Source organism: Larkinella sp. VNQ87, assembly GCF_049445795.1.
In the GTDB taxonomy this organism is placed as follows: domain Bacteria; phylum Bacteroidota; class Bacteroidia; order Cytophagales; family Spirosomataceae; genus Larkinella.
Genome location: NZ_JBMSDT010000019.1, coordinates 57,672 through 115,342 on the forward strand (window position 1 = coordinate 57,672; position 57,671 = coordinate 115,342).

General features: G+C 54.0%; 35 protein-coding genes (2 of these 35 cut by a window edge). 32 read left to right on the forward strand and 3 right to left on the reverse strand.

The window, feature by feature from the left end; translation table 11 throughout:
* A protein-coding gene (gene nirB / locus ACO2Q8_RS26665; RefSeq protein ID WP_423347946.1) for a nitrite reductase large subunit NirB crosses the window boundary here: on the reverse strand, positions 1-965 show its beginning. Its footprint begins 1,573 nt before the window's first position; only the first 965 of its 2,538 coding nucleotides appear in the window; it begins with the start codon at positions 963-965; the stop codon falls past the left edge of the window.
* A 278-nt stretch (positions 966-1,243) separates the two neighbouring features.
* Here nirB and cobA point away from each other — a divergent pair, with 278 nt between their 5' ends.
* The 7 genes from cobA to ACO2Q8_RS26700 all read left to right on the forward strand — a co-directional run bounded on the left by cobA (position 1,244) and on the right by ACO2Q8_RS26700 (position 13,368).
* Positions 1,244-2,002, forward strand: a complete 759-nt coding sequence (cobA, locus tag ACO2Q8_RS26670; RefSeq protein WP_423347947.1) for a uroporphyrinogen-III C-methyltransferase — start codon at positions 1,244-1,246, stop codon at positions 2,000-2,002.
* A gap of 363 nt (positions 2,003-2,365) precedes the next feature.
* Positions 2,366-3,886, forward strand: a complete 1,521-nt coding sequence (locus ACO2Q8_RS26675) for an alginate export family protein (RefSeq protein ID WP_423347948.1) — start codon at positions 2,366-2,368, stop codon at positions 3,884-3,886.
* A 98-nt stretch (positions 3,887-3,984) separates the two neighbouring features.
* Positions 3,985-5,280: a NarK family nitrate/nitrite MFS transporter gene (locus tag ACO2Q8_RS26680; protein WP_423347949.1), complete on the forward strand. Its 1,296-nt coding sequence runs from the start codon at positions 3,985-3,987 to the stop codon at positions 5,278-5,280.
* Between the two features lie 126 nt (positions 5,281-5,406).
* Positions 5,407-9,003 carry a molybdopterin-dependent oxidoreductase gene (locus ACO2Q8_RS26685; RefSeq protein ID WP_423347950.1) on the forward strand — a complete coding sequence of 1,199 codons (3,597 nt, stop codon included), beginning with the start codon at positions 5,407-5,409 and terminating at the stop codon, positions 9,001-9,003.
* Positions 9,004-9,083: 80 nt separating this feature from the next.
* Positions 9,084-10,562, forward strand: a complete 1,479-nt coding sequence (locus tag ACO2Q8_RS26690) for a rubredoxin (RefSeq protein WP_423347951.1) — start codon at positions 9,084-9,086, stop codon at positions 10,560-10,562.
* A gap of 50 nt (positions 10,563-10,612) precedes the next feature.
* Positions 10,613-11,083, forward strand: a complete 471-nt coding sequence (locus ACO2Q8_RS26695; protein WP_423347952.1) for a nitrate reductase associated protein — start codon at positions 10,613-10,615, stop codon at positions 11,081-11,083.
* A 311-nt stretch (positions 11,084-11,394) separates the two neighbouring features.
* Positions 11,395-13,368, forward strand: a complete 1,974-nt coding sequence (locus tag ACO2Q8_RS26700) for a tetratricopeptide repeat-containing sensor histidine kinase (RefSeq protein WP_423347953.1) — start codon at positions 11,395-11,397, stop codon at positions 13,366-13,368.
* Positions 13,369-13,386: 18 nt separating this feature from the next.
* Here the strand turns inward: ACO2Q8_RS26700 and ACO2Q8_RS26705 are convergent, their stop codons facing one another.
* Positions 13,387-14,769 carry a DUF4932 domain-containing protein gene (locus ACO2Q8_RS26705; RefSeq protein ID WP_423347954.1) on the reverse strand — a complete coding sequence of 461 codons (1,383 nt, stop codon included), beginning with the start codon at positions 14,767-14,769 and terminating at the stop codon, positions 13,387-13,389.
* Between the two features lie 323 nt (positions 14,770-15,092).
* Positions 15,093-15,266: a hypothetical protein gene (locus ACO2Q8_RS26710; protein ID WP_423347955.1), complete on the reverse strand. Its 174-nt coding sequence runs from the start codon at positions 15,264-15,266 to the stop codon at positions 15,093-15,095.
* Between the two features lie 383 nt (positions 15,267-15,649).
* On the opposite strand from ACO2Q8_RS26710, the gene ACO2Q8_RS26715 reads away from it, so the two are divergent.
* The 25 genes from ACO2Q8_RS26715 to ACO2Q8_RS26835 form a co-directional block, all read left to right on the forward strand.
* Entirely contained in the window at positions 15,650-17,188 is a 1,539-nt protein-coding gene (locus ACO2Q8_RS26715; protein WP_423347956.1) for an Ig-like domain-containing protein, read from the forward strand.
* A 61-nt stretch (positions 17,189-17,249) separates the two neighbouring features.
* A complete protein-coding gene (locus ACO2Q8_RS26720; protein ID WP_423347957.1) occupies positions 17,250-17,456 on the forward strand; it encodes a hypothetical protein in 207 nt (68 codons plus the stop codon).
* A complete protein-coding gene (locus tag ACO2Q8_RS26725; protein ID WP_423347958.1) occupies positions 17,453-17,941 on the forward strand; it encodes a Uma2 family endonuclease in 489 nt (162 codons plus the stop codon). Before ACO2Q8_RS26720 ends, ACO2Q8_RS26725 begins: the two co-directional genes overlap by 4 nt.
* 116 nt (positions 17,942-18,057) lie before the next feature.
* Complete coding sequence (locus ACO2Q8_RS26730; RefSeq protein ID WP_423347959.1) at positions 18,058-18,654, forward strand: hypothetical protein; 597 nt, start codon at positions 18,058-18,060, stop codon at positions 18,652-18,654.
* A 96-nt stretch (positions 18,655-18,750) separates the two neighbouring features.
* On the forward strand, positions 18,751-19,431 hold the full coding sequence (locus ACO2Q8_RS26735; RefSeq protein WP_423347960.1) for a hypothetical protein: 681 nt from the start codon (positions 18,751-18,753) through the stop codon (positions 19,429-19,431).
* Positions 19,432-19,941: 510 nt separating this feature from the next.
* Positions 19,942-21,780 carry a PKD domain-containing protein gene (locus ACO2Q8_RS26740; RefSeq protein WP_423347961.1) on the forward strand — a complete coding sequence of 613 codons (1,839 nt, stop codon included), beginning with the start codon at positions 19,942-19,944 and terminating at the stop codon, positions 21,778-21,780.
* 15 nt (positions 21,781-21,795) lie between these two features.
* Positions 21,796-22,038, forward strand: coding sequence for a hypothetical protein (locus tag ACO2Q8_RS26745; protein WP_423347962.1), 243 nt, complete (start codon positions 21,796-21,798; stop codon positions 22,036-22,038).
* On the forward strand, positions 22,035-22,298 hold the full coding sequence (locus ACO2Q8_RS26750; RefSeq protein WP_423347963.1) for a hypothetical protein: 264 nt from the start codon (positions 22,035-22,037) through the stop codon (positions 22,296-22,298). The genes ACO2Q8_RS26745 and ACO2Q8_RS26750 overlap by 4 nt, the downstream gene beginning before the upstream one ends.
* Positions 22,299-22,318: 20 nt before the next feature.
* Positions 22,319-22,540 carry a DUF433 domain-containing protein gene (locus tag ACO2Q8_RS26755; RefSeq protein ID WP_423347964.1) on the forward strand — a complete coding sequence of 74 codons (222 nt, stop codon included), beginning with the start codon at positions 22,319-22,321 and terminating at the stop codon, positions 22,538-22,540.
* The gene (locus ACO2Q8_RS26760) at positions 22,540-22,893 is read left to right on the forward strand and encodes a DUF5615 family PIN-like protein (protein WP_423347965.1); all 354 of its coding nucleotides are present in this window, start codon (positions 22,540-22,542) and stop codon (positions 22,891-22,893) included. Before ACO2Q8_RS26755 ends, ACO2Q8_RS26760 begins: the two co-directional genes overlap by 1 nt.
* A 1,110-nt stretch (positions 22,894-24,003) precedes the next feature.
* Positions 24,004-26,940 (forward strand): DUF6923 family protein, encoded by a 2,937-nt coding sequence (locus ACO2Q8_RS26765; RefSeq protein WP_423347981.1) that lies wholly within the window; start codon positions 24,004-24,006, stop codon positions 26,938-26,940.
* A 154-nt stretch (positions 26,941-27,094) separates the two neighbouring features.
* Positions 27,095-33,076, forward strand: coding sequence for a beta strand repeat-containing protein (locus ACO2Q8_RS26770; RefSeq protein ID WP_423347966.1), 5,982 nt, complete (start codon positions 27,095-27,097; stop codon positions 33,074-33,076).
* A gap of 298 nt (positions 33,077-33,374) precedes the next feature.
* Positions 33,375-37,151 carry a GEVED domain-containing protein gene (locus tag ACO2Q8_RS26775; protein WP_423347967.1) on the forward strand — a complete coding sequence of 1,259 codons (3,777 nt, stop codon included), beginning with the start codon at positions 33,375-33,377 and terminating at the stop codon, positions 37,149-37,151.
* Positions 37,152-37,200: 49 nt separating this feature from the next.
* Positions 37,201-43,476 (forward strand): hypothetical protein, encoded by a 6,276-nt coding sequence (locus ACO2Q8_RS26780; RefSeq protein ID WP_423347968.1) that lies wholly within the window; start codon positions 37,201-37,203, stop codon positions 43,474-43,476.
* A gap of 104 nt (positions 43,477-43,580) precedes the next feature.
* Positions 43,581-44,189, forward strand: a complete 609-nt coding sequence (locus tag ACO2Q8_RS26785) for a hypothetical protein (RefSeq protein WP_423347969.1) — start codon at positions 43,581-43,583, stop codon at positions 44,187-44,189.
* A gap of 87 nt (positions 44,190-44,276) precedes the next feature.
* A complete protein-coding gene (locus tag ACO2Q8_RS26790; RefSeq protein WP_423347970.1) occupies positions 44,277-45,053 on the forward strand; it encodes a hypothetical protein in 777 nt (258 codons plus the stop codon).
* A 365-nt stretch (positions 45,054-45,418) separates the two neighbouring features.
* Entirely contained in the window at positions 45,419-45,616 is a 198-nt protein-coding gene (locus ACO2Q8_RS26795) for a hypothetical protein (protein WP_423347971.1), read from the forward strand.
* Entirely contained in the window at positions 45,613-45,837 is a 225-nt protein-coding gene (locus tag ACO2Q8_RS26800; RefSeq protein ID WP_423347972.1) for a type II toxin-antitoxin system MqsA family antitoxin, read from the forward strand. Before ACO2Q8_RS26795 ends, ACO2Q8_RS26800 begins: the two co-directional genes overlap by 4 nt.
* Positions 45,838-45,915: 78 nt before the next feature.
* Positions 45,916-46,521, forward strand: coding sequence for a Uma2 family endonuclease (locus ACO2Q8_RS26805; RefSeq protein WP_423347973.1), 606 nt, complete (start codon positions 45,916-45,918; stop codon positions 46,519-46,521).
* 312 nt (positions 46,522-46,833) lie between these two features.
* Positions 46,834-49,236 carry a hypothetical protein gene (locus ACO2Q8_RS26810; RefSeq protein ID WP_423347974.1) on the forward strand — a complete coding sequence of 801 codons (2,403 nt, stop codon included), beginning with the start codon at positions 46,834-46,836 and terminating at the stop codon, positions 49,234-49,236.
* Positions 49,237-49,356: 120 nt separating this feature from the next.
* Entirely contained in the window at positions 49,357-49,953 is a 597-nt protein-coding gene (locus tag ACO2Q8_RS26815) for a hypothetical protein (RefSeq protein WP_423347975.1), read from the forward strand.
* A 117-nt stretch (positions 49,954-50,070) separates the two neighbouring features.
* Complete coding sequence (locus tag ACO2Q8_RS26820; RefSeq protein ID WP_423347976.1) at positions 50,071-50,832, forward strand: hypothetical protein; 762 nt, start codon at positions 50,071-50,073, stop codon at positions 50,830-50,832.
* Between the two features lie 292 nt (positions 50,833-51,124).
* A complete protein-coding gene (locus ACO2Q8_RS26825) occupies positions 51,125-51,367 on the forward strand; it encodes a DUF2283 domain-containing protein (protein ID WP_423347977.1) in 243 nt (80 codons plus the stop codon).
* A 295-nt stretch (positions 51,368-51,662) separates the two neighbouring features.
* Positions 51,663-54,089, forward strand: a complete 2,427-nt coding sequence (locus tag ACO2Q8_RS26830) for a hypothetical protein (protein ID WP_423347978.1) — start codon at positions 51,663-51,665, stop codon at positions 54,087-54,089.
* 1,667 nt (positions 54,090-55,756) lie between these two features.
* The coding region annotated (locus ACO2Q8_RS26835; protein ID WP_423347979.1) for an SdrD B-like domain-containing protein crosses the window boundary (this coding region is incomplete at its 3' end): on the forward strand, positions 55,757-57,671 show 1,915 of its 10,419 nt. 8,504 nt of the annotated region lie beyond the right edge of the window.

Here is a 57,671-nt window from a genome sequence, read left to right on the forward strand (position 1 = left end):
ATGTCGTACGGCTTAAATTCCTTCTCCTCGCCCAGTAGCCGTGAGGCCACCACCTCGGCCATCTCGTAGCCCGGCGCGACCAGCCCGTAAATTAGGTGGTGAACCACGGCGCACTCGCCAATAGCAAAAACCGCCGGATCCGAAGTTTGCAGGAAATTGTCGACCACGATGCCCCCGCGTGGGTGGGTGTCCAGCCCGGCGGCTTTCGCTAGTTCGTCGCGGGGCCGAATCCCGGCCGAAATAATCAGCATATCGACCTCCAGCGCGCTGCCGTCAGCAAACTGAATGCCCCGGATCGTGTCGTCGCCGGTAATCTGCTGCGTGTTTTTCGAAAGGTGAATGCGCAGGCCCAGCGATTCGAGCTGCCGTTGCAACATTCCGGAACCGGCCTCATCAATCTGGCGGGGCATCAACCGGGGCGCAAATTCAATGACGTGGGCTTCTTCCAACCCCAGATCCAACAGGGCTTTGGCGGCTTCCAGACCGAGCAAACCGCCCCCCATCACGGCCCCTTTACGCGCCCGACGCGCGTACGACTGGATGAGGTCCAGGTCTTCGATGGTGCGGTAAACGAACACCCCGTCTTTTTCGACCCCGGCCACGGGCGGCACGAACGCCCCGGAACCCGTTGCCAGAATCAGATAGTCATACGGCACTACGACGCCGTGGTGCGAACGGACTTCCCGGCGCTCGCGGTCGATGTCCACCACGGGATCGGTCAGGAAGAGCCGGATGTTGTTTTCGGCGTACCAGCTTTCGGGGGCCAGCGTGAGTTCATCGGCGGTTTTGCCCGCAAAATAAGCACTCAAATGCACCCGGTCGTAGGCCACGCGCGGTTCTTCCCCAAAAACCGTCAGCGAAAACCGGGAACCGTTTTTTTGTTTGGCTACTAATTTCTCACAGAATTTGTAGCCGACCATGCCGTTGCCAATCACAACGACCCGTTGCGTTTTGCTTGTGTTCATAGTTATTAGTAACTATAGTAATAAAACAAACCCGTTTATTTTTTGTACTATTTTAGTAAAATCCCCCAATTGTCGCTAAAATAGTACGGTTCAAATTTAAACTGATTTTTTTCAAATTCCTACTTTTTTATTTGGTAATGTATAAATTTTAATCCTATTTTTATTGAAAACACTTGTTTTTCAAAATTTCATCCCTAATTTTGAGCCAATAATTTGATAGCTATCAAATACTATTAATAGTACATTTTAACTATAAGGCATCTTAAATTCCAAAAGCGATGAAGCCAAAGCTTACACTCGTGGGGGCGGGTCCCGGCGACGGCGAATTGATCACCTTAAAAGGGATCAGGGCGCTTCAACAGGCCGACGTCGTTTTGTACGACGATCTGGCCAACGACTCCCTGCTGGACTTTGCGCCGAAGCACGCCCTGAAGACCTACGTGGGCAAGCGGGCTGGCCGGGCGTCGTTTTCGCAGGCCGAAATCAACGACCTGATTGTGCGGCTCGCGCAGGAACACGGGCACGTGGTCCGGCTGAAAGGGGGCGATTCGTACGTATTCGGACGCGGGTACGAGGAATACGAACACGTCCGCCAGTACGGGATTGCGTGCGAGGTGGTGCCGGGCGTATCGAGTTGCATTGCCGTTCCGGCGTCGCAGGGCATTCCGGTGACCGCGCGCGGGGTGAGCGAAAGCTTCTGGGTGATCACCGGCACGACGCGCCACGGCGAACTGTCCGACGATCTGCGGCTAGCGGTTCAATCAAAAGCGACAGTTGTGGTCTTGATGGGCATGAGCAAGCTGGCCGAAATCTGCGCGCTGTACGGGCAGGCCGGGCGGGGTCATGTGCCGATGGCCGTGGTGCAAAACGGCACCCGGATCAACGAGCAGTGCGTGGTGGGGCAGGTTTGGAAAATGCCGCAGTTGGTGGCAGAGCAGGGCGTGGGGGCGCCCGCTGTGCTGGTCATCGGCGAGGTCGTCACGCTGCATCCGTCGTACCTGGCGGAATGCCTGCGCGGCCTGGCGGTGGCAGAGTAAGCGGTTTAGCGTTTATGGTTTTTAGTTTATGGTTGGCTGACGCAAGAATCGTTAGCATAGGTCACCAACTATAAACAATAAACTCTAAACCATAAACTACAAAAAAAGCCGATCCGGTGTGGGGGCACCTGTGGATCGGCTAACGGGTTCGTCTATGTAAAACACAAACGGTTCAAAGAAAATGAAAAAAAAGACGTAAAGCAAATCCGCCTTTCTCATCTGCCGGGAACCGATCACCGCACGGATTTTCGGAGCGCTTCTAAGGGCTGTCTTCTCAAGGGGTTACCAGCTTCGTCGCCCTGACGGGTACCCACTAGTTTTTTGCACTGGCCGCTTTCATTTTTCTTTCAACCCACGTATGCCATGAAATTTTACTTCGGGCGGATTGGCTTGCTATGCCTTCTGCTGACCCTTCTCTATACCCAACTTCCGGCGCAGGTCTCGCTGGTTGGCCAACTCCGGACGCGAACCGAACTGCGCGACGGCTACAGCAACCTGACGCCCTACGGCAGCCGCCCGGCGGCTTTTACCTCGCAGCGAACGCGGCTGACCGTCGGGTACAAGTGGAGCCGCATCAACTTCAATGTGGCCGTGCAGGACGTGCGGGTGTGGGGCCAGGATGCGTCAACGATCAATGCCGCCGACGGAAACCGGCTGATGGTCCACGAAGCCTGGGCCGAACTTGTGCTGATCAACAGCGCGGATAGTACGCTGAAATTCAAGCCGATTCAAAATTTATCGCTCAAGCTGGGGCGGCAGGAACTGGTCTATGATGACGTTCGGCTGCTGGGCAATCTCGACTGGCTCCAGCAGGGCCGCCGGTTCGATGCGGCTCTGCTGAAGGCGCAACACCACGGCTGGGCGCTCGACCTGGGCGTTGGCTTCAACCAGAATACCGATGCGTTTGGCGTCGTGGGTACGGGTTACACGCCCGCCAACGCACCGACTTCTGCCCTCTCGACTAAAAACGTGTCGCTGGCGATTCCGGGCGGTTTTCTGCCCACAACCGGGAAAGGCGGGGCGCCGGTGGTCGCCAATGCCGTCAGCACGAACGGGCAAAACCAGCAGTTCAAGGCGTTCCAGATGGCGTACCTGACCCGGAAGTTTAACAACACCAAATTCTCGGCCCTACTTTTCAAAGATGACTTTTCGAAATACCGCATCGACTCACTGGGTAGTGTTACTACGGGTTACGTATATGGTCGCCGTTATGACGTTCCGGGTGTGAATTCCCGGCTGACGTACGGGGCTATGCTCACGGGCCAGCAAGCGGTTTCGGGAATTAAAACCGGCCAGGTGCTGTGGCAGGCTTTTGGGTATCTGCAAAGCGGCAAAGACCGCGACGGCCTGCGCATCCGGAAGGCGTACCACTACGGCGCGAATGTGACGTTTCAGAAAGGGCCCCTGAGCGTTTCGCCCGGCTACGAAGTGCTGTCGGGGACTAACGCGGCCACGGCCAAACCGGGTGAAACCGGGCGGTTTGATCCGCTGTACGGCACTCCGCACAAACACTGGGGCTACATGGATTACTTCTACGTCGGGACCGGCTCGCCCGTGGGCGGTTTGAAAGACGGTTTTCTGAAATTCAAATACACCGGAAAGCGCCTGACCACCGGCCTGGACGTGCACTATTTTGCCCTGGCAGCCACCACCTACAACAAGCTGCCGGATGCATCCGCCGGAGCGGTTTTGCCTGCCAAGCTGGGCATGGAGTACGACTTCATCGCGGCCTACAGCCTGAACAAATTCACGACGCTGGAAGCGGGCTACGCGCTGATGAAGGGCACCAATACGCTGGAATACACCAAGCAAAGCACGATGAATCAGAAAGATAAACTCGGGACCTGGGCGTACCTGATGATCAACATCCGCCCGGTTTTCTAGTACCCACGGACTTTAGTCCGTGAGAATTGTACAGACCAGATAGCTAATACAAACTCACGAAACCGCTCACGGACTAAAGTCCGTGGGTACTCAAAGATATGAACACGAACAAACCATTAGAAACACTGCCGGTATTCAGCTTCAAAGGCATTCAGATGCGGACGTTCCACATCACCTGGCTCACCTTTTTTGTCTGCTTTTTCGGCTGGTTCGGGCTGGCTCCGCTGATGCCCGCCATCCGTGCCGACCTGGGCCTGACCAAACCCGAAGTCGGAAATACGATCATTGCCGCCGTCTCGGCCACGATTTTTGCCCGGCTGTTTGTCGGTAAACTCTGCGATACCTGGGGGCCGCGCAAAACCTACACGGCGCTGCTGGTCATTGGGGCCTTTCCGGTGATGCTGGTGGGCCTGGCCCACGATTACACCACGTTCCTGCTGTTCCGGCTGGCGATTGGCGTCATTGGAGCCTCGTTTGTCATCACGCAGTTTCACACCTCGATGATGTTTGCGCCCAAGATCAAAGGCACGGCCAACGCCGTCGCCGGGGGCTGGGGTAACCTGGGGGGCGGCATCACGCAGCTCGCCATGCCGCTCATCATGGCCACCATCGTCGGCTTTGGCTACACCAAACCCGAAGCCTGGCGGCTGGCGATGATTGTGCCGGGGGTAATGATGCTCGTCATGGCATTTATCTATTACCGGTTTACAAAGGATACACCCAACGGCAATTTCGAAGACAGTCAGCGCGTGACGGAGAAAGGCGAGAAGGTAAGTTTCTGGAAAGCCTGCGCCGACATCCGGGTGTGGGCGCTGGCGCTGGCCTACGGTTGCTGCTTCGGCATGGAAATCACGTTCGACGGGGTGGCGTCGCTGTATTTCTTTGACAACTTCCACCTGAAAGAAACCGAAGCCGGTTTCTGGGCCATGCTGTTCGGTTTCATGAACATCTTCGCCCGAGCGCTCGGTGGCATTGTGGCCGATAAAGTGGGCAGCAAGTACGGGATGCGTGGCAAAGGCGTGCTGCTGGCTGGAATGCTGCTGCTGGAAGGGCTGGGCATCATGCTCTTCGCCAACGCCGGGAGCCTGCCGCTGGCGATCCTCTCGATGATCACGTTTGCGCTGTTCCTGAAAATGGCCAACGGCGGCACCTACGCCATCGTCCCGTTCGTGAATCCCAAAGCCGTCGGCGTGATTTCCGGCGTCGTGGGCGCGGGCGGTAACATCGGCGGGATGCTGATGGGCTTCCTGTTCAAGTCGCAGTCGATCAGCTACGGCCAGGCGTTTCTATACATCGGCGGCATCGTAGCCGCCACCGGTTTGCTGCTGTTCCTGGTCAATTTCAGCAAAACCGCTGTCGTCCAGCCCCGCGAAACCGAGTTGCAAACAGCTTAAGGAGTTAAGAATTAAGAGTGATGAGTTAAGACGGGGCCGCCCGGCGGTTGGCTGGCGCATTCACAAGTCGCGGAGCAACCGCCGGGCGGCCCCGTCTTAACTCATCACTCATCACTCATCACTAAAATGTTGGTTCATCAAACGACTTGTTGCTATTGTGGGGTAGGCTGCGGGATCGTCGTCCGGCAGGAGCCGAATGGGCGACTGACCGTCGAGGGCGATCAGCAGCACCCGTCGAACCGGGGGATGTTGTGCTCGAAGGGCATGAATCTCCATTATACGGTGATGGATCAGTCGGACCGGCTGCTGTATCCGCAGATGCGGCTGGGCCGGTCGATGCCGTTGCAGCGGGTGAGCTGGGATGCGGCCCTGGAGCGGACAGCGGCTGTTTTCCGGACGTTGATTCAGAAATATGGTCCGGATTCGGTGGCGTTTTACGTGTCGGGCCAGTGTTTGACGGAAGAATATTACCTGGTCAACAAGCTCATCAAGGGATTTATTGGCTCCAACAACATCGACACGAATTCACGGCTGTGCATGAGTTCGGCAGTGGTGGGTTATAAATTGTCGCTGGGCGAGGATTCCGTGCCGGTTTGTTACGACGACATCGAAGAAGCCGACGTTTTTTACGTGCAGGGCGCGAACCCGGCCTGGTGCCATCCCATTCTCTGGCGACGCATCGAAGCGCACAAAGCAGCCAACCCGCACGTCAAAATCATTTGCGTGGACCCGCGCCGGACCGATACCGCCCGCTCGTCGGACCTGCACCTGCCCATCCGGCCCGGCACCGACATTGTGCTCAACAACGCCATCGGCCGCTTGCTGATCGAAAACGGTTTGATCGACCAGGACTTTATTCTCGACCACACGGACGGTTTTGCGGCCTACCGCGAGCAGGTCATGCAACGAACCATCGAAGAAGCCGCCGACTTGTGCGGCATCGAACCGGCCGCGATTCGGCAGGCGGCTGCGTGGATCGGGCGGTCGAAAGGCTTTTTGTCACTCTGGACAATGGGCCTGAATCAGTCGGTGGTGGGCGTCAACAAGAACCTGTCCCTCATCAATTTGCACCTGATTACGGGCCGGATCGGAAAACCGGGGAACGGCCCGTTTTCGCTGACCGGCCAACCGAACGCGATGGGTGGCCGGGAAGTGGGCGGTCTGGCGAACATCCTGCCCGCGCACCGCGAGGTGACCAATGCGGCCCACCGCGCCGAAGTGGAAGCTTTCTGGCAGAGTCCCGTGCAGATTGCCCACAAACCGGGGCTGACGGCCACGGAGATGTTCGAGGCCCTAGCGGATGACAAGTTAAAAGCCATCTGGATTATCAACACGAATCCGCTGGTGAGTATGCCGGACGCCAATGCCGTGGAAAAAGCGCTGAAAACCGCCCGGTTTGTGGTCGTGCAGGACGTTTCCAACCGGGCCGATACCGTCGCGTTGGCCGACGTGGTGCTGCCCGCAGCCGCCTGGCTCGAAAAAGAAGGGACCATGACCAACGCCGAGCGCCGGATTGCCTACCTGCCGAAAGTACTCGACGCACCCGGCGAAGCCCTGCCCGATGCCGAAATCATCTGGCGGTTTGCGCAAAAAATGGGCTTCGGCGAGTCATTCAACTACACAAAACCGTCCGAGGTGTACCAGGAATATACCCGCATCACAGCCGGAACGAACGTCGACGTGACGGGCGTGAGCTACGAACTGCTGCAAAAATACCGGACGATTCAGTGGCCGTTTTCTAAAAAAGAAATATCGAATATCGAATACCGAATACCGAATACCGAAGGAAAGATTGCGGGGGCAGAAAACCGTGAACCGTATACCGAAAACCATAAACCGGAACCCGGCACGAAGCGGCTTTTTACCGATCACCGGTTTTATACGGCAAACGGGCGGGCGCAGATTCACGCGGTGCCGGATGGCAATGCGTCGGAGCCGACGGACGACGATTTCCCGCTGGTGCTGACCACGGGCCGCATCCGCGATCAGTGGCACACGATGACCAAAACCGGGCGAGTGGCCAAGCTGGGGCAGCATAGTCCGCAGCCGTTCCTGCAAATTCATCCCCAGGATGCCGCTCCGCGCGGGATTCGCGACGGGCAACTGGTGGTGGTACAGGGCCGGCGGGGCAGCGTCCGCGTGAAAGCCCAACTGACCGAGGATGTGCGGCCCGGTTTGTGCTTTCTGCCCATGCACTGGGGGAAGATGCTGAATAACAACCAGGTGCGGGCCAACAACCTGACCAATGCGCTGATCGATCCGCGATCGAAGGAACCGGATTTCAAGTTTTCGGCGGTGGAGGTGGTACCGTACCGAAAACCGGCGGAGAAGATTATCATCATCGGGGCCGGTTCGGCGGGGCTGGGTTTTATCAATGCTTACCGGGCTTTGGCGACGGACGAAGACGAAATTCACGTGTTTTCGAAGGAAATTTATCCCTTTTACAATCGGGTGCTGCTGCCGGATTACATCAGCGGGGCGCAATCCTGGGAACAGCTCGTCAAGCTGCGCGAGGAGCAATTTGCTGAAAACCGGATCGTGGTGCATAAGGGCGTCGGCATCGTACACATCGACCGGCAAGCCAGGGTTGTCACCGACAGCAACGGCGTCGAACACCGGTACGACAAACTGCTGCTCGGCACCGGCAGCCGGGCGTTCATGCCGAAAGGCGTTCCGCAACTGCCCGGTATTTTCAACATGCGGTCGCGGTTGGATGCTGATTCGCTGCTGCCGTTTTTGAAACAGGACGACCCGCACGCGGTCATCGTCGGGGGCGGTTTGCTGGGCCTCGAACTGGCCGCTTCGCTGCGTCAAATCAATGTGCGTGTCACCGTTATTCAACGGGCCGGGCGGTTTATGGAACGCCAGATCGATCCGCTGGCGAGCGAGTTGCTATACCTGGAACTGAAAGACCGGGGCATTGAGATGTACTTCAACGAAGAAGTGCAGACGTATGCGGGGACTGAGCGCGTCGAAGGCATTCAACTGAAATCCGGGCAAAAAATACCGTGTCAGGTCGTGGTGATCGCCATCGGCACCGAACCGAACACCGAACTGGCCCGCGAAGCCGGGCTGGAATGCAACCGGGGCGTGGTGGTCAACGACTATATGCAAACGTCCGATCCTGCCATTTTTGCCGCCGGGGAACTGGCGCAGTGGAACGGCCAAATGTGGGGCATAACCCTGGCCGCCGAGCAACAGGCCGAAGTGGCCGCCCGCTTTATCGCCGGGGATATTTCCCAACCGTATCGGGGCAGCGTTTTACTCAGTATTCTGAAAATGGAAGGTCTGCACCTGTGCAGCATTGGGCTGGCGGAAGCACCCGCCCATGATCCAGCTTACGAAGAGATTGTCTTCATCGACAAGGCCAAACGGTATTACAAAAAGTGCATCGTCCACGGCGATAAGCTGGTGGGGGCTATCCTGATCGGCGATAAAAACGAGTTTGCCGAGTTCCGCGAACTGATTGCCAGCGGGTTGGAACTCTCCGAAAAACGGCTACAACTGCTGCGGAGCAGCAAAACCGTCGATCCGGTGGCGGGCAAACTGGTGTGTTCCTGCAACAGCGTCGGCCAGGGCAACCTGGAGCGGGCCATTGCCGCCGGTTACACGGATTTCCAGCAACTCTGCCAGAAAACCGGCGCCGGAACCGGCTGCGGCTCCTGCCGACCCGAAGTGCGCAGCATCCTTGAAAGGAATTATGAGTTAAGAGTTATGAGTTAAGAGTTGGCTTTGCCGTCGGCTAGGTACCAGGCGGAGCCAACTCTTAACTCTTAACTCATAACTCTTAACTCATACTGACCATGCGTGATTATTACACCTTGAAAATCAACCTCCCGGCGGGGATTGTGTCGCCGGGGACGTTGCAGGCCGTGTTGCGGTCGGCGCGAAGTGCGAACGTGCGGCAGGTGCGGTTTGGCAGTCGGCAGCAGTTACTGATGACGGTGCATTACGAAGACTTGCGGACGCTGGAAAAGGAACTCCGGACGCAGCCGATTCAGTATGAGGTGAATACCGATCTGCATCCAAACATCATCAGTTCGTACTGTGGCGAAGACGTATTTCGGACGGGCGCGTGGCTGCGGGAAAGCGAATACCACACGGTGCTGGATCAGTTTGACGAACCGCCCCGGCTGAAAGTGAATCTATCGGATTCGAACCAGAGTTTTACGCCGTTTTTTACGGGCAATCTCAATTTCATCGCGTCGCCGGAGCCGCATTTCTGGTATTTGTATGTGCGGCCCAAGCAGAGCAACACGGTTTTTTGCTGGCCGGATCTGATTTACACCAACGACCTGGGCCGCCTGGCGAAAGCGGTAGAGACGGTTTTGCTCCAGCAGTGGGATTTGGGAGAGAAAGGGTGCGACGAAGCGGCTTTGTATGCCGCCGTGACCAGCCGCCACCGGTTTATCACCCAAGCCGCGACGCAGGAGGTGGAACTGCCGGAATTTTCGCTGCCGTATTACGAAGGCTTCAATCGGTACGGCCAGCGGTCGTGGCTGGGATTGTACCGGCGCGATGAGCAGTTCTCAGTCGATTTTCTGCTGGATGTCTGTGCATTATGCCTCAAAACCCGGATTGGCGAAATCTGCGTGACGCCCTGGAAATCGCTGATTGTGAAAGGGATTGAAGAAAAAGACCGGGCGGGATGGTCGTACGTACTCGGCAAACACAACATCAACGTACGCCATGCGGCCAACGAACTGGCCTGGCAAACCGAAGACCACAGCGACGAGGGATTGCGGCTGAAAAACTACGTGATCCGGTATTTTGAGAAGTACGACATGCGGACGTTTGGGCTTTGTTTCGGGGTGCAAACCAGGCCCAAATCCGAAGTATTTGGCTCGATCCTGGTGCGGAAACGGCCGTTGCTTCGGATCGGGCAACTAGCCTTGTTTAGCGTGTACGACCTGTATTTTACCGAGAATTTCAACCCGAATAGCCGGACGTATTTCCGGTTTGAAAAGGGCCTGCTGAAAGCTTTTCTGCCGAACCAAATCGAACGGTTGTGCCGGAAATTCAGCGCCCGGCGCTGGCTCGAAACCGGGAAAGCCTTGCGGGCAGAAACCGACCCACCCGAAACCGTTGCTGAAGCGCTGGGCCGGGTTCACCAGTGTCCGCATTGTTTTACGGTATACGATCCGGCCTACGGCGACGAACGTCGGGGCATCGTACCGGGCGTCGCCTTCGCGGCCCTCCCTCCCGACTACGCCTGTCCAACCTGCGACGCTCCGAAAAGCGAGATGCTGGAGGTTGCCACAACCCTGATCACCACCGACTAATCCACCTCCGTTTTCGCTCTTTCACTCTTTATTTCTTTCGCTCTTTACACATGAAACTTCACGCCGTCGAAACCGTCTTTTTTGCGTTCGAGAACGATTTTGTCGATACCTTCCGCTGTATTCCAATGATTGTGCGGTACAAACTCGATACCTGCGGGCTGAAGCTGAAGTTGCCCGAATGGGTCAAACTGAGCGTAGCCGAAAAGCGCGAACTGGCCGTTCGACCGTGTTACACGAAAGGGGAAATCGATGAATACCGACGGTATTTGCTGGATCGGGTGGCCGAACGTTGCGGGAAAACCGTCAGTGAACTGCCGCCGGTCGATGCCGCCTGGGACGAACTCGGTTCGGTACCCACTGAAGTGCAGCAAAAAGCGCAGGAATGGAACTGTGCGCCGTTGTCGCCTGGGCAGTGGATTCAGTTGGAGGTGCTGCAACGGTTTGCCCTCGTAAAACTGAGCCGCTCGGGCCACGAAGGGCGGAATTTCCCACGTGCGCTCATCGAATTTGGCATCCGATAAGAATCCTGCCCCTCCCGGTTTCTTCAACCGAATACAAAAACCGTATTGGGGTCCTAACTCTTTATAAAGACTGCGGTTTTGAGGCCTCATCGTATGCCCAGGGGGCGAGAAGCCGTTAGATAATTATTTTGAATACTGCCAAAATTGTCGAATCTTTCAAGAAGGAAACGGGCTAAAGCCTTTTTGGAGGGTTAAACAGTATGGCAATTACGTCGATTTCAGGATTCGCAAAAAAAAGGTGCGATTGGCGTTGGTATGCGAAGGGAATTCTGGTAATCTGTTGTAGCTGGGTTCTCGCCTGCGATTCCCGAATGGATCAGGACGGCAATCACCCGGAGCAGGTGGATCGTCTTGTCATCCAGGCCGATTCATTGATTCGGACCCAAAATCTGGACCGTGCCCGGCGGTTTCTGGATTCGGCTTACGCCCGGATTCCGAACGCGGGCGTTATGGACCTGTACCGGAAATATGACCTCCTGCGGTCTAGCTACTTATCCGACGATGTGAAAGTCAATTACCTCAAAAGCCAGATATACACCGACAGCTTGTTTCTGCTTTTCGACCACGATGCCGTGAAGGAGCGGTACCCCAAAGAGTTTGCGCTCCTTCATTTATACAAGGGCGACGTTCTCCATCATCAAAAGCAAAACGATGAAGCGTACGGGTATTTTTTTCGCGGAAAACTGTTGATGGAAGCCAGCGGTGACCCCTGTTTGACCAGCCAATATACCCGACGGATGGCCAATATGCATTATCAACTGAAGAAGTTTGACAGAGCCACCACTTTTTACAAACAAAGCTTCCGGGAAGTGATGCAGTGTGAGGATGGAACTGGTTTTGACAATTTATTTGTGGAACCACAGGGGGCGTTGAGTAACCTGGCGTTGTGTTATACGGCTTTGGGGAAGCTCGACAGTGCGGTGTATTGTTACGATCAGGCGCTACAATTCATTGAGCAGAATAAACACAAATTCCCCGATAAAGAAGATTTTGCGGCCATGGCCCGGGGGGTGATCTACGGCAATCAGGCGGCAGCTTACCAAAAAAAGGGTGATTTTAAACGAGCCACCGCACTCTTGATTGAAAGCGTGCGCATCAACAGCCAGAAAGGCTACTACAACAAGGATGCCCAACTTTCTCTGGCTGGTCTGTGTGCGGTTTACCTGGACGATCGCCAGTACGACAAAGCCTACCAGGGACTTCAGGCGCTGCGCGTCTCGCTGGATACCTTACCCCACGATACGGGCGAACTGCGCTGGCAGAATCTCCAATGGCAATACTGGGAAAAAGTCGGCCAGTTCGAAAAGTCGCAGCAGATGCTCAAAGGCTACCTGACGCTGAAAGACTCGTTGGAGCGAAAAAAGCGCAGTTTCGACGGCTTGGAGCAGGCTCTCCAACAACTGGACAGCGAACACCGGATCGAGATTTTGCAGAAGAAAGAGGAGCTAAACCGGGTGTATTTATGGGTGGCCCTTGCCATCTCGCTGATGGTGATGATTATTGCCGGGCTTATCTGGTACAACTGGAAACGGGCCCAACGAAATGTGACCGAACTGGCTTCCCTCAACCAGCGGCTGACCGACCGAAACACCCAGCTACAAAATACGATGACGGCCCTGGAACAAAGTCGGCAGGAGAATAACCGGCTTCTGAAGGTGGTTGCCCATGATCTTCGCACGCCCGTTAGTTCGATTATGATGGCCGTCGATTTGTTGCTGGACGGCCAGCCAACGACCCGGGAACCCAAGTTCTTCCTGGAAATGATTAAAACCTCGGCCGATAACTCCCTGAATTTGATCAATAATCTGCTTCAATCGAACTCGGTGCCAAACCAAAAAGAAGAGGTTAATCTGGAGGAGTTTCTGACATCGGGAGTAGATATGCTTCGACTAAAAGCATCTGCCAAGCAACAAACTATTGACCTGAAAGCCAACGCCATTCCGGTTTGGATGGATCGTCAGAAGATGTGGCGGGTTATCGGTAACCTGCTGACGAATGCAATCAAGTTCAGTCCGGCCGGATCGACTATTTTCGTTAGGGCCCAAAAACAGGATCAAACCGTTCGGATCAGCATTCAAGATCACGGAATTGGCATTCCGAAACAGTTGAAAGACAAAGTGTTCGATCTGTTTACGGAAGCGGGCCGGGAAGGCACTTCCGGCGAGAAAACGTTTGGCCTGGGGCTGGCAATCTCCCGGCAGATCGTAGAAGCGCATGAAGGAAAACTCTGGTTCGAAAGTAAAGAAAATCAGGGAACTACGTTTTTTATCGAACTACCGCTGTAAGGCAAACCGGAAATGACGCTAGCGCCGGGCGGCCCAGGCAATGATGGCTGGGTACAAATCCGCGACGGTTTGCCCCGGTTTACGGTTTTGATACAGCTTCAAAAGTTCTTCGTCGAATTCCCGAAAGCGCTGAAAACCCCGGTTTTCCACCATACTCTTTTCCAGGCCGGTTTTGAGGGTCGCAAAAGTAGCTGCGTCGAACAGGTCGGAATAGAGCAGCGTCACCAGCCCATAGTTCATGTATTCTTCAAAACAGGAGAGCGGGTTGCTATACCCTGCCGACGGTTTGCCGGTTGTGATCCAGCCTGACAAATCGCGGTAGGCAACCGCTATTTCTTTCGCATACCGATCGGCTTCCGGGTTGAGGTAACTGTGATTGAGTTCCGTAAAAATGATCATCATCCGCTGGCCTTTTACCAGGGAGGCCGGTTGACGGTCGGCATTTTTGCCAACGAACGGAAAATTGACATGGGCATGAGCTTCGCTAAAACCGTTGTCTTCAAATTGATTAGCGGATTGATTCCAGCCGACCAGCGGGGTGAACAACACTTTGACGGCGGAATACCGGGTACGCGGAAACTGCTGCTCCAGCCAGCGTTTCATCGTGGCAACATCAATATTCTGCTGAAAATCAAGGATTAGTCCGTTGTAGTAACTTTGGTGATCCCGGTAAAAATTCCGGTATTTTGATTTTCTGGCAAAGTCTTCCAGGAGCGGAATGTAGGGTTCCAGTGTGTTGACTTCGCCCCAACTCGTACGGTCGTAGGTACCTTCTTTTGTGATTCGATCGCCCGTAAAAAGGTAAGCGTAGCTGTCCATCTTCAAAGGCGCATAGTGGTCTTCCGATTGGGTCAGGAGCGAGTCGATGGTCCGCACGGCTGCGTGGCCAGCGAAGGGCGAAAAGTGCGCCATAACCGCCTGGAAATACGGCGTATTTTTGTAGATAGCGTCGGTTTTGCCGTAGGTGGTCAGGGCAAAAACCACGTTGATCAGTTCGTAAACTTCCGGAATCAGAATAAGCGTTTTACCCTGGTTCGCTTTTTTGTAAGCATCCGGGAAGCGGGCAGCTTTTGCCTCCTTGTGCGAACTGAAGCGGCACAGCACGGTATCGCCCTTCGCCTGCCGAACGATCCTGAAAACCGCCGGTGTGCCGTGTCTGAGCGTCACACTGATGGAATCCTGTTCCGAGACGATGGACAAGGGAGTAGCCTCCTGATCCGTGCCGAAGCTATGGGAAAACGAAGCCGGAAGGTCGTTGATGCCATTGAAGTTTCCGCGCTCGTTGTTGACATACAGCGTCAGGTGACCCAGCTTGGTACGAACTGTCGGCAAGGCCCCGGTTTGGGCAAACGTGAAGCTCAGAAACGTAAAAAAGCACAGACAGGAAAGAAGAAACTTCATACAGGTAAGGATCGGGGTAGCGTATAGTCCCCATAAGTTTACAAAAAAATCAGATTTGTTTCATCTGTGCGGACGATACGCCAAACGACGTGAAGCACGATTGAACAAAACCGGGAAGTGAGTCCGTGGGAGCAGTCTTGCTTATAGAAGTCATCAGCCGTTGATACAGAAAGCAAGCGAGTTGCTGGCTAATGTAACAACGTGGTACTTCGGGAGCTAATAAGCTTTGAAGCAATTCGGGGAGTGATGAGAGGAGAACAGGGAGCGAAGCACGCTTGCTCCCTGTCTCACAGCCTTCGTAGGAACAGAGATGTTTATTTTAATCAGGCATTTCGGGATTGCCTTTGTCGATTTAGAGAACGAAATAAGCCTACGAGTAACACAACCATCACCAGTTCGATGAAACCCCATTTGGCGACCGTCAGCGCATCGATTGAGGGCGACGATTTGGGAGGGATTTCCTGGTAAGCATCCAGCCGGGACAGTGGAGGGTGCATTGGATCAGCTCTCATGGCATCTTTTTTTAATTAGACGCAGATTGGTTAAAAAAGTAACATCATTTCGAAAATACTTTCAGTAGCTTTTACAGAGGAAGAAGGCAGGTGCTGTGCCGGACTGTTCGTATTGTTTCTCCGAGCGAGTGTCGCCCGGAGAAGCCGAATCCGGTATTCTTTTTAAATATTTTCAGTGGGGAAAAAATCAATGTGACTTTTTCAGCGAGGGGCAGTCTATATAAGCATGGATAGCGGCAGGAAGGCTAAAACGGGCTAGAAAGCTGTTTTTGAGTCGATTAAGAGCATTTTTAAGAAAATAAAGGAAAAGACAAAGTTGAAAGTGGGGTTTCTGATGGACCCGATCGTTTTCGTAAGCCGTTCGTACTATGAAAAAAAAAATCTACCTTCTGGTGCTTCTTTTCCTCGGTATAGTGAGCCATACGTTTGCTCAGAAAGGAAGGTACCACGTCCGTTTTACGGTCAAAACCATCGATTGTAGCACCGGTATAGCGGTTATTGCTCTACAGGTAAAAGCCAGTACGGCCGACAGTACCTTTCTGATGGGGGATGCAAATTACCGCTTCGATTATGATCCCCGGATTATCAATAACCCCACCATCGTCAGTCAGGAAAACTATTCGAGCCAGGCTCCCGCCAACGACGTTCGCTATGGCGTCCAGAACCTGAACGGTAGCACCTTTGGTCCCACGAAGGGCACCGTGTCGCTCAATACAACGTACGGAAGCTCCGGTACGGGGGCTGCTCTGGTCACGACCAACTGGACGACGGTGTCTTGCCTTCAGTTCGATATCGTAAACACCCAGTTGATTCAAAATAATTGTTTTTCGCTTGTTTGGCATACCAATACTGATTTCCCAATCACCGGAATGAATGAATACATTGCCAATCCACAGGCCAACAACGGGTACGAACTTAAGAATGTAACCGCCGGGGGCGTTTTTGGTAATTTGCAGGTATGTATTCCGGAGTATTGCTCGATCAATGCTGTTGACGACGTTGCGACAACCCCCGTCAATACGCCCGTGAATGGCAATGTACGCAGCAACGATTTGAACACTCCCTCAGCACTGGTCGTGACGACCACGCCTGTCGTCCAACCCAAACACGGCTCGATCACCCTGAATCCCGACGGTTCTTATCTCTATACGCCCTCGAATGGTTATTCGGGAAAGGATAGCGTGCAATACCAGGTCTGTCTGCAAAACAACCCAACCGTCTGCGATGTAGCCTGGTTGCGGCTTGACGTTCAACCTCCGATCCAACTCATCGATCTGTCGCTGGTCAAAACCGTCAGCAAAGCGCAACCCGCCCTTCAGGAAGTTATTTCCTATACGCTGGCGCTAACGAACAACGGCACCGCCAACGCCACCGGTGTGGAAGTGAAAGACTTGCTCCCGGCCGGGCTGACCTTCCAGAGCAGCAACGGCAACTACAACGCCAATACCGGCATCTGGACCGTGGGAACCGTCAACGTTGGCGCTACGGTGCAACTGGTGATCACAGCGCAGGTGACGGCTGCCGGAACCTGGTTCAACAAGGCAGAGGTGAGCAAAGCCGACTTGCCTGATATCGATTCGACGCCGAACAATGACAATTTGTCGGAAGACGACATCAGCGTAGCCTGCATTGCCATCCCGGTCAACATCTGCGATGGTGATGTGTACCAGATCGGTTTGCCCAGCGGTTACTCCGGCATCCAATGGTATAAAGATGGGCAGGCGATTCAGGGCGCTACGGGTTCAACCCTTCAGGTAACGACAGCCGGAAGCTATTCCTTTACAGCCACCAACGCGCAGTGTCCGATTCAGGGATGTTGCCCGGCCATCTTCGTCAACGGAGACTGCTGCAAACCGACCGTTTGTATTCCCATAACCATCACGCAGACGAAAAAGGGACGCTTGTAAATCGATACCAGGGCAGAATTAGCCCTGGTAGGTACTTGTGCTATACCTAATCTGCTCAGCAATGAAAGCCAAATCATCGCTAAACCGGAAATTTGCTATCGATGTCATTCAACTACACCATGCCACCGGTCGTCAGCGGGATGAACTGGTTGCAAAACTCATTCACACCGTATTTGAGGAGGGGGCCCAATCCCAATCGGCCAAACGGCAAAAACGAACGAAACGAAGGCCACCGGATGAAGAGCAGGAAATTCAACAAGCGGAATGATACGTTCTAAAAAATATACCTATGCCGATTACCTGACCTGGCAATTGGTTGAAGGGCGGTCCGACGTATCGGTCGAATTGATAAAAGGAAAAGTAGCCCGCATGAGCCCGGCTCCGAAACGGATTCATCAGGCTATTTCTTTTAATCTATCCAGAATTTTGGGGCAGCAATTAAAAGGTAAATCCTGTAGGGCTTATGCAGCACCATTCGATGTCCGTCTGGCAACCCTTGATGTGGTAACCAATGAATCGATCGAAACCGTCGTTCAACCCGACCTCAGCGTCATTTGTGATCCAGCCAAGCTGGATGATCAAGGCTGTATGGGTGCTCCCGATTGGATCATCGAAATTCTGTCGCCGGGCTCGCTGGCTCGCGATACGAAGGAGAAGTTCGATTTGTACGAGGAAAACGGGGTAAAAGAATACTGGCAGGGCCGCCCGCGCGGTTGTGGCACCAGGCGAGAAAAACATCTCGGTCTCGTGTAAAATCGCTCTCAAGTAAAACGTTAAAAACTGATTTTATTTGCTTGTAAATGCAATTATAAAGATTGAATGCTCTATTTAAAAAGGACTGGTTAGCTAACTACGCGGTGTAAACTGAAATGAAGTTATTTTCTATCATATTAACCTTCCTGCTCCCACTCTTCGGAGGTACCGGTTTTGCCCAGACGGGCATGACGGTATTTGGGGATTGTTACGTGTCAGAAACGGCTTCCATCGGTTTCTTCGGTAGTGAATTGACGCTGCGGGGCGATGTTGGGGGCGAAGGGAGCCTGGTTATGGCGGGAAAAGACATCCAAACCATTGCTGCCCACGACAAAACGATCAGCCGCCTGGTTATTCAGAATCCCACGGTGGTCAGGGTGAAAGGGAAACTGATCATCCGGAAATCGCTGGCTGTCGAGCAAGGTACGCTGGATGTGTTGCCCCTGGCCAAACTGCTCATAGAGCAAACGGCTACGGTAGCCATAGCGGCTGGTTGTAAGCTGATTCAGGCCGGAAATGTATGGCAACGGGGGACTGATGAGGCCCCACCGACGAAACCGCACATGGGCGGGAGCGATGCCTTATTACTGACAAAGATACCGGCGGACGCTGGCTTTGATTTTAAGTCGCACGCACTCCGGTCGTTGCCTGCTCACGGATCGTATCAAGCACCTGCGCTACAGGCCATCGTCACGCCACCCTGGTGGGCCTAACCACCCGTTCCCAGTTGAGCCGGATGCCTTCCGGGGCCATCGACTGGAACTACCAATCCCCAAAACAGGCTAAAATGGATTAACAATCGCAACACGATGAAAACATTGATTAAACACACATTGACAGTGGTCGCACTTTTTGCTGGCGCATTTACGGCCCAGGCCCAGGTCAAAATCGGCTCCAACCCGACGGTGATCGAAGCCCAATCCAACCTGGAAGTAGAAGCATCCACGCCCAACCGCAAGGTGAAAGTAGACAAAACGTCCGGGCAGTTGACCGTTCAGGATGGGACGGAAGGGGAAGGGAAAATATTGACTTCGGATGCCGTTGGGGGAGCTAGCTGGCAACCAGCAGCCGGATCGACTGTGATTGTTGGTGACAATAATTCGCCAATTTCTATTTCGAATAGCACAATTAATGGTGAGGTTATAACTGATAATCCAATAACGTTGAATAAAGGGACTTATCAATTATACTATTATGTTCAGTATGATTACTTGCAAGGCATGAGCTCGGGTATATTCCCCAAATATATATATTTCGACTTTGTTGTGACGGCTGGAACAGCTTCTTTACCTTCCTATCGCTGGGCAGCTACTGGTCAAAATGATGGACCATTTGTCATACCTGTCGTAAGTGACTATCAAGTAGCCGCCAAGATCGTTCAACTGGTGGTGGTTACTGCCGATAACACTGTTTTTAAAGCCAAATATTGGGCATTACCAAGAGCTGGTAGAGTGGAGAATGTTGGGCCAATCATTGCCGTAAAAATGTAGATTCCTTGCTCTTGCTCGTCCAGATTTGCCAGCCAAGCAGCAATGATCTGGAATATGTAATGATGGATGGGCTGACAGCGGGAGCGGATGAACAAAAACGGAGGTTCTTAGTGAATTTGTGCACTTAAATAAAGCTGTACCTGGAAAGTCGGCTGGTTGAGACAGGACAATAACCGCAGTGAATCGAAAGGGTAGTTTTTGCTGATGCGGAGTTGTCATCAAGCACCACTGATCTGGAAGTTGTACTTCAACGGAAGGATCAAAACAGCCTAAAAACAGAACGAGTTACTGGAACAACCGGATTGGGAAAGGACTCTGGTTGCTGATATGAAATGTGTAATAATATTTTGTGCAAACAAATTACTGGCTTATTGGGTATGCCGAACGTCTGGTGTACCCGGTAATCTTCCGCCCTCAGACTGGTGAAAGGGCAAATCGTTCTTTTTGATTTCCAGCTAACGAAAGATTTCAGTCAGTAGAAAAGATAGTATTTAACTCGCAGATAAGGTGATGGGAAATTTTACCAGCAAGCACAAATGGGGAGTCTTCGTGGCGTTGGTGTTGACCGTCCTGACCCAACTCGTCTACGCCCAGTCGGGGAGTACCGGCAGTGCGTTTGTTCACTCGGGTGGGGAGAAGGGGATTTTCGGATTGCACAACTTCCAGAACGGAACCGGTACCATCAGCGCCGGCATTATCGGCTCCGAACGCCAACCCGCCATCGGCGTTTACAGCTTCGTCAATCCCAACGGGAGTTGGGTAGGAGCCAGTGACCAGGCCTTTGTCGATGGTTACGTGCGGACCTATAATTCGGGCCCTTTCACCTTCCCAATCGGCGATAACGACAAATACCGTCCGGCCGCGGTTTCGGCATCCGCCAGTGCGGCTCCGACAACAGCCGCTTATTACGGTGTCGATCCGGGTACGGCCACGACCAGCGACCTGAAAGGCGGTACCTATGGCATCTTGCCCGGTGGCGGTCCAGCTTTTCCAACGACCTCCAAAGACGTCAACGTCGGAACCGTAGACAACATCGAATACTGGGACATCGATGGCACCACCCCGGCTCGCATCACCCTGACCTGGGATGCCAGCACACCCATCAGCGCTATGACCGGGGGCGATCTGAACAAACTGACGATTGTCGGCTGGGATGGTAACCAATGGGTGGTCATTCCCTCGACGGTCGATGCCGGTTCGCTCGTTCTGAACACCAGTGCCAGTGCGTTTACGGGTCCGGCGGGAACCGTGTCAGCCGGTTCGATTACGACGAATGCCGATGTGGTGCCGGGTTCGTTTACAGTATATACGCTCGCGGGTCTGGAAATTCAAACACCCTGTAGCCTCACCGTCACTGCGTCGGCCAGCCAGACGGCGGTTTGCGTGGGTGGTTCCGTAACCCTCTCGGCCACGGTTTCTCCCGCCGGGTCATACACCTATAGCTGGAGTGGTCCGAATGGCTTCACCAGCGACCAGCCGAATCCAGCCGCCACCAATCTCCAGCCCGGCGATGGGGGCGGTTTGTTTACCGTGACCGTGACCGACGCCAATGGCTGTACTGAAACACAAACGGTTTCGGTAAACGTGCAGATTCCGAATGTCATCGTCACCAGCAACAGTCCGCAGTGCGCGGGCAACACGCTGTCGTTTTCGGCCACCGGCGGCATGACGAGCTACGCCTGGACCGGGCCGAACGGGTTCAACAACAGCAGCCCGAATCCGGCGATTCCGAACGCGACCACCGCAGCCACGGGCAGCTACACCCTGGTGGTGGTCGATGCGCTGGGGTGTACGGCCAGTTTTGTCACGAGTGCGACGATTGCGGATCAGCCGAGCCTGACGGTGACGGCGGCTCCGAGCCTGACGATCTGCTCGGGTGCCAGTACAACCTTGACCGTGAGCGGAAATAATGGATCGCCGGTGACCTGGAGCAGCAGTTTGGGTCTAAGTGGTAGTGGCAACGCCATCAACTTTGCGGGTCTCAGAAACCTGAGCAGCCAGCCCCAGTCGGTGACTTTTGTCGTGGAAGCGACAGCCGGTTCTTGTACGGATCGGGAGGTTATTATTCTGACGATCAATCCTGAACCCATGGTGCAGGTGGTGCCCAGTGCAGCCATTTATTGCGACATCGAGCAGGTGAAAATTACGGTGACGGCATCGCCCGCAACGGCCATGATCAATTGGACCCGGACACCGACTACGCCAGGCACTGCCAGTGGGAATAACGTGGGCACGGTCTTGATCGATGAGCCATTGCCAGCCGCCAATTACGTGTACACGTTCACGGCCACGGACGTCAACGGGTGCAGCAGTGGTCCGGTGAGTGTGCCGGTGACGGTGCAGCAGTAGGGAATGAGATAGGAAATGGCTGGATCAAAGCGAAAAGAAAACGAACAAAAATTTAAAAAATGGATAACAACAGCAATGGGAGGACGTGTCTACCGGTTTATCGTACCCGGAAAGCACGGTTGGGTAGCCCATTATGTCAAGGAAGTAGATGCTGATGAGCTAACTCTATCATTTCGGCAAGAGATTTATGATGAATCGGGAAATCTTCGCGAAATTCACGTAAAGTATCCGGAAGATAAAGGACACATCAAATTATGAAGGTGACAAAAGAATTAGTAGCGAACCAATTACTGGCCTATCTGCAACACCGTCTGTCTCTGGCAACGTTGATAAAATGGGCAGAGGATATGATCTTGGAAGCCTCATTCCCGGAGTCAGATACCGACATGCTGATGGATGTTTTGGCCCACATTGGCCTGGCCAATGTCCGTCAATTTGGCCTGACTTGGGAAGATTGTGAAACTCTGATGCTGCAACTAGGGTATCAACTCCAGGTTGAAGCCCGACAGGCGGCTTAGATGTAATGACGATGAAGCTAATGGACCGAATTACCATTGACCCGGAAATTTGCCACGGTAAGCCCGTTATTCGGGGACTGCGGTATCCGGTCGAAACGATGCTTGAATTGCTCACATCAGGCATGACAATTGAGCAGATACTGGCCGATTACGAAGACCTGGAAAGGGACGATTTGCTGGCGTGTCTGGCGTATGCCACCAATGTGGTGAAGACCAAAGACATTTACCGAATTGCTTCCTGATGAGGTGGCTGGTCGATGCTCAGTTACCCCGGCGATTGGCCTTCTGGTTGAAAGAGCAGGGACATGATGCCATTCATACGCTGGATTTGCTGCATCAGAACTGGACGAAAGACCCGCTGATTTGTCAGATTGCCGACGAGCAGCAACGGATCGTGGTAACAAAAGATACCGATTTTTGGGAAAGCCATTTGTTGAAAAATACGCCCCGAAAATTGCTCTTGTTGAAGACGGGTAATATGAATAACGATAGGCTGATTGCTTTACTTGAGATGTGTTTAGACCAGCTACAGGTTTCTTTTGAAACAGCCGTACTCATTGAAATTACGAATGAGGCAATTATTGTGCATCGGTAAGCCGTCTCTATTAGATATACTTTGAATCCGTTTGGTTCAGGTAGGTGATGAAAGTGTTAGAGTAGACGAATAAGAAATAGCATTGCCATAGTCCTTTTTATTGTTTGTAAAAACAATATTAATTCAAAATTGAATTTCCTGAATGGGGCAGATACCGCCAATACGCAGTAAATGAGAACGAAACCAACCATTGCCATGAGTACAGCGTTTACGAAACCGACCGGAAACAGAAGAATCGCAGGGAGGGGGACCCAGCCCCCGGTTGTGCAGAAAAGCCATTGGCGCTGGCTGGCTGGCGGATTGTGGCTGTTCCTGGGGCTGCTGGTACAGCGACCGGTTCAGGCCCAAACGTTCTGTGCGCCCGATGCCACGGCGTATTATAGCTTTGAGCGGACGTTTCAGGATCGTTCTTCGTATAACGATGGCATTACGTACGGGGTAGAAGGTTCCAATAATACAACTAATCTACCAACGTTTTCGACCACAGCCAAAGTGGGAGCCTACTCAGCTAGTTTTAATGGTACGAGTCAGTACATTGGTTATGCCAGCTCATCGGGATATATGCAGTTTGGCGGAGCCAGTACATCAATTATGTTCTGGTTCAAGGCGAACGCCCCCGGCTCAGGACCGCAGGTTATGTTTGAGCAAGGAAGTACGACGGATGGAATTTCAATTCGATTAGACGATGTAACCGGTCAGGTGCATGCCCGATTGCGGGCCGGAACAACGACTACTATTGACTTAACAGGTCCCAATATTACAGATACAGACTGGCATCACGTTGCCTTGACGTATCTGTATTCGACCTCTATGCCCGTTAAGTTGTATTTCGATGGCAACGTAGTGGATTCAGAAGTATTGGGTGCGCTAATGGTAACCGTGAATAGTGCAGCCGGGATTGGAGCGGCTCAGGGTAATAGTGTTTGGGCCGCTTCCGGTACGAATACCCAGTTTTTTAACGGGTTGATTGATGACTTTGTGTACAGCTATGGTGGGGATGTCCTGACAGTCAGAGGGTCAGGGACGGCTGTTTTTTCGGATGCTGAAATTACTAATTACCTTAACTGTGTCAATAGTTTTACGACGAATAAGTTTAGCTGCGAGGGCGATATGTATGTGGTAACAGCACTAGCTTCAGGAGACGGGTCTAGTGATTTGCAACGGTTTGATTATACGACAAATACGTTTACAAACATTGATGCAACGGGAAGTATGGCGTACAACGCACTAGGCTATAACCAAGTCGATAATTACCTGTATGGGTTTAGATATAGTTCTTTCGAAGACGCGAGCAATAGAGATGGTACTTTGCTGCGAGTTGGGGCGAATGGTGTTATCGAAGATTTAGGGTATGTAATTGGATTTCCATCAACTACACCAGTTTCTGCCGACGTAAGTCCTACCGGTATAATGTATGTCCATGCTGGTGTTAATTCAATTTATGCAATCAACCTCAATAGCAAACCCTACACGGCTGTTGAGGTTCCGATAACATCCTCGATATTTGCGGGTGACTGGGCAATTAATCCGGCTGATAATCAACTGTATAGTGTTGATTTATCCGGTCGTGTCGAAAAAATCAATCCGACAACCGGAACGGTAACGTTTTTGACTCCCGCGAATGGGCTTCTCCCGGCAACCAACTATGCAGCGATCTGGTTTGATCAGTTCAATAATATGTATGCTTTTACGGGTACCCAATTGGTTCGATATAACCTTAGTGCAAATAGTTGGTCAACTGTGATCAACAATGCATCGTTTCAAGCTAGTCGGAGTTTGGATGGAGCTGCATGTCCTATTGCCACCGTCGATCCGCAAGTCACTAAGGTGGTTCAAAATCAATCAGGAAATACCGTAACCTTTGATATTGCCTTGTCGAATAATGGCCCTGCACCGGCCGCCGATGTCAACATACGGGATGTTTTGCCGGTGGGCATAGTTTTTCAAAATGCTCAGGTTTTGAATGCGAACAATACAGTTGCTCCGGCTACGGATTATAGCCTGCTGACACCGGCTGTTGGTGCCAATGGAACGGTCCTACTTAAGCTTAATAACTTGAGTGTGGGGGCTGCCAACCGGGTCGTTCTGCGGCTCACGGTGAAAGCTACGGGAGGGGTTTGTAATCAAACGATTACGAACTGCGCCGAAATTATCAGTGCTTTTGGCCAGTCCGCCAGCAACGGAACTCTGGGCAATACCGCCGATAACACCACCACCATCCCCGGCGACGTAGCCGCCAACAACGAAGCCTGTGCGCCGGTCAGTTTCAGCTTAACACCGGCGGCTCCCACGGCCACCGCATCGGCCAGCGCCGTTTGCAGCGGGCAATCGTTCTCCATTACCTACAGCAATGTGCCGGCTGATGGCACCCTGATCTGGACCCGGATGCCGGATGGGACCTCGGGTACGGGCAATGTCTCGCAAGCGCTGAGCAATACCACAACAGCCCCCATCAGTTATACGTATACCTCCACCATTCAGAACCTGTACAATTGCCCCAGCCCACCGACGGTGACCGTCGTGACCGTCAACCCCACGCCCATCATCACGCCCTCGAACTGTACCCAGACCATCTGCGTGGGCGAAACCGGCGTAATTTCTTTTACGTCAACTGTTGGTGGTACAACCATCAACTGGCTCCGGGTCGATAATAACGCTACCGGGACGGGAGACATCAGTGAATCGTTTACAACGCCAGGCACCTACACCTACAAAATCTGGGGGACGAGTCCGGCTCCGGCATCGTGCCCCGTCTCGAATACAATTACGTGTACCATCGTGGTTCGGGATGACTGTTCACCCTGTAGCCTAACCGCCGTAGCCGGTATCCCGGTGTGTGATCCGGGTAACGCGACCTATTCGGTCTCCGTCACGGCAACCGATGCGACGGGCTTAAATGTCAGTTCGGGAACCGTCACCGGAACCGCTCCGGAATTTACCGTTAGTGGTATTCTGGCCAGGGTCGATGTCATTATAACACCGCTTGGTTCCTGTACAAATGCGTCACCAATTACGGTGACGGCACCGAACTGCTGTAGCATCGCGACGCCGAGCGCTTCGGTCACGAGCCAGCCCATCTGCAATCAGCCCACCGGAACCATCACCGTTACCTCGCCTTTGACCGGCGTTACCTATAGTTTCGACGGCGGCTTAACCTTTCAGGCCAGCAACGTCAAAAGTGGGTTGGCTGCCGGAACCAACTATAATATTGTAGTAAAAGACGACATAACCGGCTGTTTGTCAGACGCAGTCACCTTAACGGTCAATCCGGTTGGTAACCTGCGGGCCACAGCCTCCAGCAATTCGCCGGTCTGTTCGGGTAACTTGCTGCAACTCATTGCGTCCCAAACCGGGGGCAGTGGCCCGATCACCTATAGCTGGGCGGGGCCGAACGGTTTTAACAGTACGCTCCAGAATCCGAGCATTGCCTCCCCAACGGCGGCCGCTGGCGGTTCCTACACGGTGACCGTGACGGATGCGACCTGTTCGGTGACGGCTACGACCGCCGTGACCATTGCGACCCAGCCCGATCTGGCGATCAGCGGTTCACCAACGCTAACCATCTGTTCGGGGCAATCGACGGTGTTGAACATTTCCGGCGACGGTGGGGCCAACGTGGTCTGGACGAATACGCTCGGGGAAACCGGGACGGGAACCACTATCAATTTTGGCGGAATTCTCAACGTGAGCGGACAACCCCAAACGATCGTCTATTTTGTGAAAGCCAATGCCGGAGGATGTTCGGATTCCACCAGCGTCTGGCTGACCATCAATCCGGCCCCGGCTTTGCAGGTGGTTCCTTCACGAGCCATCTATTGTGCACTGGAAGAGACGAACATTGTCGCAACGGCCTCGTCTGGAACTGCCACCATCACCTGGACCCGATTGCCAGCAATACCGGATCCGCCGACGCCGTCGGGAAACGGAGCGGGCAGCGCAACGATCAATCAGCCGCTACCAGCCGGGAGTTATACCTACACCATTACGGCGACGGAGAATGGGTGTAGCAGTACACCGGCTATCATACCCATAACGGTAAATAATTAGAAGATCGGGCGGCCTGGGAGCCGGGTCGGCAGGATGGTTTTAACACAGCGTGTTTTTGAAATTCTCAGTTCTTATGAAACATATTTTAGTTCACCGGGAAAGTAGGTTGCAGCACTTCCAGACGTCATCAACCGGAAAGACTGCCTGCTGTTTGATGTCTTTGGCAAGCACCCCGTGGTTGCGGCTGTTGTGGCTGACCGGCTTGGCAATCGCCTTACTGGTAGGTACTGCGAAGGCCCAGTGTCCGCCAACGGTGCCCACCTCGACGGTTACCACCTCGACCAATTGCCTTACGGCGAATGGCTCGATCACGTTTACGGGGCCGAATACCATTACCCATGTGTTTAGCATCGATGGCGGAGCCACTTTCGGTATTGTGGGGCAAACGGCGTTCACCAACCTGGCACCGGGCAATTATGCCACAGTAGCGAAACTGGTTTCCCTGAGTTGCGTATCCGCTGTGGTTACCAAAACCGTCACAACCTCCGGCGCTCCGGTGGCTCCCACCAGTACCGTCACTGCGACAAACTGTAACGGACCAACGGGTATCATCACTTTTTCGGCCCCTTCCCCGGCCACCCACGTCTTTAGTACCGATGGCGGACTTACTTATGGGGCAGTAGGCCAAACGTCCTTCACAGGTCTGGCGGCCGGAAATTATAATACGGTCGCTAAAAATATAGCCACGGGCTGCGTCTCGCCGGTGGCCGTAAAAACCATCGTCGTTGCCACGGCACCCGTAACGCCCACGTCTACCGTGGTCAGTTCAACCAACTGCCTGACAGCGAACGGCAGCATCACCTTTACGGCCCCAACGCCCGTAGCGAACTATCAGTTTAGTGTCGATAATGGGGTGAGCTTCGGGACAACCGGCCAAACGTCCTTCACCGGTCTGACACCGGGCACCTACCAAACCGTTGCCAAACTCGTTTCCACCGGTTGTGTGTCCGTCGCAACGGCAAAGACGGTCCTGGCTTCGGGCGCTCCGGTGGCTCCCACCAGCACCGTAACCGCGACAAACTGTAACGGACCAACGGGTATCATCACCTTTTCGGCCCCTTCCCCGGCTACCCACGTCTTTAGTACCGATGGCGGACTTACATTCGGAGTCGTGGGTCAAACGGGGTTCCCCAATCTGGCAGCGGGGAGTTACCCAACCGTCGCCAAATTGGTGTCGACGGGTTGCGTCTCCACCACCGCCGTAAAAACTATTACTGTCGTTGCCCCACCGGTGGCGCCTACCTCCACCGTGGTGAGCCCCACCAACTGTCTGACAGCAAACGGCAGCATTACCTTTACCGCCCCAACGCCCGTAGCGAACTACCAGTTTAGTGTCGACAATGGGGTGAGCTTTGGGACAACCGGCCAAACGTCCTTCACCGGTCTGGCACCCGGCACCTACCAAACTGTCGCCAAATTAGTCTCCACGGGTTGCGTCTCGTTAACGACGGCAGCCGCCACGAAAACCCTCGTCATTTCCGGCGCACCGGCAGCTCCTACCAGCACCGTGACGCCAACCAATTGTACCGCAGCAACCGGAACGATTACCTTTACCGCCCCCGCCCCGGCGACCCATGTGTTTAGTGTAGATGGGGGAGCTAATTTTGGAGCGGTCGGCCAAACGGTGTTTCCCGGTCTGGACGCCGATAATTATCAAACGATAGCTAAAAATATAGCGACAGGCTGCGTCTCCGTAATCGCGACAAAAGCCGTGACAACAGCGGCTGCTCCCGCTGCCCCTACTTCCACGGTGACGAACGCGGCCAGTTGTAATACCCCCAATGGAAATATCTCGTTTAGTGCGCCTGCCCCGGCTACCCATCTGTTTAGTACCGATGGCGGACTGACGTATGGGGTTCTTGGCCAAACCTTATTTCCGGGTTTAGCCCCCGGCACGTACCAAACGGTGGCCAAAAGTATAGTCACCGGTTGCGTGTCACCGATCGTGATTAAAACCGTTGTTCCCGCTACGACCGTGGCGGCTCCCACCTCTACCTTTACCAACGTGACCAGTTGCTTGCCCAACAACGGAAGCATCACCTTCAGCGCCCCGACGCCGGTCGCGAATTACCAGTTTAGCATCGATGGCGGGGAGAGCTTCGGAACCACCGGCCAAACGTCCTTTACAGGGCTGGCAGCGGGGAGTTACACGACGATGGCCAAACTCGTATCGACGGGTTGCGTATCCACAACGACAGCGGCCTCGGTGAAGGTGTTGGTCAATACCGTAGCGGTTCCGGTACCGTCCTTTGTGGCCCACAACGGGGAAAACGATTGTGCCAATCTGGGCAGCATCGTTTTTTCGGCTCCTTCTCCCGTTACGCACATCTTCAGTATCAATGGGGGGGCCACGTACGGCACATCGGGCCAGGTGCTTTTTACGGGCTTAACCGCCGGAACCTACGTCCTTCGGGCCAAACTGGTATCGACGGGTTGTGAATCGGTGACGGCTTTGAATACGACGGTCCAGATCGCCTGTAACAACGTCGAAATCTGTGGCAATGGCATCGATGACGATGGAGATAATTTTATCGACCAGTTTGATTCCGATTGCCCCTGTACCATCGACGGATTTATCAACGTTTGCCAGCCCGACTGTGAGTACCAACCTTCGGCCAAACCGTTTACAATCAAGAAGGTATTTAGCACATCCAGCGCAGCAACTAATCAAGTCGCGGTCTACCAAACTCCGATGGTCGCCGATGTGGATGGCGATGGGGTAGTCGAAATTGTGGCAATTGGAATCAACAAAATATTTACCCCGGATGTAACAGGGGCGCGGTCAACGAAAGACATCCTCATTTTTAATGGTAAAACCGGTTCACTCGAACGGACTATCAATACCGGAAACTTTTGGATCAACTGGAGTGGACAATCCCAGTTAGCCATCGGAAATACGGACAAATCCGATGCCCAGGCCGAAATTTATACCATTACACACTCCAATACAACATTAAATTGGTATACAAATAACCCCACTGCAGCGTTGACTTGCTACAAGGCGGATGGTACGCTGCTCTGGCGAAACACCACCGCTTTGGTATCAGCCGGTCTTGGTACTAGTACATCAGGGGGAGCCATTGGTTTGGCTGATTTTAACGGCGACGGTATTGCGGAAGTGTATGTCTATAACAAAATATACAACGCCCAGACCGGTACCTTGTTGGTAAGCGGTCCTGCAGCGGGGGGGGTAGGAAGCAGTTGGGCAGGCCCCATTTCAGTAGCGGGTGATCTGACAGGACATCCTGGTTTGGAGTTAGCAGCCGGGAAATCCGTGTATGAAATCACGATTACGAATCCAAATGGAACAGCGGGAAATTCAATCGTGGAAAAAAGAATGCCGGCTGCGTACCCGGATGGGACTACGGCCCTTGCAGATATCGATCTGGATGGCCAGATGGATGTAATCGTGAGGTTATTGACAACCTTGTATGTCTATGATCCCCGTACCATGAATATCATTGCCAGCGCAACCGTTCCTGCCCCCCAAGGATCAGGAGCTGGGAATACGTTCATCGGCGATGTGGATAATGATGGTGACCCGGACATTGGAATAACAGCTACCGACTACATCGGCATGTATGGCTATAATGGAACGACTACCCTGGCGCTGAAGTGGAGCAAAGCGACTACCGATGGCTCGGGGCTGACCGGAATCACCATGTTTGACTTTAATCAGGATGGTAAACAGGAACTGGTGTACCGGGACGAATCGAACCTGCGGATCATGGACGGAAGCACTGGAAATAACATAGTCACTTTCCCCAGTATATCCGGGACCGGTTATGAAATGCCCGTGGTGGCTGATGTGAACAGTGACGGTCAAGCCAATATTGTGGTTACATCTGGAATCAACACTATAGGCGGAGTCGTCGATGTCTTCTCAACGGCCTCTTTCCCCTGGGCTCCTTCCAGAGAAATGTGGAATCAGGTTCCTTATAATGTCACGAATATCAAAGATGACCTGACCATCCCCACCAACCCGCAGGACAATGCCGTGACGTTCCCAAATGGGAAACGGATTTTGAATAACTTCCTGCAACAGGCCACCATCTACGATGAAAACGGCGATCCGGTTTTCCCGGCCGTCGATGTACAGATCACCTTCGATCCGAATGCGATCGACCCGGCGACGGGCTACGCCAAAGCCAGCACCAATTATTTTTCCAGTGTCTGCGAGAACAGCCTTCCGATCTCGGCGTCACTGACGATTCCGCTGGTCAACAACGGAAACATTCCGACGCCGGTCAACATGCCGGTCAGTATCTACCGGGGTGATCCGTTCAGCAGTGCCTCTGCCGTTCTGGTTCAGACGATTATTGTCAGCGATCCAATTCCGGCTAATGGCGGCACGTTCACCACCGGCGTGACCATCAACACCACCGGTTTCCCGACGCCGTTTAAACTTTATGCCATTCCCGGCGATCCGGGGGCTACCACCGGCCTTCCGCTGACGTTTAACACGTATTTCCAGGATTTAGGGTTCTGTGCCAGCCAAAGCAACAATGCCGTCTACGGCGAGTTCAGTTGTACGTGTCCGGTGATTACCAACATCACGACGGATAACCTCAACCCGACCCTTTGCGGGGGCGCCGATGGCAGTATTAAAGTCTGCGGGTTATCCCCCAACAGCACGGGCTATGCCCTCGATTATGATAAAAATGGCGTTGCCCAGCCGACGTTGACCAACCAAACCGCCGATGCCAGCGGGTGTTTGAGCCTGACGGGATTGACCGCCGGTATCTACAACAACATCCGGGTCAGCAATGCCGGTTGTACGGCCGGTTCCAATCTGATTGGCCCCATTACCCTGACCTCGCCCGCTCCGCCCGCAGCGCCCACGGCGAGCGCCACCAACCTGACAGTCTGTTCGGGGAATCAGGTGACCATCACCTACACGACGAATCCGGTTGGTCAGACGGTGCAGTGGACCCGAATGCCGGGCGGGCTTTCCGGCCTGGGAACGGTTAATGATTCCCCCCTGGCTACGGATACCGATCCGGTGAGCTATACCTATACGGCTAAAATTATCGGCCCCGCCGGTTGCGTAAGCGATTCGGTCAAAACGGTGGTGCTTGTCAACCCGGTTCCCATCGTCACCCCTTCGGTCTGCTCGCAAACCATTTGCGTGGGCGAAACCGGTGTGATTTCTTTTACGTCAAGTGTTGGTGGTACAACCATTAATTGGCTCCGGGTGGAAGACGGAGCCACCGGTTCGGGCGACATCAGCGAGTTGTTTACGACTGCCGGCACCTACACCTACAAAATCTGGGGGGCAACCTTGCCGCCCGCATCGTGCCCCACTTCCGACACGATTACGTGTACGATTGTGGTCAATAACGCCTGCTGCGATTTGGTGGCTACATTAGGTGCTACTCCGATCTCAAACTGCAATAATGTCGCAGATGGGTCTCTCGAAATTGAATATACCGGTTCGGCTACTTATCAATACAGCTTGAATGGGGGAACTTTCCAGGCAGTGGGAGCCAGCCCATTTACGATCACTGGGTTGTCGGCAGGAAGCTATACTGTCGTCGTCCAATCGACCACCAATCCCACTTGTTTGTCAGCATTAACCGGCGTAGTGGTGATACCAACAGCCCCGGTCGTGTCAACGGTTGTTGTGAGCAATCCCACGACCTGCACGGCCAACGATGGTGGGTTGGCCGTGGTGTTGGTGAACGGCAGTGAAGGCGTCTTCGAATACAGCATTGACAACGGTAGTTCATGGCAAATCAGCAATACGTTCGCTGGTTTGGCTGCGGGTAATTATACGGTGCTGGTGCGAAATGCCGTTGCACCGACCTGCTTTGTGAATGCGGGCAGCTTTACGATTCAAACGCCGGGTAGCGTGACGGCAACCATTGGGGGACAGAATCAGGATGTGTGTGCCTTGAACCAGTGTACGATCACCATCAGTGCGGGCGGGGGAAGTGGTGCCTACGAATACAGTCTGGATGGTGGCTTGACGTGGGCGGATCTGAGTCCGAATCCATTCACCCGGAATAACCTGGCTCCGTCGAACTATCTGGTGGTGGTACGGGACAAAAACATACCGAGTTGTAAGACGCAGGAACTGGTGGAACTGGCTACCGAAGAATGTCCGGTTCCGATACCACCTGCTCCCGTCCGGTAGAATAATTTATAATTGCTTGTGCAGCGAAAATAGAAATACCAACCTGTCTTTCCGTTCGCGGAGGGACCCATACGATACCAGTATGAGCCGAGTGACAGTAACGCGATTGACCAACGAAGTAAACCATAGGACCATGTGGCCAACATCTACCCCTTATTCTCTTTCCATATGCCCGGCCGTTGGCGGGTTGGGGAGTGTCGATCCTGCTTTGGCAAGGGTCGGTGAATTTAGCGTGCGACCCGAGCAAAGGTTGCCAGGGCGATGGGTGGGTTGTTCCCGTTGGAAAGCCGGGCTAAAAATGGCCTTGACGGTATTGATTGCGCTGGTCGGTGTGCTACTGCTGCCCCGAACGGTGAAGGCCGACGGCGCGGGTTCCAGTTTCTCAGGAACGGGAAATATTCAGGTTAATTATGGGGTGTTTGGGGCTCTTAATGAAGATCAAGTTGTGTATGCGTACCTGGCCGCCGGGGAAAAATTGCGTTTTAACGTCCAGTTAACGGCGCCAGGGGCCTCAGCCGGGAATTTAACTATCCAGGTGTATTCGCCCACTGGGTTAGTAGACACACAGACCTTGCCCGTTACATCGGTTGCCGGAACTTCCCGTAATAACGGCACTACCCCTGTTGCCCCCTTTGTAGCTTCCGCAACGACAGCGGGTATCTGGACCATTCGTATGGTCCCTCCGGCGGTTACCATGCATTATGCGTACGATATCGATGTGCTAACAGCAGCCAATGGCGCAACCACTGGTCGTGTCTATACGGAAGTCCTTTCTCTGAGCCAGAATGGAGTGGTTCAATTCAATTTATACCATATTAACAATTATGGCTATAAATACACCAGTACATTTTATAACTACAACGGTCTTCAATCCAAAATAACAACAGACCGGTATGGCATACGGAAATACGGGGAATGCAATACGGCTTATAGAAGTGCGGAAGTAACCGACGCAACGATAAGCCCCAATTATAAGCCGTTCGATTATGGAGTATCAATACCGGAGTCGTATGATGGATTAAACTGCGGGGGAACATTTAAACAATTCTTTTTACCTGTCGATACCAGCATGCCGACGACGGCTCCCCGGTTTAATTTCAACACGGGAGCTACCGTAACGGAATGGTTGAATCCTACCCTGCAAAATCCGGCTGTAACGGGGCTTGCGTTCAACAAAACGCTGGGTAATCCGGGATCGGGAAGCTTTACGTTTACGGTGGGCGGTTATGAGGGAAATGCCACGTTACAGATTGATGCCAATAACGATGGTGATTATGTTGATGCGGTGGACCGGGCCATTCCATTTAATGCCTTGCTGGGTACCAATACCGTATCGTTTGATGGCTTAAATGGGCAAGGTGCGGTAATCGGTTGTGGATTGACGGTGGGAGCCCGGATATTGATCGATAAGCCCGGTGAAATTCACTTTACACTGGAGGATGTAGAAACCATAGGCGGCCTTCAAATTACACGTACGAATGGGCCCTCACCCAATAGTATCCTGTATTGGGATGATCGGGTTCTGACGACTAGTGGCCGAACCTCCACCACGCCAACTCTGAACGGGACGGCAGGTGTTAACAGTTCCGGCGGTGTTCACGGGTGGAGTAGTAACGGCGGAAATCAGTGGGGAAACAACCGCTTCATCGACAACTGGGCGTATGCTGCTCAGAACACCACCACCACGACTTCATTGACCACCACCTGTGATTACGGCGATGCCCCGGCCAGCTACAGTACCACCGCTGCCGGAGGAGGTCCTTCTCACGCGAAACTAGGACAGGTTTACATAGGCAGTGCCGTTGATGCTGAAATTACGGGTACGGCCAGTACATCGGCTAACAGCGATGATAACAGCGGCTCGGATGACGAGGACGGCCTGACCTCTGCGCCACCCATTCTGGTTCAATGTACCAACACCTACTCCATTACCGTCCCAGTCGGTAACATTACCGGCAGTAGTGCGACCCTGGGCGGTTGGGTGGACTTTAACCGCAACGGGATTTTTGACAGTGGTGAATTTACCAGTATAGGAGTGCCTAATGGGTCGACTTCAGCGACGTTGACGTGGAATAATATTCAGACCTTGGGTATTACAGTTGGCCAAAGTTACATTCGGCTCCGGATCAGTAGTCAATCCTTCAGCCAGCCGGGTGGGGCCTTACCGGACGGTGAAGTAGAAGATTATCCGGTGACCATCCAACCACCCTTGCAAGCGGGGGCTACTTCAACATCGGCTTCAGCCTGCGCTACACCGGACGGTAGCATTTCCTTAACAGCAACCGGCGGTACGGGTAGTTATCAATACAGCATTGATGGGGGGGCTACCTTTGTCAATTTCACGAGTCCCCATACGATTCCGGCTCTGGGGCGGGGTGGCTACACGGTTATTATCCGGGATGCTACTGCTACGACTTGTACTCAGAATTTTCAATTGGTGATCAATGCGCCAAATTGCTGTGATTTCAACCAACTGCAACCCATCACGGTTCAGGCGTTTAATCCTGGCGCGGGCTTTACAGTCCAGTATCTGCTGACGACAACTTCCGGACAGATTTTGGCCGTATCTAGCACGCCCAGCTTCCCGGCTCAGGCGGTGGGCTCCTATTACATTCGTACGTTGGTTTACAATACGGCCAGTCCGGCCCCGACCGGTGTGACCATTGGGGTTAATGTGAGCGGTATTTCGGGCTGTTGTTTCCAGCTTTCACCTCCTACGCCCATCGGTATCTGCGATTGCCCGACATTTACTTTGTTCGACAATAACTACCAGCTCTGTGCAGGTCAGAATCTAGCCTTATTGCGGGTAACCACCTCGGCGGCTAGCCCTAACCAGGTGGAATTTGTTTATTTTACCACCCAGCAGACCAGCGCTACGGCAATTTATAGTGGTGGTACTTCTTTAGGAACGTCAACCCCAGTATCCAATCTGGCACAGTTGTCCGATGTATCTTTCCCATCAACACCGGGAACCTATTATGTCTACGCCCGAATTTTACCGGCACCGACTGACGCTAACTGCCGCCCCTACGCCGAAATTCCGGTCAGTGTATCGGCCTGCTGCGATCTGCAAGCTGGGGTAACGGTGGCAGCTTCCACGAATTGTACCACCCCCAACGGCTCCTTCACCATTACCTATTCCGGCTCCGGGACCTACCAATACCGTTTGAACGGGGGCGCTAATCAGGCGTTGGGCAACAGTCCGGTGGTGGTTAGCAACCTGGCAGGGGGGAGTTATACGCTGGTCATTACCGATGTGAACAGCCCGACCTGTACGACCACCAGCCAGTTTGTGATTCCCGGTCCGGGGTTGACCGTGGCCGCCAGCAGCAATTCGCCCGTCTGCGCCACCAGTACCCTGGCCTTATTCGCTACCCCGACGGGTGGCACCGGAACCATCAGCTATCAATGGGCGGGGCCGAACGGTTTTACCCATACCGGCCAGAATCCGACCCTATCCAACATCACCACGGCGGCTACGGGCCTCTACAGCGTAACAGCGACCGATCAGGGGGGCTGTACGGCCATTTCCTCCACCTCAGTGACCGTGGCCAACCAACCCAGTCTAACCATCAGTGGTGGGTTGAGCCAAACCCTCTGTTCGAGCCAGGCCACGACGCTGACGGTTTCGGGCGACGGAGGGGCACCGGTCTCCTGGATCAACAGCCTGGGGCAAACCGGCACGGGAACGACCATCAATTTCGCCGGTATTCGCAACGTGAGCGGACAACCCCAGACGGTGACCTACATCCTGTTGGCCAACGCCGGAACGTGTTCGGATCGGGAAACGGTGACGATCACCATCAAACCCGCCCCGACTTTGCAGGTCTACCCGCTGCAATCGGTCATCTGTGCGTTTGAGCAAACCAACCTGACGGCCAATGCCTTCCCCAATACGGCGACGATCACCTGGACGCGCAACCCGGCTATACCGGCTCCGACGATTACGAGTGGAATCGGGACGCTGCCGGTCAATGAATCCTTACCGGCGGGGAGCTATACGTATACCTTCACGGCCACCCAGGACGGCTGTACCAGTTTGCCCGTTACCTCATCGCTGATCGTCAATAATTAAAGGCATGAGCCAACACGCAGAGATTGTGAAATTCTTAGCAGATAGTAAGATGGAACAAAATTTATATTGCCAGGAACGTAGGTTGTCGGAGTCGCCTACCCGGAACAGAAAGGCTGCTAGTTCCGTTATCGAACGGCTTTCGTGGCTCCGGCAACGCTTGAAAGTACTCGGACTGGCTTTCCTGGCCGTCGGCCTGCTGGTGGGTAACGCCTGGGCGCAGACCGATTGTACCCCCCAGCAAATCCTGAATCAGAGCCGGTACTGGTATTTTGGCTATGGGGCTGGAATCGATTTCGGACCGACGCTCACTACACCTACCGCGATTACCGCAGCAGGGATTGGCTATGAAGGAACGGCGGTTGCTACGAATAACGCGGGTCAGTTGTTATTTTACGTCGAGGCCCCTGCTGGGAGTTCATCATCAGGTGCCACTTCCACCGTATTTAATCCCGATGGATCCATTATGACTAATGGGACTGGTCTTCTGCAACATCCATCTATGGAGCAGGGGAATATAGCTTTTCAGTCTCCGGGAAATCCGGATAAATATTTCATTGTTACCAACGACTTTGCCTTTGAAGCCCCGGATCCGAAAGGTACTCTCCGCTACTCGGTGGTGGATATGTGTTCTCGCTCGGTTACCCAAAAAAATATTGCGTTTGATCAGTTGATCTATGGCGAAGCACTGGTGGCTATCCCCAGTACGGATCCCACCAAGTATTGGGTATTTACGGCCACGAATAATACGAGTCAGATTCTGGCCTACTTATTCGATAGCAATGGATATACGGGTACAAAAGTGACGTCAAACTATGTGAGTAGTCCAACCATAACGGGGACTAGGAATTTGAAACTTTCTCCGGATGGAACGCAGCTTCTGCTTGTTGGCACGGCTCCAACTGTAGGATCTGATTTTATGACTGTCGCTAACTTATATGATATCAACAGGACGACAGGGCAGCTAACGATGAAATGGACCATGCCCTATGGCGATCCCAATCACGCTGCCTATGGAGCTGAATTTTCCCCAGATGGAAACTACATTTATATATCGGGCTTAAATCCTAACTTATGTAAGTTATTTCAGTTTAATATAGCCGGAAAAACGACGGGGGCTCAGGTATTGGCGACCAAAGTTGATCTCGGTTTTTTAGCCGGACTGGGTGGTCAAATTTTGCGTGGTCCGGATGGTAAAATTTATACGGCCAGCCATGAGTTGGGGACGTTAGGCGTTATAAATAATCCGAATGTGGGCGGTTTGGGAGCCAATTTTGTCCCAATCGGCTTTACACTGGCCCCCGGAACTACGTCTTCTTACGGCATGCCCCAAATGGCGTTCGGCTGTGCGCAGCCCGCGGCCCGGTTTGATTTTCTGTGTAGTACGAATCCGGCTACGTCCTCCAATACGTTTGTCGCCAACGGCGTCAGCGGGCAAACCGGCACAATAACCATTCCGATCAGTGTCTCTGTTGCGGGAAGCATCGCCATCACGGCCGTCGGTACGGGCTTCACGACGACGCCAGCACCTTATGTGACCACCGTGGCGGCTGGGCAAACATCGATAACCATGCCCGTTACTTTCGATGGCTCAGGAGCCGCTGGTCCCCGCAGCTTAACGCTCAGTTCTCCGCAAACGACCGGAACCTGTAGTACGACGGGCGGTTCGACCTGTACGGTACCCGTGATCGTGCAATGCGTTACCATCACGAATAACTCGGCGGATAATACCAATCCTACCATTTGCGGAGGCATCGACGGCAGCATCAAAATCTGCGGGTTAGTGCCCAACAGCGGAGGACATACGATCAGTTATGACCGGAATTCCGTAGCCCAACCGGCCCTGGCGGGTCAAACCGCCGATGCCAGTGGCTGTCTCATCCTGCCCAACCTGACCGTCGGGACCTATACCAACATCCGGGTCACCAATCCCACCTGTACGTCGGGTACCAACTCGCTGGGACCCATCGTGTTGACAAACCCAACACCTCCGCCAGCACCCACGGCCAGTGCCACCAGCCTGACGACCTGTTCGGGCGATCAGGTGGTCATCAACTATACGACCAACCCGGTCGGTCAGCAGGTGCAATGGACGCTTCAATCGAGCACGACCACCACCACCGGTTTGGGGAACGTCAGCGACTACCTGTCGGCCACGGGAACAAGCCCCCAGACCTATACGTATACGGCCTCGGTAACGGCCTTCGGTTGTCCTTCCGCAACGACCACCACCATCGTTACCGTCAATCCACGACCGGTTATTACGCCTTCGGTCTGCTCGCAAACCATCTGTAATGGCGAAACGGGGAATATTATTTTTGAGCCGACTATTGCTGGGACAACCATTCACTGGCTGCGCGTCGAAGATAATGTATCGGGTACGGGTGATATCAGCACTATTTTTAACACGGCGGGAACCTACACCTACAAAGTCTGGGGGATCAGTCCGGCTCCGGCTACCTGCCCGACCTCAACGACGATCACCTGTATCATTGTCGTCAATGCCTGTTGCCCTCCGCCGATTACCCGCGCAACGGTATCGCTCTGTAACAACGAAACGCTCAATTTGCAAACGTATGTGCCCTCGGGCGGCTCCTTCACGGTGCTGACGGGACCGGCCATTGCGTTGTCGGGTACGACCTTCAACGGCATTGTGTCAGGGGCTGGCGTCTTCAAGGTCGGTTATAAAGCCAGCGGTGTAGCCGCCAATTGCGCCCCGGACACCATTACAGTGGTCGTGCGCGATTGTACGCCCCCGCTCTGTAATTATCCCATCAACGCCATTGCCGTCGGGGCTACCTGCGGCAACAGCGACGGTCGCGCCGAGGTGACACTCGGTGGCGCGCCCACCAGCGCCTTTACCTCGTTTGCCTGGAGTACCGGACAGATCGGTTCGGCCATTTCGGGTCTGGCGGCTGGCATCTACAGCCTAACGGCGACGGTGACCGACGGGATTAACATCTGTATGGTCATCGATACGGTATCGATCAGCAACATCGGAGCACCGGTCATGGAACTGGTGGGGGTTACTCCGGCAACCTGCCAGTCCAGCGGGGTCGCATCCCTGACGGTGGTCAAAGGCACCGGACCGTTCACCATTTCGTGGACCGGCGCAGCCACGGGGTCATTGCCACCGGTGAACCTCGGTCCCGTCAACGTGCCAAACCTGCCCGCTGGTCCCTATGAGTTCCGGATCACCAGTGCGGCCACGCCCGGTTGTTTCGGTACGCTGAGCGTCAATATTCCGCGCAACGACGATGGCCGCATTACCTTGACCGCTACGGCGACCGATGCAACCAGTTGCTCGTCGGCCACGGGCAGCATTCAGGTCGATGTCCTGCCAGCGGTTGGTGTCTCGGCTCCGTTCTCGTACTCCCTGAACGGCTTGTTTATGGCCTCTTCGTTGCTGCCCACGCATACCTTTACCAACCTGCCCGCCGGGGTTTATACCGTCGCCGTCAGTTCCTCGACCGGTTGTACCACGTCGCCTGAAGTCGTCGTGATCAACGTGACCGGCGTATCGAGCGTGACCGGCTGGACGGCCCAGTCGCCCGCCTGTCCGACCGATCAGGCCCGGCTGGTCTATGCCGGGGGGCAGCCCGGAACCACCTTCCGGGTTCGGGAAGCCTTCACCGGGGCCGTGGTCGCCAACAGCGTCAATGGCGCGAATCCGACCTCGCTCGTCTTGTCGGCGGGCACGTACATCGTACAGACTACCTCCGGTACCTGCGTCTCGGCGGATACGCTGGTGCTGAACCGGCCGCAGGACATCGACTTTGAAGTGCATTTTACGCCCGAAACTTGTGCAGCCGGGGGCGTCGGCAATGGCGATGGAAGCCTGTCGGTCATCAAGATCACGGGCGGCACCGATCCGTTTACCATTGTGGTGACCAACAACGAAGGGCAAACCATCGCTCCGGCTAATTTCAATGCCCTGCCTGCGGGCAACTACAGCGTCAACGTGACCGACGCAAACGGTTGTTCGGGCAGTGAAGGAACCCTCGTGACGGTTCCGCCCTGCGGCATTGTCTGTCCGAAACTGGATTTCAATACCGTCGTGGTGGATACGAAGTGTGATGTGGTGACGGGTGAAGCCACCGCCCAACTCCTCAACGCGCCGACGGGCGCAGGCACAGCCGTGACCTACGTGTGGAGCAACGGCTTCATCGGCACGACGGCGTCGAACCTGACCTCGGGGGTTTACTCGGTAACGGCGCAGATCACCAGCAGCGACATTTACAACGGCTGTATGTACGTCGATACTGTCAATGTCAATGCCATCGACGGGCCGGTCTTTACGGTTTCTCCGCTCAGCCCGGCCAGTTGCACGGCGGCCAACGGATCAGCCGTGGTGAACATCCAGAGCGGCACGGCACCTTTCACGATTTCGTGGAGCGGACCGACCGCAAACAGTACGTCGGTTCCCAACGCGGGAAGCATCACCATCAATGGCCTGAAAACCGGGAACTATGTCTTTACGGTAACCGGTGCCAACTCGACCTGCCAGGGCGTGTTCGATGTCTACCTGCCGGGCAATTCCGGTAATCTGGTGGCGACGGCGTCCAGTTCGGCCGTGACGGGCTGCGGGGCGACCGACGGTCAGATTTTCGTCAATGTTTCGGGGGGTGTCGGGCCGTTTGCCTACATCGTCAATGGCTTTGTGAAAGGCGTTACCTCCGACCGCAACTTCCCGATCACCGGTTTACCCGCCGGAACCTACTACGTCCAGGTGACTGACGCCAACGGCTGTACGACGATCCGCGAAAATGTACTGATCAACACCGTTGGTCAGCCGCCGATTACGGGCATTACCCATACCAATCCAACCTGTCCGGAGGAAAACGGCACGATTGCCTTCAACGGCTCGGGCGTAGCCTCGGATCAATACGTGGTGACAGTAGCCGGAACGGCCACCCAGATCGGGCAGACGGCGGGTAATGTACCGGCCAGCTATTCCGTGCCGGGCGGCAATTACCTGATTACCCGCACGACTTCGTCCTCCTGCGTGTCGACCACGGTGATCTCCGTTACGCAACCCGCCGGTCTGGACTTCAACATTCAACCCCATAATCCGACCTGCGCCTTGCCCGCGAGTGGCAGCCTGGCCGTGATTCAGCCGTCGGGCGGCACCGCACCGCCCTACGCCTATACGATCACGGGCGCAACGGGTGTGGTATCGAATCTGGCAACGGCCTCCAATCTGACGGCGGGTAGCTACACCGTGACCATCGGCGATACCCGAGGTTGTTCGTTCAGCAAGGTCGTGACGCTCACGGGCGGGGCGAATTTCACGGTGACGGCTTCTACAGGGACAAACCCGGTTTGTATTGGCACTGCCAACGTAACCCTCACGGCCACGGTCAGTCCGGCTGGCAGCTATACCTATGCCTGGAGCGGCCCCAATGGCTTTGCCGTCAGCAATACGACCGGTACGGCCAGTTTCTCCGCTACCTCAACCAGTCAGTCGGGTAGTTACACGGTGGTGGTGACCGATGCCCAGGGTTGTTCGGTCACTGCAACCACGACGCCGGTTTCGGTGACCAACTGCTGCTCCCTGACCGCAACGGCCAGCAGCAACAGCCCGCAGTGTACGGGCAACGACCTGCAACTGACAGCCAGCGTCCAGAGCGGCAGCGGCAACTATACGTATAGCTGGACCGGCCCCAACGGCTTTACCAGCACCCAGCAGAATCCGACCATAGCCACCTCGACCTCGGCCGCTTCCGGTTCGTATACCCTCGTAGTGACGGATATATCGGTGCCCAACTGCTCGTTCACGGCAACGACCGACGTGACGATTGCCACCGCGCCCAGCCTGACCGTGACCAGCAGCGGAGGCCTGACGGTTTGCTCCGGTCAGCCAGCCAGCCTGACAGTGGGTGGGGACAACGGCGCTGCCGTCACCTGGACGAACGATCTGGGCCAATCGGGCAGCGGCACGACCATCGACTTTGCGGGCTTGGTCAACGTCAGCGGGGTGCCGCAAACCGTCACGTACCTCATCAAGGCGCAGGCGGGTATCTGTTCGGACGACGAACTGGTGACCATCACGATCAACCCGGCACCGGCGCTCCAGGTGAGTCCGACGCAGGCGGTGATTTGTGCGCCGGAAGTGGTCAACCTCCGGGCGACGGCTTTCCCCAGTTCGGCCACCGTTACCTGGAGCCGGGATGTCCCGAACCCAGCGCCATCGAGTGGATCAAATCCGGGCAGTGTGCATTTGGAACATCCGCTACCGGTCGGCACCTACAACTACACCTTCCAGGCAGTGGGCACCAACGGGTGTACCAGCCCGGCGAAGGTGGTGCAGGTAGTGGTGAATGATTAATGCGTACCCACGGACTTTAGTCCGTGAGATTCTCGCCAAATAAATAGGTTAGTAAACGACAAGGATCTCACGGACTAAAGTCCGTGGGTACGAAAACCGTTCCAATGAAACCTTTCCGACTCCTCCTGACCGTCCTGCTTCCCTTCCTGGGAAACACCGTCCTCGCCCAGAGCGGAATGACGGTATTTGGGGAGGTGGGAGTGGCGGAAAAGGGCTCAATGGCTTTTTTTGATGAACAACTGGTGCTCCGGGGCGATGTGACGGGCGAAGGTGAACTGGTGATGGCGGGAAAGGATACCCAGACCATTGCCGCTCAGGACCACACCATCGACCGGCTGGTGGTAACCAATCCGAAAGCTGTAAGAGTCAGGGGGAAGCTGACGGTTCGAAAATCGATAACGGTAGAAAAAGGCGATCTGGTGGTCGAACCACAGGCGCGATTGGTGGTCTTGCCGGGAGCGCAGATAGCTTTGGCAACAGACAGCCGATGGATCGGGTCGGACGGCGTGATTCAATCCGGGCCGGATGCCGGATCGCCGTTGAAACAACATATTTCAATGGGGGATGCGCTGGCCGTGGGGCAGAACACTACTCATTGGGGGGAATTAAAACCTGGTTCTGTGCGCTGGAATGGCTTTTTTCAGGGGTACCAGAGTCCTTATCTACAGAATCCGGCATTGCCGCCGTGGCATCCCCGGTGGAGAACCTTGTGACGAATTGCAACGAAAGCGGTCAAAAGGAAAGTTCTCGTGAGCAGGGAAGTGTAGATAAAATGGAATCTGGAATAACCAAACAAAGCAATGAAAGCATTTTTAAGATATAGCCTGCTGATTGTAACCCTCGTCATAGGAGCGGTTACGGCGCAGGCCCAGGTAAAAGTCGGGAATAATCCCACCACCATCAACGGGGGCTCTTTATTGGAACTGGAAAGTACGAACAAAGGCTTGTTGATGCCCCGCATCAGCCTGACGAATACGACCACCTGGGGGTTGACCGGGACGCCCGCAGCTGGGATGCACGTGTATAATACCAATACCGGCATTACCTCCACGAATAGCAATTATCCTACGTTGGTTGCCAAAATAGGGGAATATTATTGGGATGGAACCGGTTGGGTGGCCATAGCCCCACAGGGCAAAACTTCTAGTTTGATTTATGCGGGTTTTAGAGCAAATACGGTGACTTTACCCGTAAATAATACTACGGTTAATCAGGTTTCGACGCCGAATTATGACCCTTTTAATGGTTACTCCAATGGGGTGTATACAATTCCTTTCGACGGGTGGTACATTATAAGTCATATGTGGCGTGTAAAGTTCAATGGACCAGCGGGTCAATTTGGATCATTTGGAGGAGGGATAAGCGTTAAACCACTGTCTACCGGTGTTGAAGTTGCGAGGGGGGGAGATGGTGGTCAGGGTGGATATACATATACTTATGCATATAATAGTACGATCACAATGTACCTCTATCAAGGAGACCAAGTAAGGTACACTGTTACACCGTGTCTTGGCTGTGCTGCTGGAACATCGTATGACATGACGGATGTCTATCAAACCATTACGGCATTTCAATAAGTCAGTCTAAATACGGCAGTTGTCGGTTTAACTTTCGAATTAGAAATGGAAGCGGAACAGGAATAAATGAAAACCGGGAGTAGTATTTGTGAATGCGCAAGCAAATTATAATTCATTTACCATTGAAGATTTTGGAATGGTAAATGAATCACCGCCCTCAGCCTGGTAACGGGGCAATTCGTTCTTTTTGAATGCCAGGAAGGATGACATTGAAGTAGTAAAAAGATAGTTTTTAATCGCAGAGAAAGTAATGGGAAATTTTACCAGCCCGCCTAACTGGGGAGTCCGTTTAGCAGGGAGCAAATAGGGAATGAACAGAAACCGTCGGTTTTGTGTAACTTGGTAAAAACAAACCAAAAACCGGTATGGCACAGAATGCAGCGTTGACCAATTTGCAAGTAGAATTGATGAAACTCTACGCCCGGCAAATCCCGGAAAGCGATTTACTGGAAATTCGGGCGTTGCTGGCGGCTTACTTTGCCAATAAAGCAATGGATGAAACCGATCGTCTTTGGGAGGAAAATAACTGGGATGACGAAACCATGAAACAGTGGATTGTGTGATTTGTAAAAATGGTGATCGGACCGCCCCCAGTTTGGTAACCGTGACATTGGAGCGGAACGGAAGCATCATCGTCATCAAAGACGTTCCGGCGGATGTCTGCAACAATTGCGGACAGTATTATCTGAACGAAGCGATAGCGACTCAACTGACGGAGCAAGCCAACGCGGCTATCGAGCGGGGCGCTGAAGTGGAAGTGATCCGACACCGGCAGGCCGCATAGCCGTTATGCCGTATCAGATTGAAGGACAAAAAAACGAAAGTACGACCAACGTTGGAGAAGCAGCCAGCAAGCGAGACCATGACGACGATCACCGATTTTTCACAACTGGACCTGAGCAAACGCTATACCTATGCCGACTACCTGACGTGGGAGTTCGACGAATCGGTGGAACTGATCAAAGGGTGGGTATACCGGATGAGTCCTGCTCCGAAACGGATTCATCAGCGGGTGTCGGGGCGGTTGTTTTCTGACATTGAGCAACGGTTGCGGGGTAAAACGTGCGAGGTCTATCACGCCCCATTCGACGTTCGACTAACCACCACCAGCCTGCTGGCCAACCGCCGGGGTGAACCCGAACAGATTGAAACGGTCGTACAGCCCGACATCTGCGTGATTTGTGACCCGGATAAGCTGGACGATCGGGGCTGTTTGGGCGCTCCCGACTGGATCATCGAAATCCTGTCGCCCGGAACCGTCGTCCGTGATTTGCGGGATAAGTTTGATTTATACGAAGAAAATGGCGTCGGTGAGTACTGGACGGTGGCTCCCGGTGAGAAAGCCATCCATGTTTTTTTGCACGATGGGATTAAATACCAACCCGCTGGCACCTATGTTGAGCCCGGCCCGGTGCCTGTCCGAACCATAGAGAATTTCTCGGTCGAATGGCGTGACGTGTTTGACTAAGAAAAACAGGGCTGGTCGGGGGCGACTCGTTTGCCCATACCGGAGGGAGGTGGAAATAAGCGTGGCTGATTTTGTGTATTTCATGATTTGAAACCATAAAACACAATGAAAGCACAGAACGGCAATTTTCGAAGTAGAGCTGTTAACAATAAAATGGTTGTGCAAACAATAAATACATGTCGATCTGATCGGCAAACCACCACCCGCGAACGGGTCAGCGGGCAACTCGTTCTTTTTTGACCAGAAACCGGGGGAAAAGTAAACAGCTAGTAATCAGTACAAAATATAGTTTTTTAAATCGCAGATAAGGTGATGGGAAATTTTACCAGCAAGCACAGATGGGGAGTCGTCGTAGCCTGGGTGCTGACCGTTCTGAGCCACTGGGGCCGTGCGCAGTCGGGGAGCTTCGGCAGCACGTTCGCGCATTCGACCGCCGAAACGGCCATTTACGAGCAGCACAACTTCGTGACCGGCAGCGGGACGATCAACGCCGGGATCATTGGCTCCGAGCGGCAACAGCCCATTGGGGTATACAGTTTTATCAACCCCAACGGCACCTGGATCAGCGCCAGCCAGACGGCTTTTGTGGATGGCTACGTGCGAACGTACCAGTCCGGCCCCTTCACCTTTCCCATCGGCGATAACGACCGGTACCGCCCGGCGGCCGTGTCGGCCTCTGCAAGCGCCAACCCGACCACGGCCGCCTATTACGGCGTCGATCCGGGACTGGCCACCACGAGCAACCTGATGGGCGGCACCTACGGCATTCTGCCCGCAGGAGGCCCGGCCTTTCCGACGACTTCCAAAGCGGCAAACGTCGGCACGGTCGATAACGTCGAGTATTGGGACATCGACGGCAACACCCCCGCCCGCATCACCCTGACCTGGGACGCCAACACGCCCATCACCTCGATGGTCGGCACGGACCTGAGCCGCCTGAGAATCGTCGGCTGGAACGGCACCCAATGGGTGATCATTCCCTCGACGTTCGATGCCAGTTCGCTCGTTCAGACCACCTCCGCCAGCCTTTTCACCGGTCCCGCCAGTACGGTTTCGGCGGGGTCGATCACCACCGATGCCACCGTCGTGCCGGGCTCCTACGTAGTGTATACGTTAGCGGGGATTTGTACCGTCACGCAGGTAACGGCCAGCGTCAGTTCGCTGACTACCTGTTCGGGCGAGCCGGTTTCGATCAGTTACACCACCGCGCCCACGCCGGGTGGGCAGGTGCAGTGGGTCCGCCGGGCCAGCGATGGGTCAGAAGACATGCCTGGGATCGGCGACATTACCGATTACCCGACCGCTACCGGCAACACGCCGGTGAGTTATACCTACACGGCCAGTTCGTCGGACATCACGGGCTGTACCAGCAACACCGTTACGACGGAAGTGACCGTCAACCCGATTCCGACGGTTACTCCCTCGGCCTGCGCCCAGACCATCTGCTCCGGCCAGACCGGCAGCATCATCTTCCAACCCAGTATCACCGGCTCGATTGTCCACTGGATTCGTACTCCTGATACCCCGGCACCTTCCAGCGGGACGGGTGACATCGCTCAGACCTTGATCAATACCGGACCAACTTCGCTAACCTATACCTATAAAATCTGGGCTGAATCACCGGCACCGGCTTCCTGTATGTCCACCGACACGATTACCTGCATCATCGTAGTCACGCCCGGCCTGAATGTCAGTGCGGTGGTGGCCTCCGGCAGTGGCTGTATCGGTCAGCCGCTGAGCCTGTCGGCTAGTGTTAGCTCCACGGGTACGTATACCTACAGTTGGACTGGACCCAACGGGTATGTAGGTTCGGGTCCCAATCCGCTGGTGACCAGTTCGGCGGCTGTCACCCACAACGGCAATTACACGCTGGTGGTTTCGGATGTGGCCGGGTGTTCGGGCACGGCCATCGTGCCGGTATCGGTGACGTATTGTTGTAATCTAACGGCGACAGCGGGCAGCAACAGTCCGCAATGTACGGGGAATGATCTGCAACTGACGGCGAGTGTGCAGGGGGGCAGTGGGTCGTTCAGCTACAACTGGACGGGCCCCAATGGGTTCAGCAGCACCCAGCAAAATCCGACCATCGCCAATTCGACCTCGGCCGTAGCGGGCAGTTACACGGTCGTGGTCACGGATCTGTCGGTGCCAAACTGTTCGTCGATGGCAACGACAAATGTGACGATTGCGACCACACCGAGTCTGACGATAACCAGTAGCGGAGGAATGACGGTTTGTTCGGGTCAATCGACGAGTTTATCGGTTGGCGGCAGCAACGGCGCAACGGTGACCTGGACGAACAACCTGGGTCAATCGGGGACAGGGACGGCCATCAACTTTGCGGGGCTGACCAATGTCAGTGGGTTGCCGCAGACCATTGTATATACCTTCCTGGCACAGGCGGGTAGTTGTTCGGATCAGGAGGTCGTAACCATCACCGTGAATCCGGCACCAGCACTCCAGGTGGTTCCTACGCGGGCGGTTGTCTGTGAACTGGAAGAAATCTACCTACGGGCGACGGCCCGACCCAGCACGGCTACAGTCACCTGGAGTCGGGATGTGCCGGTCCCGACTCCTTCGGGCAATTCAGGTCAGGGCAGTGTGGAAGTGAAAGATCAATTACCGGCGGGCACCTACAACTACACCTTCCAGGCAATGGGCACCAACGGATGCAACAGCCCACAGGTGGTCGTTCCGGTGGTGGTGAATAATTAAAGAGTGCCCGGTTTTCGGTATACGGTTTACAGTAGTTCATGGAGGGGTCATACCGACTCGCCCGAAATACCGTAAACTGAAAACCGTATACCGAAAACTGTATACCGAAAACCGTACCCCATGAGACAGTTCCGATACATACTGGCATTCCTGCTCCCTTTTTGGGGAAGTGCCGTCCTGGCCCAGACGGGCATGGCGGTGTTTGGGAATTGTTCGGTGGCGGAAAAAACGGTGATCGTGGTGACGGATGAGCAACTGACGCTGAAAGGCGATATCACCGGCGATGGGCAGGTGGTGATGGCGGGGAAAGATACCCAGACGGTCGTGTCGAGCGACCGCTCCATCGGTCGGCTGGTGGTGGCGAACCGGAAGGCCGTAAAAGTAAAAGGCAGGCTGACGGTGCGGAAATCGATGGTGGTTACGAGGGGCGATCTGGTGGTGGAACCAGACGCCCGGTTGACGGTGTCTCCGGGTGCTTTTGTCGTGTGGGGTACGGGTAGCTGGCAGATTGGGTCAAATGCCCTGATTGAACGGGGGGATGAAGCTGGAAAGCCTGGAAAACAGCCCGTTAGGATCGATGTCGCTCTGCCGGGTAAGGGGCTTGAGTTCCAGGGAGCAGTGCTATCGATGCCGGATGCCGCCAGGGGGAACGGCCCGTCGGAGGCATACCTGGGACCCGATTTGTTCGTCTGGGAATTGCCCCCCTGGAATGCTTAATTTTTGACTGAACTGTGACGTTTGGCCCTTCATTCAGTCAAAAAGCAGAGTACATCCGGCAAGGGCAGGGCTTGTCCCGACGCATGAAAACACAAATCAAAGAAATCGCAGAAAACAATGAAAACATTGATCAACTATACACTAACCGTCCTGATCCTGCTCCTAAGCGCGTATACCGTTCAGGCGCAGGTAAAAATCGGGAGCAACCCCACGACGCCCGAGCCGACTTCCAATCTGGAAGTCGAAGCCTCGACACCGAACCGGAAAGTGAAAGTAAATAAAACAACCGGACAGCTAACAATTCAGGATGGCACGGAAGGAACTGGTAAAGTGTTGACCTCGGATGCGGTGGGGGGGGCGAGTTGGCAGAGTATAAAGACAACAGCCGTAAGTTCAACCGTGCAAATAACCGGGGTGAGAGTAACCTTACCAACAACTGGTCCAGGGAGCGGTTTTTGTGCCGCGACCAATAACCCACCGGCCTGTGCAACCAACATTAATCAAAATGCTTCATTTACAGTAACTAAAAGTACGAACGATGTTATTATTGATTATACGGCGTTCTACTCTGTGGCTAACAATACGACTCAAGTTCAATTTCAATTTTTAGTGTATGTCGATAAAACTACACCAGGGGTTTTTGAATATGTAGGGGCTACTTTTGTTACAGTTGCTTCAGTAGCTTGTACAGGGGGGACCTTTCTTGGAAAATACGCTATAAAGGATCTTTCACCTCGTACTTACAATGTTAGAGTGTACGTTGCTCCCTGGACCAATACGGGCACACCCGCCACTCTGGGAGTTGGTTTAACATCTTCGGCAGCTTGTGGGGCTAATTCTACAAATGGAAACAACTTAATCGTATCTGTGAGTGAGTAAAATTTTAAATGATTTCCTGTTAAATTAAAAATTGATAGCGCAAGCAATTATTCGCCAATTCTGTTCTTGAGATTGGTGAATCACCGCCTTCACTTGCTAGAAGGCAACACGTTCTTTTTCGGGGCCAGAAAACCGCTTCTAGGGTTACCAAGACATTAATCAGTAATAAATTTTTAATCGCAGCTAAGGTGATGGGAAATTTTACCAGCAAGCACTTGAGGGTTTGAAAGCCTGGTCAGCAAATGGATGGATACCTTTGTTGTTATTACCTTACTTTCCAAATACTTCTAAAATGGAAGTTACCATTGATACGCAATACAATGTGGCCCATATCCGGCTAAAGGCAAAGCCCGAAACGGGAGTGCAAACCCTAACGCTGAGCGATGACCTGCATGTGGATATCAGTACTGATGGAACGGTTTACGGAATTGAACTACTGAATGCCGCCGAACAATTGCAGGAGGGTTCTGAAACGGTTGTTAAGCTAAAGGAGTTGCGGTCCGGACGGGAAGAAACCTGGCGTTGGGCTGGCTAGAGGTGATAAGCAATGATTGAACATCATCATACTTGTTAATAAGTAAAATTGCTTTTACAAACAAAATAATTCACCAATCAATCACACTCCTGGAGTGAGGTAACGGTGAATCATCGCCCACGAACTGGTCAGCGGGCAACACGTTCTTTTTTGACCAGAATCCACCTCCGGCTTCGGTGGGGGGTGAAGCCGGAGGTTAGGGGTAAAGCCAGGGTAAGAATAAACAGATAATAACCAGTACAAAAGATAGTATTTAATCGCAGATAAGGTGATGGGAAATTTTACCAGCAAGCACATGGGGAGAGTCTGTCTGGCGTTGGTGTTGACCGTCCTGACCCAATTCGTTCACGCGCAATCCGGCAGTTTCGGCAGCACGTATGCGCATACCGGGATGGAGATGGCTATTATGGGGCAGCACAACTTCGTAACGGGCAGCGGCACGATCAACGCCGGCATTGTAGGCTCCGAACGCCAGCCAGCCATTGGATTCTATAGTTTCGTCAATCCGAATGGCAGTTGGATCAGTGCCAGCAACACCGCCTTCATGGATGGATACGTGCGGACCTACAACACCGGCCCTTTCACCTTTCCCATCGGCGATAACGACAAATACCGCCCGGCTGCGGTTTCAGCTTCTTCCGCTGCCGCTCCCACGACGGCGGCTTACTACGGCGTCGATCCGGGCCTGGCCACCACGAGTGATCTGAAAGGGGGCACCTATGGTATTTTGCCGGGCGGAAGTACTGCTTTTCCCACAACCTCCAAAGGTGCCGGTGTTGGCACGGTTGACAACGTAGAATACTGGGACATCGACGGCGCTACCCCCGCCCGCATCACCCTGACCTGGGATGCCAACACGCCCATCGCTGCGATGGTGGGTACGGATTTGAGCAAATTACGAATTGTGGGTTGGGACGGCACCCAATGGGTGGAGATTCCCTCGACGGTCGATGCCGGTTCGCTGGATCAAACGACGAGTGCGAGTGCTTTTACGGGGCCGGCGGGTACGGTTTTAGCGGGTTCGATCACGACCAATGCCACGCTAGTCCCGGATACTTATATAGTATATACACTGGCGGGCGCTTGTACGGTTACCCAGGTAGCCGCCGACGTAACTTCGTTAACAACCTGCTCCGGCGGGGAGGTTGCAATCAATTACACGACCAGCCCGGTGGCGGGGGGGCAAGTACGGTGGGTCCGTCACGCCAGCGATGGATCGGCGGATCAGCCGGGGATTGGTGATATCGTCGATTATCCTGTAGCACCGGGCGATACGCCGGTCAGCTACACGTATACGGCAACGTCTGCGGAGTCATTTGGTTGTACCAGTAATACAGTTGTCACGACGGTTACCGTCAATCCAATTCCCATCGTCACGCCCTCGTTCTGTGCCCAAACCATCTGTTCGGGCCAGACCGGGACCATCATTTTCGATGTAAACGTTGATAACTCAATTGTTCATTGGGAGCGAACCCCAACTACACCGGCACCCTCAAGCGGGACGGGCAACATCGGCCAAACCTTGATTAACACCGGACCGACTTCGCTAACCTATACCTATAAAATCTGGGCTGAATCACCGGCTCCGGCTTCCTGTATGTCCTCCGATACGATTACCTGCATCATTGTCGTAACGCCGGGGGTGAACGTATCCGCCATCGTTGCGGCTGGCAGTGGGTGTATCGGTCAGCCGCTGAGTCTGTCGGCTTCCGTTCCGGCGAGTGCGCAGGCACCGGTGATCTATACCTGGACGGGACCGAACGGTTTCAATAGCAGTGGCCCCAATCCACTGGTCACCAATTCAGCTTCGATCACCGACAATGGCAGCTATACCGTTGTGGCCACGGATGCAACCGGTTGTTCGAGCACCGCAACGGTGCCGGTTTCGGTCAGCAACTGCTGCTCGCTGACGGCTACGGCAGGAGGCCCCATTATAGTCTGTACGGGCAGTGATCTTAACCTGACGGTAACGACAGGGAGCAGTACAACGGCCCAAATTGTGGGCCCTCTGGTATACCGATGGTCCGGCCCAAATAGTTTTACCGCCGACATCGCCAACCCGACGATTGCGTCGGTTTCGGCTACCGCATCGGGTATCTACAGCGTGACGGTGACGGACGGGCAGAACTGTACGGCCACGAGCAGTGTCACGGTCACGGTCCGACCGGCCCCGGCAGCCGATGCGGTGAGCAACAGCCCGGTATGTTCGGGGGGGACGCTGCAATTGAGTGCGTCGGGCGGGATGAGCTATACCTGGTTTGGTCCGAATAACTACACCGGTACGGGGCAGACGGTCCTGATACCGGGCGTGACCACCGCTAATGCCGGAAATTATACGGTTGTTGTGACGGATGCCAATGGCTGTACGGCCACGGCGATTGAACCCGTCACCGTACCGGGGCCGGAAGCCTGCGATCCCGGTTGTCCGAATCCTACTTTGTCCTACGCGGGGCAGCCCCTTTGTACGAATGGGTTTGCAACACCTACCTATACGCCCCTTCAGGATGCCACCTTTGTAGGCGGTTTTGCCGCTACTCCGCTTGGGTTGGTGATCGACCCGGTCACTGGCGTTTTGAACCTGAATGCTTCGGCGCCAGGTACGTATACGGTTACCTACACGGTGCAGAACACATCCACAGGTTGTATCCGACAGGTGCAGACGCTGGTGACACTGACGCCGACGCCGATTGGCAATGGGATCACAAACGCGGGAGGGAATTAAGGAGCTAAACTGTGACATTGGTCGTGAATTTCAGTCATAAGCAAGAGGTGTCGGTTTCGACCGGCACCCAGCCGTCAACCGGCACCAGCAAAAGAAATTATTTACCTTACGATATGAGGACTATCGCTATGAGGACACGGTTTACAACTCAGAACGTCATAAACCTTACCCAACAGACGGTCGATGACTGTGGCACAAACCAGCCGGAACGGGCCCAACGGACCCACCGCTGGTGGCTATATCCTTTGTTGTTGTTAAATTTGCTGGTGCAAGCAAATAATGTTCGAGCGGAAGGGACACCGGAGATTTCGCCTGTAAAGTACGCGACACTTATAGGATCACAGGACATATATGTATACGCCATACAGGGAGAACGCATTAGTTATTTCTTTGAAAAAGAAAGTGATCCGGTTGCTGGAGGGGCTAATGTTACTGTGCGAGTTTACTCGCCAACTGGATTGTTGTCTCAGTGTACTGCTATAACCGGGGCTGCAGCAGTTGGAACCCAATGTTCAAGTCCATTTATTGCACCAACAACTGGAATTTATACATTCCGTCTGACCACCAATAATTCAACGACAGCAGCAAACACGAATGTGACGTGGTCCATTGCAATCCGAGATGCCGTTACCAATGTGCAAACCAAAGGGCGCGTTTTTCAGGAGAAATATTCATTAATATCAGATGGAGATTATTTTAACCGACCTAGCTTTTCGGTTTACGCTATTAGTGAATTTGGCTATAAATATACCGTCGGGTTTCAAGGGTATCATGGAGCTGTTGCTGAATTCGTAATGGATAAATTTGGTATCCGTTCATCAACTTCCTGTACATCGTTATATCGTAGCCGCGGTTTTGGAGAAACAGGCTCATTGCCACCGGTTGGTTTTAACTATCCTTACTACGGCCCTGGTGCTGTTGATCCAACCGGAGGAACAACAACAAATTATGCTGCCTGTGGCGAAGTATATAAATTATTTTTCAATCCAATAGATCCTAATCTGCCCGTCTCGGCTCCTCGCTTTAATTATACAACCAATACTCAGGAAACGGAATGGTTGAATCCAACCCTTGTCAATCCGGGCATTGGAGCGTTGACCTTTGTTAAAGCCGCTTCCGGAAATCCTGTAGCCGGAACATTCTTTTTCAATGTCAATGATTATGCCGGAAATGCTACATTACAGGTAGATGCCAATGGAGATGGTGATTATGCTGATGCGATTGATGTCAGTCAACCGATCAGTGTCACAGCGGGGGCCAATACTGTTTCTTTTGATGGGAACGATGGAACAGGTTTACCGATTAATTGCACATCCGGGACATTGAAAGCACGTATTTTGATTGACAAGGTCGGCGAAATACACTTGACCCTGGCTGATGTTGAAGCTTTGGCAGGACTGACTTTCACGCGAACTAATGGTCCCACGGCAAATAATACAATTCTATACTGGAATGACACCAACCTGAGTAATTCCAATTCAAGTGGTGTTAACCATTGTTCGATTACGCCAAACAAAGATGGACGAGCGGGAATCAATAGCAGTGGGGGAGTGCATGGTTGGGGCGGTTGTTCAAGTACAGCAATTGCCTTTGCAAATCCAGGTACATGGGGTAATTCGCGTTACATCGATAACTGGGCGTATGCTGCTACCAATCTGACGAGCGAAGTGACGCTGGTCCAGGTCGCGGGTCGCGTTTTCAATGACCTCAACTACAACGGTAACGATCAGAACAACGCCGATCCCGGATTGGCGGGGGCTTACCTGGTGTTGCAGAATGCCGCCGGACAGTGTATCGCCACAACCCAAACCGCTGCCGATGGGAGCTACTGCTTCCCCGGCCTGATGCCCAACAGCGGAGCTTATACGATTTACGAAACCGTTGCCAATCCGGGCAGCACCTGCCCGCCGGTCACGTTTACCCAGCCCGCCAGTTATGATCTAAGCACCACGCCCCGAACGCGTTCGGTAACGGTATTGGCCGCTAATCTCACTGATCAGGATTTTGGCCACGCGCCCTGTCGTGCTCAGGTGAACAACAATTCACCGGTCTGCGCTGGTCAAACCCTTACGCTATCGGGTTCCGGTTCGGGGAGTATATACTCCTGGACGGGGCCGAACGGCTTTACAGCGACCGGGCAACTCGTCAGCATCCCGAATGCCACAACGGCTCACACCGGGTCGTATACGCTGACCGTCACGGGGAACACCGGTTGTACGGCCACCGGTACGACCGACGTGGTGGTGACGGAGCAGGCGGCTGCGGCCTCGACCAGTCCGGTTTGTGAAGGCCAGACGCTCTTCCTGAATGCCTCCGGCGACAATGCCGCCATGTATTTGTGGACGGGACCCAATGGGTTCAGCAGCACCGCCAAAGCGCCGGTGATTCAGAACGTGACGCTGTCGGCTGCTGGAACTTACACCGTGGTGGTCACCAGCGCAGCGGGCTGTTCCGGAACGGGAACGACGCAAGTCCTTATCAATGCCAAACCGGACGTCACCATTACGGGGGTGACAACGGTGTGCAACGGCCAGACCACGACCCTGAATGCGACTGGGGTTGGGCTAACGACGTATCAGTGGAATACCGGCGCGCAAACCGCGAGTATCACGATTACACCGGGTGTGAGTTTCACCTATACGGTCATGGTGACCAATGCCGCAGGCTGCTCCAACTCGGCGGCAACGCCGGTGACGGTCAACACCTGTCAGGAAATTTGCGACGATGGCATCGACAACGACGGGGACGGTCTGACCGATTCAGACGACCCGGACTGCCTCTGCAATACCAATGCGACGGGGACGCGGGTCTATACGGTGGCCCCTGTACCGGGAGCAACCAGTTACAACTGGGTGATTACCAAACAGGGTGGAGCCGATTTTTCTTCCGCCATCGTGGCAGGACAGGGAACCAACAGCATCGAAGTCGATCTGGATGCCCTGAATGCCAACGGCGGTCTGGGGTCTTACGACATCTGCGTGGTGTGCAACAGCACCACCTGCGGCACGACACCGCCTACCTGTAAAGTCCTGACCATCCGGCCCTGCTGTGATCTGGGTGTCAATGTCCTGATTGCCAGCACCACCCTCTGTACCGGCTCGGATCTGGAACTCACCGCTGAAGCGGTCGATGCGCAGACGCTTGCCAACGTAACGTACCGGTGGACGGGCCCGAACAGCTTTACATCCGACCAGGCAACTGTTTCGATCCCGAATGCGACGACGGCCCATGCCGGAAGCTATACGGTGGTGGCTACCGAGGTGACCAACGGCCAAAGCTGTACGGCGACCAATGTGGTAGATATCACGATCGAAACGCCGTCGACAGTCGGCGAGGATAAACTGGTTTCAATCTGTAACAACGAAACCATCGATCTGGCTACTTTATTCCCAGCGGGAGGTTCGTTCTCGGCGCTTAGCGGTTCGATGACCGGCACGGTCTTTAGCGGGATCGATTCCGGAGTAGGCTCATTTACGGTGGTCTATACGGCGGATAGTACGGTTGCTTGCCCCGGTGGTCAATCCCAGGCAGTGATTATCGTGCGGAATTGTACGCCATTGGCGTGTAATTATCCGATCAGCT

Bases quoted from the DNA above. Each gene is read 5' to 3' on its own strand.
- ACO2Q8_RS26785 (WP_423347969.1), top strand. From the start codon at position 43,581: ATGAAACCTTTCCGACTCCTCCTGACCGTCCTGCTTCCCTTCCTGGGA.
- ACO2Q8_RS26760 (WP_423347965.1), top strand. From the start codon at position 22,540: ATGAGGTGGCTGGTCGATGCTCAGTTACCCCGGCGATTGGCCTTCTGG.
- ACO2Q8_RS26815 (WP_423347975.1), top strand. From the start codon at position 49,357: ATGAGACAGTTCCGATACATACTGGCATTCCTGCTCCCTTTTTGGGGA.
- ACO2Q8_RS26745 (WP_423347962.1), top strand. From the start codon at position 21,796: ATGGCTGGATCAAAGCGAAAAGAAAACGAACAAAAATTTAAAAAATGG.
- ACO2Q8_RS26810 (WP_423347974.1), top strand. From the start codon at position 46,834: ATGGGAAATTTTACCAGCAAGCACAGATGGGGAGTCGTCGTAGCCTGG.
- ACO2Q8_RS26715 (WP_423347956.1), top strand. From the start codon at position 15,650: ATGAAAAAAAAAATCTACCTTCTGGTGCTTCTTTTCCTCGGTATAGTG.
- ACO2Q8_RS26790 (WP_423347970.1), top strand. From the start codon at position 44,277: ATGAAAGCATTTTTAAGATATAGCCTGCTGATTGTAACCCTCGTCATA.
- ACO2Q8_RS26805 (WP_423347973.1), top strand. From the start codon at position 45,916: ATGACGACGATCACCGATTTTTCACAACTGGACCTGAGCAAACGCTAT.
- ACO2Q8_RS26780 (WP_423347968.1), top strand. From the start codon at position 37,201: ATGGAACAAAATTTATATTGCCAGGAACGTAGGTTGTCGGAGTCGCCT.
- ACO2Q8_RS26825 (WP_423347977.1), top strand. From the start codon at position 51,125: ATGGAAGTTACCATTGATACGCAATACAATGTGGCCCATATCCGGCTA.
- ACO2Q8_RS26720 (WP_423347957.1), top strand. From the start codon at position 17,250: ATGAAAGCCAAATCATCGCTAAACCGGAAATTTGCTATCGATGTCATT.
- ACO2Q8_RS26775 (WP_423347967.1), top strand. From the start codon at position 33,375: ATGGCCTTGACGGTATTGATTGCGCTGGTCGGTGTGCTACTGCTGCCC.
- ACO2Q8_RS26675 (WP_423347948.1), top strand. From the start codon at position 2,366: ATGAAATTTTACTTCGGGCGGATTGGCTTGCTATGCCTTCTGCTGACC.
- ACO2Q8_RS26705 (WP_423347954.1), bottom strand. From the start codon at position 14,769: ATGAAGTTTCTTCTTTCCTGTCTGTGCTTTTTTACGTTTCTGAGCTTC.
- ACO2Q8_RS26755 (WP_423347964.1), top strand. From the start codon at position 22,319: ATGGACCGAATTACCATTGACCCGGAAATTTGCCACGGTAAGCCCGTT.
- cobA (WP_423347947.1), top strand. From the start codon at position 1,244: ATGAAGCCAAAGCTTACACTCGTGGGGGCGGGTCCCGGCGACGGCGAA.
- ACO2Q8_RS26830 (WP_423347978.1), top strand. From the start codon at position 51,663: ATGGGGAGAGTCTGTCTGGCGTTGGTGTTGACCGTCCTGACCCAATTC.
- ACO2Q8_RS26710 (WP_423347955.1), bottom strand. From the start codon at position 15,266: ATGCACCCTCCACTGTCCCGGCTGGATGCTTACCAGGAAATCCCTCCC.
- ACO2Q8_RS26690 (WP_423347951.1), top strand. From the start codon at position 9,084: ATGCGTGATTATTACACCTTGAAAATCAACCTCCCGGCGGGGATTGTG.
- ACO2Q8_RS26770 (WP_423347966.1), top strand. From the start codon at position 27,095: ATGTCTTTGGCAAGCACCCCGTGGTTGCGGCTGTTGTGGCTGACCGGC.
- ACO2Q8_RS26735 (WP_423347960.1), top strand. From the start codon at position 18,751: ATGAAAACATTGATTAAACACACATTGACAGTGGTCGCACTTTTTGCT.
- ACO2Q8_RS26730 (WP_423347959.1), top strand. From the start codon at position 18,058: ATGAAGTTATTTTCTATCATATTAACCTTCCTGCTCCCACTCTTCGGA.
- ACO2Q8_RS26765 (WP_423347981.1), top strand. From the start codon at position 24,004: ATGTATGTGGTAACAGCACTAGCTTCAGGAGACGGGTCTAGTGATTTG.
- ACO2Q8_RS26695 (WP_423347952.1), top strand. From the start codon at position 10,613: ATGAAACTTCACGCCGTCGAAACCGTCTTTTTTGCGTTCGAGAACGAT.
- ACO2Q8_RS26750 (WP_423347963.1), top strand. From the start codon at position 22,035: ATGAAGGTGACAAAAGAATTAGTAGCGAACCAATTACTGGCCTATCTG.
- ACO2Q8_RS26685 (WP_423347950.1), top strand. From the start codon at position 5,407: ATGTTGGTTCATCAAACGACTTGTTGCTATTGTGGGGTAGGCTGCGGG.
- ACO2Q8_RS26700 (WP_423347953.1), top strand. From the start codon at position 11,395: ATGGATCAGGACGGCAATCACCCGGAGCAGGTGGATCGTCTTGTCATC.
- ACO2Q8_RS26740 (WP_423347961.1), top strand. From the start codon at position 19,942: ATGGGAAATTTTACCAGCAAGCACAAATGGGGAGTCTTCGTGGCGTTG.
- ACO2Q8_RS26795 (WP_423347971.1), top strand. From the start codon at position 45,419: ATGGCACAGAATGCAGCGTTGACCAATTTGCAAGTAGAATTGATGAAA.
- ACO2Q8_RS26680 (WP_423347949.1), top strand. From the start codon at position 3,985: ATGAACACGAACAAACCATTAGAAACACTGCCGGTATTCAGCTTCAAA.
- ACO2Q8_RS26820 (WP_423347976.1), top strand. From the start codon at position 50,071: ATGAAAACATTGATCAACTATACACTAACCGTCCTGATCCTGCTCCTA.
- ACO2Q8_RS26725 (WP_423347958.1), top strand. From the start codon at position 17,453: ATGATACGTTCTAAAAAATATACCTATGCCGATTACCTGACCTGGCAA.